Source organism: Clavibacter capsici (assembly GCF_001280205.1).
GTDB classification, from domain to species: domain Bacteria; phylum Actinomycetota; class Actinomycetes; order Actinomycetales; family Microbacteriaceae; genus Clavibacter; species Clavibacter capsici.
Window position 1 is genome coordinate 2,940,775 of the sequence record NZ_CP012573.1, and the last position, 54,586, is coordinate 2,995,360.

The 54,586-nt window shown below is 72.5% G+C and carries 59 protein-coding genes and 1 tRNA gene (2 of these 60 running past the window's edge); 27 read left to right on the plus strand and 33 right to left on the minus strand.

The annotated features are described in order from the left end of the window. The 3 genes from AES38_RS13885 to AES38_RS13895 all read left to right on the plus strand — a co-directional run. A protein-coding gene (locus tag AES38_RS13885) for a M56 family metallopeptidase (RefSeq protein WP_053775463.1) crosses the window boundary here: on the plus strand, positions 1-684 show its 3' portion. Its footprint begins 174 nt before the window's first position; 684 of the gene's 858 nt are visible here — the last part of the coding sequence; the start codon falls outside the window, past its left edge; the stop codon is at positions 682-684. A 262-nt stretch (positions 685-946) separates the two neighbouring features. Further along, positions 947-2,056: a VIT1/CCC1 transporter family protein gene (locus tag AES38_RS13890; RefSeq protein ID WP_053775464.1), complete on the plus strand. Its 1,110-nt coding sequence runs from the start codon at positions 947-949 to the stop codon at positions 2,054-2,056. Positions 2,057-2,118: 62 nt separating this feature from the next. Further along, complete coding sequence (locus AES38_RS13895; RefSeq protein WP_053775465.1) at positions 2,119-2,769, plus strand: HEAT repeat domain-containing protein; 651 nt, start codon at positions 2,119-2,121, stop codon at positions 2,767-2,769. Here AES38_RS13895 and AES38_RS13900 read toward each other — a convergent pair. Further along, complete coding sequence (locus tag AES38_RS13900; RefSeq protein ID WP_053775466.1) at positions 2,766-3,662, minus strand: alpha/beta fold hydrolase; 897 nt, start codon at positions 3,660-3,662, stop codon at positions 2,766-2,768. The two genes, AES38_RS13895 and AES38_RS13900, sit on opposite strands and share 4 nt — an antisense overlap. A gap of 148 nt (positions 3,663-3,810) precedes the next feature. Between AES38_RS13900 and ectB the strand changes: the two genes are divergently transcribed. Further along, the gene (ectB, locus tag AES38_RS13905) at positions 3,811-5,145 is read left to right on the plus strand and encodes a diaminobutyrate--2-oxoglutarate transaminase (protein ID WP_210768428.1); all 1,335 of its coding nucleotides are present in this window, start codon (positions 3,811-3,813) and stop codon (positions 5,143-5,145) included. Between the two features lie 60 nt (positions 5,146-5,205). Here ectB and AES38_RS13910 read toward each other — a convergent pair whose 3' ends face one another. Together AES38_RS13910 and AES38_RS13915 are read right to left on the minus strand one after the other, a co-directional pair. Beyond that, positions 5,206-5,868: a response regulator gene (locus AES38_RS13910; RefSeq protein ID WP_053775468.1), complete on the minus strand. Its 663-nt coding sequence runs from the start codon at positions 5,866-5,868 to the stop codon at positions 5,206-5,208. Beyond that, positions 5,865-7,679, minus strand: a complete 1,815-nt coding sequence (locus AES38_RS13915; protein ID WP_053775469.1) for a sensor histidine kinase — start codon at positions 7,677-7,679, stop codon at positions 5,865-5,867. Before AES38_RS13915 ends, AES38_RS13910 begins: the two co-directional genes overlap by 4 nt. Before the next feature lie 159 nt (positions 7,680-7,838). On the opposite strand from AES38_RS13915, the gene AES38_RS13920 reads away from it, so the two are divergent. Further along, complete coding sequence (locus AES38_RS13920; protein WP_247650089.1) at positions 7,839-9,260, plus strand: CitMHS family transporter; 1,422 nt, start codon at positions 7,839-7,841, stop codon at positions 9,258-9,260. 75 nt (positions 9,261-9,335) lie between these two features. Here AES38_RS13920 and AES38_RS13925 read toward each other — a convergent pair whose 3' ends face one another. Both AES38_RS13925 and AES38_RS13930 read right to left on the minus strand, forming a co-directional pair. Next, a complete protein-coding gene (locus AES38_RS13925; protein WP_053775471.1) occupies positions 9,336-10,796 on the minus strand; it encodes a DUF2079 domain-containing protein in 1,461 nt (486 codons plus the stop codon). A 74-nt stretch (positions 10,797-10,870) separates the two neighbouring features. Continuing rightward, positions 10,871-11,302, minus strand: coding sequence for a DUF5997 family protein (locus AES38_RS13930; protein WP_053775472.1), 432 nt, complete (start codon positions 11,300-11,302; stop codon positions 10,871-10,873). 103 nt (positions 11,303-11,405) lie between these two features. Here AES38_RS13930 and AES38_RS13935 point away from each other — a divergent pair, with 103 nt between their 5' ends. Genes AES38_RS13935 through AES38_RS13945 form a run of 3 tightly spaced genes read left to right on the plus strand, consistent with a single transcriptional unit; the run spans position 11,406 to position 14,249 of the window. Continuing rightward, positions 11,406-12,431 carry a LysR family transcriptional regulator gene (locus tag AES38_RS13935; RefSeq protein WP_053775473.1) on the plus strand — a complete coding sequence of 342 codons (1,026 nt, stop codon included), beginning with the start codon at positions 11,406-11,408 and terminating at the stop codon, positions 12,429-12,431. A gap of 46 nt (positions 12,432-12,477) precedes the next feature. Further along, on the plus strand, positions 12,478-13,425 hold the full coding sequence (locus AES38_RS13940; protein ID WP_053775474.1) for a DUF2268 domain-containing putative Zn-dependent protease: 948 nt from the start codon (positions 12,478-12,480) through the stop codon (positions 13,423-13,425). Continuing rightward, complete coding sequence (locus AES38_RS13945; protein WP_053775475.1) at positions 13,422-14,249, plus strand: MerR family transcriptional regulator; 828 nt, start codon at positions 13,422-13,424, stop codon at positions 14,247-14,249. Before AES38_RS13940 ends, AES38_RS13945 begins: the two co-directional genes overlap by 4 nt. Positions 14,250-14,258: 9 nt before the next feature. Here the strand turns inward: AES38_RS13945 and AES38_RS13950 are convergent, their stop codons facing one another. Next, on the minus strand, positions 14,259-14,990 hold the full coding sequence (locus AES38_RS13950; RefSeq protein WP_053775476.1) for an SGNH/GDSL hydrolase family protein: 732 nt from the start codon (positions 14,988-14,990) through the stop codon (positions 14,259-14,261). Between the two features lie 93 nt (positions 14,991-15,083). Between AES38_RS13950 and AES38_RS13955 the strand changes: the two genes are divergently transcribed. Then, positions 15,084-15,440 carry a hypothetical protein gene (locus tag AES38_RS13955; protein ID WP_244629187.1) on the plus strand — a complete coding sequence of 119 codons (357 nt, stop codon included), beginning with the start codon at positions 15,084-15,086 and terminating at the stop codon, positions 15,438-15,440. Between the two features lie 23 nt (positions 15,441-15,463). Here the strand turns inward: AES38_RS13955 and AES38_RS13960 are convergent, their stop codons facing one another. Genes AES38_RS13960 through AES38_RS13985 form a run of 6 tightly spaced genes read right to left on the minus strand, consistent with a single transcriptional unit; the run spans position 15,464 to position 20,758 of the window. After that, the gene (locus AES38_RS13960) at positions 15,464-16,360 is read right to left on the minus strand and encodes a prenyltransferase (RefSeq protein WP_053775477.1); all 897 of its coding nucleotides are present in this window, start codon (positions 16,358-16,360) and stop codon (positions 15,464-15,466) included. Further along, positions 16,353-16,721, minus strand: coding sequence for a lycopene cyclase domain-containing protein (locus AES38_RS13965; RefSeq protein ID WP_053775478.1), 369 nt, complete (start codon positions 16,719-16,721; stop codon positions 16,353-16,355). The genes AES38_RS13960 and AES38_RS13965 overlap by 8 nt, the downstream gene beginning before the upstream one ends. Continuing rightward, on the minus strand, positions 16,718-17,062 hold the full coding sequence (locus AES38_RS13970; protein ID WP_053775479.1) for a lycopene cyclase domain-containing protein: 345 nt from the start codon (positions 17,060-17,062) through the stop codon (positions 16,718-16,720). The genes AES38_RS13965 and AES38_RS13970 overlap by 4 nt, the downstream gene beginning before the upstream one ends. Beyond that, the gene (crtI, locus tag AES38_RS16120; RefSeq protein WP_053775480.1) at positions 17,062-18,660 is read right to left on the minus strand and encodes a phytoene desaturase family protein; all 1,599 of its coding nucleotides are present in this window, start codon (positions 18,658-18,660) and stop codon (positions 17,062-17,064) included. The genes AES38_RS13970 and crtI overlap by 1 nt, the downstream gene beginning before the upstream one ends. Beyond that, complete coding sequence (locus AES38_RS16125; RefSeq protein ID WP_072174653.1) at positions 18,657-19,691, minus strand: phytoene/squalene synthase family protein; 1,035 nt, start codon at positions 19,689-19,691, stop codon at positions 18,657-18,659. The genes crtI and AES38_RS16125 overlap by 4 nt, the downstream gene beginning before the upstream one ends. Continuing rightward, positions 19,688-20,758 (minus strand): polyprenyl synthetase family protein, encoded by a 1,071-nt coding sequence (locus AES38_RS13985; protein ID WP_242431002.1) that lies wholly within the window; start codon positions 20,756-20,758, stop codon positions 19,688-19,690. The genes AES38_RS16125 and AES38_RS13985 overlap by 4 nt, the downstream gene beginning before the upstream one ends. Before the next feature lie 44 nt (positions 20,759-20,802). Here AES38_RS13985 and idi point away from each other — a divergent pair, with 44 nt between their 5' ends. Then, entirely contained in the window at positions 20,803-21,369 is a 567-nt protein-coding gene (idi, locus tag AES38_RS13990; RefSeq protein ID WP_053775482.1) for an isopentenyl-diphosphate Delta-isomerase, read from the plus strand. Between the two features lie 71 nt (positions 21,370-21,440). Here the strand turns inward: idi and AES38_RS13995 are convergent, their stop codons facing one another. Together AES38_RS13995 and AES38_RS14000 are read right to left on the minus strand one after the other, a co-directional pair. After that, a complete protein-coding gene (locus AES38_RS13995; protein ID WP_053775483.1) occupies positions 21,441-22,319 on the minus strand; it encodes a patatin-like phospholipase family protein in 879 nt (292 codons plus the stop codon). Between the two features lie 126 nt (positions 22,320-22,445). Then, positions 22,446-23,006 (minus strand): MarR family transcriptional regulator, encoded by a 561-nt coding sequence (locus AES38_RS14000; RefSeq protein ID WP_081001912.1) that lies wholly within the window; start codon positions 23,004-23,006, stop codon positions 22,446-22,448. Positions 23,007-23,083: 77 nt separating this feature from the next. On the opposite strand from AES38_RS14000, the gene AES38_RS14005 reads away from it, so the two are divergent. Next, on the plus strand, positions 23,084-25,162 hold the full coding sequence (locus tag AES38_RS14005) for an MMPL family transporter (protein WP_053775484.1): 2,079 nt from the start codon (positions 23,084-23,086) through the stop codon (positions 25,160-25,162). Between the two features lie 76 nt (positions 25,163-25,238). Next, positions 25,239-25,991, plus strand: a complete 753-nt coding sequence (locus tag AES38_RS14010; protein ID WP_053775485.1) for an SDR family NAD(P)-dependent oxidoreductase — start codon at positions 25,239-25,241, stop codon at positions 25,989-25,991. Here the strand turns inward: AES38_RS14010 and AES38_RS14015 are convergent. After that, positions 25,988-26,596: a TetR/AcrR family transcriptional regulator gene (locus tag AES38_RS14015; protein ID WP_053775486.1), complete on the minus strand. Its 609-nt coding sequence runs from the start codon at positions 26,594-26,596 to the stop codon at positions 25,988-25,990. The two genes, AES38_RS14010 and AES38_RS14015, sit on opposite strands and share 4 nt — an antisense overlap. 60 nt (positions 26,597-26,656) lie before the next feature. Between AES38_RS14015 and AES38_RS14020 the strand changes: the two genes are divergently transcribed. Beyond that, positions 26,657-27,145: a DIP1984 family protein gene (locus tag AES38_RS14020; protein ID WP_053775487.1), complete on the plus strand. Its 489-nt coding sequence runs from the start codon at positions 26,657-26,659 to the stop codon at positions 27,143-27,145. Positions 27,146-27,405: 260 nt separating this feature from the next. Beyond that, on the plus strand, positions 27,406-28,041 hold the full coding sequence (locus AES38_RS14025; protein WP_053775488.1) for an isochorismatase family protein: 636 nt from the start codon (positions 27,406-27,408) through the stop codon (positions 28,039-28,041). A gap of 43 nt (positions 28,042-28,084) precedes the next feature. On the opposite strand, the gene AES38_RS14030 is transcribed toward AES38_RS14025, so the two are convergent. The 4 genes from AES38_RS14030 to ald form a co-directional block, all read right to left on the minus strand. Further along, entirely contained in the window at positions 28,085-28,858 is a 774-nt protein-coding gene (locus tag AES38_RS14030; protein WP_053775489.1) for a hypothetical protein, read from the minus strand. 4 nt (positions 28,859-28,862) lie between these two features. Next, on the minus strand, positions 28,863-29,582 hold the full coding sequence (locus tag AES38_RS14035) for a DUF4190 domain-containing protein (RefSeq protein WP_053775490.1): 720 nt from the start codon (positions 29,580-29,582) through the stop codon (positions 28,863-28,865). 142 nt (positions 29,583-29,724) lie between these two features. Continuing rightward, positions 29,725-30,384, minus strand: a complete 660-nt coding sequence (locus AES38_RS14040) for an MmpS family transport accessory protein (RefSeq protein ID WP_053775491.1) — start codon at positions 30,382-30,384, stop codon at positions 29,725-29,727. A 104-nt stretch (positions 30,385-30,488) separates the two neighbouring features. Then, the gene (ald, locus tag AES38_RS14045) at positions 30,489-31,607 is read right to left on the minus strand and encodes an alanine dehydrogenase (RefSeq protein WP_053775492.1); all 1,119 of its coding nucleotides are present in this window, start codon (positions 31,605-31,607) and stop codon (positions 30,489-30,491) included. 166 nt (positions 31,608-31,773) lie between these two features. Here ald and AES38_RS14050 point away from each other — a divergent pair, with 166 nt between their 5' ends. Then, positions 31,774-32,268, plus strand: a complete 495-nt coding sequence (locus AES38_RS14050; RefSeq protein WP_053775493.1) for an Lrp/AsnC family transcriptional regulator — start codon at positions 31,774-31,776, stop codon at positions 32,266-32,268. A 30-nt stretch (positions 32,269-32,298) separates the two neighbouring features. On the opposite strand, the gene AES38_RS14055 is transcribed toward AES38_RS14050, so the two are convergent. Together AES38_RS14055 and AES38_RS14060 are read right to left on the minus strand one after the other, a co-directional pair. After that, positions 32,299-35,292 (minus strand): DUF5695 domain-containing protein, encoded by a 2,994-nt coding sequence (locus AES38_RS14055; protein ID WP_053775494.1) that lies wholly within the window; start codon positions 35,290-35,292, stop codon positions 32,299-32,301. A gap of 247 nt (positions 35,293-35,539) precedes the next feature. After that, positions 35,540-35,953: a winged helix-turn-helix transcriptional regulator gene (locus tag AES38_RS14060; RefSeq protein ID WP_053775495.1), complete on the minus strand. Its 414-nt coding sequence runs from the start codon at positions 35,951-35,953 to the stop codon at positions 35,540-35,542. A gap of 78 nt (positions 35,954-36,031) precedes the next feature. On the opposite strand from AES38_RS14060, the gene AES38_RS14065 reads away from it, so the two are divergent. Further along, complete coding sequence (locus AES38_RS14065) at positions 36,032-36,856, plus strand: NAD-dependent epimerase/dehydratase family protein (protein WP_053775496.1); 825 nt, start codon at positions 36,032-36,034, stop codon at positions 36,854-36,856. An 18-nt stretch (positions 36,857-36,874) separates the two neighbouring features. Here AES38_RS14065 and dcd read toward each other — a convergent pair whose 3' ends face one another. Further along, the gene (gene dcd, locus AES38_RS14070; protein ID WP_053775497.1) at positions 36,875-37,480 is read right to left on the minus strand and encodes a dCTP deaminase; all 606 of its coding nucleotides are present in this window, start codon (positions 37,478-37,480) and stop codon (positions 36,875-36,877) included. 81 nt (positions 37,481-37,561) lie between these two features. Here dcd and AES38_RS14075 point away from each other — a divergent pair. Continuing rightward, positions 37,562-37,635 (plus strand) — tRNA-Gly (locus AES38_RS14075). 569 nt (positions 37,636-38,204) lie between these two features. Here the strand turns inward: AES38_RS14075 and AES38_RS15500 are convergent. The 3 genes from AES38_RS15500 to AES38_RS14085 form a co-directional block, all read right to left on the minus strand. Next, a complete protein-coding gene (locus AES38_RS15500; RefSeq protein WP_210768429.1) occupies positions 38,205-39,638 on the minus strand; it encodes a hypothetical protein in 1,434 nt (477 codons plus the stop codon). 334 nt (positions 39,639-39,972) lie between these two features. After that, positions 39,973-40,404: a FadR/GntR family transcriptional regulator gene (locus AES38_RS14080; protein WP_306453495.1), complete on the minus strand. Its 432-nt coding sequence runs from the start codon at positions 40,402-40,404 to the stop codon at positions 39,973-39,975. Further along, a complete protein-coding gene (locus tag AES38_RS14085) occupies positions 40,314-40,517 on the minus strand; it encodes a hypothetical protein (RefSeq protein WP_053775498.1) in 204 nt (67 codons plus the stop codon). Before AES38_RS14085 ends, AES38_RS14080 begins: the two co-directional genes overlap by 91 nt. Positions 40,518-40,623: 106 nt before the next feature. Here AES38_RS14085 and AES38_RS14090 point away from each other — a divergent pair, with 106 nt between their 5' ends. Beyond that, positions 40,624-41,241, plus strand: a complete 618-nt coding sequence (locus tag AES38_RS14090; RefSeq protein WP_053775499.1) for a hypothetical protein — start codon at positions 40,624-40,626, stop codon at positions 41,239-41,241. Positions 41,242-41,378: 137 nt separating this feature from the next. On the opposite strand, the gene AES38_RS14095 is transcribed toward AES38_RS14090, so the two are convergent. Continuing rightward, positions 41,379-42,107 carry a FadR/GntR family transcriptional regulator gene (locus tag AES38_RS14095; protein ID WP_053775500.1) on the minus strand — a complete coding sequence of 243 codons (729 nt, stop codon included), beginning with the start codon at positions 42,105-42,107 and terminating at the stop codon, positions 41,379-41,381. Between the two features lie 153 nt (positions 42,108-42,260). On the opposite strand from AES38_RS14095, the gene AES38_RS14100 reads away from it, so the two are divergent. Then, on the plus strand, positions 42,261-42,779 hold the full coding sequence (locus AES38_RS14100; RefSeq protein WP_053775501.1) for a gluconokinase: 519 nt from the start codon (positions 42,261-42,263) through the stop codon (positions 42,777-42,779). A 59-nt stretch (positions 42,780-42,838) separates the two neighbouring features. After that, a complete protein-coding gene (locus AES38_RS14105; RefSeq protein WP_053775502.1) occupies positions 42,839-44,239 on the plus strand; it encodes a GntP family permease in 1,401 nt (466 codons plus the stop codon). Here AES38_RS14105 and AES38_RS14110 read toward each other — a convergent pair. Continuing rightward, a complete protein-coding gene (locus AES38_RS14110; protein WP_053775503.1) occupies positions 44,236-44,811 on the minus strand; it encodes a pyridoxine/pyridoxamine 5'-phosphate oxidase in 576 nt (191 codons plus the stop codon). The two genes, AES38_RS14105 and AES38_RS14110, sit on opposite strands and share 4 nt — an antisense overlap. Positions 44,812-44,866: 55 nt before the next feature. Continuing rightward, complete coding sequence (locus tag AES38_RS14115; RefSeq protein WP_053775504.1) at positions 44,867-45,103, minus strand: hypothetical protein; 237 nt, start codon at positions 45,101-45,103, stop codon at positions 44,867-44,869. Between the two features lie 170 nt (positions 45,104-45,273). Here AES38_RS14115 and AES38_RS14120 point away from each other — a divergent pair, with 170 nt between their 5' ends. Both AES38_RS14120 and AES38_RS14125 read left to right on the plus strand, forming a co-directional pair. Beyond that, entirely contained in the window at positions 45,274-45,651 is a 378-nt protein-coding gene (locus AES38_RS14120; RefSeq protein ID WP_157883551.1) for a DUF6355 family natural product biosynthesis protein, read from the plus strand. Positions 45,652-45,665: 14 nt separating this feature from the next. After that, on the plus strand, positions 45,666-45,977 hold the full coding sequence (locus tag AES38_RS14125; protein WP_244629275.1) for a DUF6355 family natural product biosynthesis protein: 312 nt from the start codon (positions 45,666-45,668) through the stop codon (positions 45,975-45,977). 75 nt (positions 45,978-46,052) lie between these two features. Here the strand turns inward: AES38_RS14125 and AES38_RS14130 are convergent, their stop codons facing one another. After that, positions 46,053-46,883: a DNA-formamidopyrimidine glycosylase family protein gene (locus tag AES38_RS14130; protein ID WP_053775507.1), complete on the minus strand. Its 831-nt coding sequence runs from the start codon at positions 46,881-46,883 to the stop codon at positions 46,053-46,055. 33 nt (positions 46,884-46,916) lie between these two features. Continuing rightward, positions 46,917-48,023, minus strand: a complete 1,107-nt coding sequence (locus tag AES38_RS14135) for a hypothetical protein (protein ID WP_157883552.1) — start codon at positions 48,021-48,023, stop codon at positions 46,917-46,919. 208 nt (positions 48,024-48,231) lie between these two features. Here AES38_RS14135 and AES38_RS14140 point away from each other — a divergent pair, with 208 nt between their 5' ends. The 3 genes from AES38_RS14140 (at position 48,232) to AES38_RS14150 (ending at position 50,753) form a co-directional block, all read left to right on the plus strand. Next, entirely contained in the window at positions 48,232-48,978 is a 747-nt protein-coding gene (locus AES38_RS14140) for an SDR family oxidoreductase (protein ID WP_053775509.1), read from the plus strand. Positions 48,979-49,044: 66 nt separating this feature from the next. Next, complete coding sequence (locus AES38_RS14145) at positions 49,045-50,076, plus strand: Gfo/Idh/MocA family protein (RefSeq protein ID WP_053775510.1); 1,032 nt, start codon at positions 49,045-49,047, stop codon at positions 50,074-50,076. Between the two features lie 128 nt (positions 50,077-50,204). Beyond that, positions 50,205-50,753, plus strand: a complete 549-nt coding sequence (locus AES38_RS14150) for an NAD(P)H-dependent oxidoreductase (RefSeq protein ID WP_053775511.1) — start codon at positions 50,205-50,207, stop codon at positions 50,751-50,753. Between the two features lie 85 nt (positions 50,754-50,838). On the opposite strand, the gene AES38_RS14155 is transcribed toward AES38_RS14150, so the two are convergent. The 3 genes from AES38_RS14155 to AES38_RS14165 form a co-directional block, all read right to left on the minus strand. Beyond that, positions 50,839-52,014, minus strand: a complete 1,176-nt coding sequence (locus tag AES38_RS14155; RefSeq protein ID WP_053775512.1) for a zinc-dependent alcohol dehydrogenase — start codon at positions 52,012-52,014, stop codon at positions 50,839-50,841. A 354-nt stretch (positions 52,015-52,368) separates the two neighbouring features. After that, positions 52,369-52,695, minus strand: a complete 327-nt coding sequence (locus AES38_RS14160) for a hypothetical protein (protein WP_053775513.1) — start codon at positions 52,693-52,695, stop codon at positions 52,369-52,371. 145 nt (positions 52,696-52,840) lie between these two features. Continuing rightward, a complete protein-coding gene (locus AES38_RS14165) occupies positions 52,841-53,164 on the minus strand; it encodes a DUF7882 family protein (RefSeq protein ID WP_043667880.1) in 324 nt (107 codons plus the stop codon). A gap of 299 nt (positions 53,165-53,463) precedes the next feature. Between AES38_RS14165 and AES38_RS14170 the strand changes: the two genes are divergently transcribed. After that, positions 53,464-54,348, plus strand: coding sequence for a manganese catalase (locus tag AES38_RS14170; RefSeq protein WP_053775514.1), 885 nt, complete (start codon positions 53,464-53,466; stop codon positions 54,346-54,348). Between the two features lie 91 nt (positions 54,349-54,439). Further along, positions 54,440-54,586: the start of an MBL fold metallo-hydrolase gene (locus AES38_RS14175; RefSeq protein ID WP_210768430.1), read on the plus strand. 633 nt of this gene lie beyond the right edge of the window; 147 of the gene's 780 nt are visible here — the first part of the coding sequence; the start codon lies at positions 54,440-54,442; the stop codon falls past the right edge of the window.

The window sequence follows — 54,586 nt, forward strand, 5'->3', positions numbered from 1 at the left end:
CTCCTCATCCACCAGGGCATGGCGCTGCAGGCGGGTGCCCGGCCGGAGGAGGCCGCGGTCGCCGCGGTGCCGCTCGCGTACGTCGCGGCGGGCGTGCTCGGCGTGCTGCTGTTCCGCCTCGTGGAGGAGGGCGGCCGGGTGGTGCGCGAGGCCCGGCATCGCGCGGGCGAGGTGGCGACGCTGCTGCTCGCCTCGCGGCCGTACCGCGTCGCCGGGCGCGACGCGCGGATCGTCGAGTCGGACGTGCCGCTCGCCGCGCTCTCGCCCGCCACCGGCGTGATCCTCCTCACCACCGAGACCCGCGCCCGGCTCGACGACGACGAGCTCGCGGCCGTCCTCGAGCACGAGACCGCGCACCTGGAGCAGCGCCACGCCCTCGCGGTGCGCATCGCCCAGGTCTCCCGCTCGATCCTCCCGGCGCTGCCCGCGAGCCAGCGCCTCGCGCTCTCGACCACCATCGCCATCGAGTTCATCGCCGACGACCACGCGGCCCGCGTCTCCGGACCGGCCACGGTCGCCTCGGCCCTCGTCAAGCTGGATCCCGACGGCGGCCTCTCCGCCCTCCGCGCCGAGCGCATGCGCCACCCGCGCGGCGGGCACCGCGTCGCCCTGCGGCTCCTGTGCGCTGTCGCGTGCGCGCTCCCCGTGCTGCCGGTGGTCATCGTGCTGCTGCCGCCCGCGTGAGCGCCGACGCCGCCGGACCGCGTCGGGCCGCGCGGGGCCGTGCGATAGGGTCTCCTCTCGAAGGGGAGTAGTCCCCCCGGCCCTCGGGCCGGACGGCGATGCGTCGACATGCTGGCCCCCGGGCCCGGTGCATCACCCGCCACCGCGCACGAGCGAGGCGGGCGGACGAGACCTTCGGCCAGACGAACGACAGGCGCGCGATGCGCCGTCGCGTCGGCCGGAGACCCCCGCGTCCCGGTCGTCGCCCGACCGGAGGACACCCATGACCGCCATGCCCCCTGCCCGCATGCCCGATCCGACGCCCGCCCAGGTGCGCCGCTGGCGGCAGTACCTCGCCGACGAGCGCGCCGAGGCCGCCGTCTACCGCGACCTCGCCGGCCGTCGCACGGGCGAGGAGCGCGCGATCCTGCTCGCCCTCGCCGAGGCCGAGGGCCGCCACGCCGACCACTGGATCGAGCTGCTCGGCGACCGCGTCGGCAAGCCCGTCCGCGGCGACGTCCGCACCCGGATCCTCGGCCTGCTCGCGCGCCGCTTCGGATCCGTCTTCGTGCTCGCCCTGGCCCAGCGCGCCGAGAGCCGCTCGCCGTACGCGGACGACGACGACGCGACCGACGCGATGGCCGCCGACGAGCGCGTGCACGAGGAGGTCGTGCGCGGCCTCGCGACCCGCGGCCGGATGCGCCTCTCGGGCACCTTCCGCGCCGCCGTCTTCGGCGCCAACGACGGGCTCGTCAGCAACCTCGCGCTCGTGCTCGGCATCACGGCCACGGGCGTGCCCAACGCCGTGATCCTCGCCACGGGCCTCGCGGGCCTCCTCGCCGGTGCGCTCTCGATGGGCGCGGGCGAGTTCGTGTCCGTGCGCTCCCAGCGCGAGCTGCTCGAGGCCTCGGCCCCGGATCCCAGCACCCGCGACGCGATCCCCCACCTCGACGTCGACGCCAACGAGCTCGCCCTCGTCTACCGCGCCCGCGGCATGACCGAGGAGGAGGCGCTCGCGCACGCCGACGAGGTGCTGCGCGACCTCGCGGCCGAGACCCGGCCGATCCCCGTCACCATCGCGGGCGTCGCCGCCTCCGACGACGAGCACGAGAGCGTCGGCACCGCATGGGGCGCGGCGCTGTCGAGCTTCTGCTTCTTCGCGTCCGGCGCCGTGATCCCGGTGCTCCCGTACCTCTTCGGCCTCCAGGGCATCGCGGCCCTCGCCCTCGCGTGCGTGCTCGTCGCGATCGCGCTGTCGATCACGGGCGCGGTCACCGGCCTCCTGTCGGGCGGCCCGCCCCTGCGTCGCGCCGGCCGCCAGCTGCTGATCGGCTTCGGCGCCGCCGGCGCCACCTACCTGCTGGGGCTGCTCTTCAACACGCAGGTCGGCTGATCCGGCCTCCCGCCGCTCCCGGGCGGCGGGACCGCCCGGCCGCAGCCGATACGGTTGTCCGCATGGCTGACGGAGATGACCCCCGCCGTCGCGAGGACTCCCTCGCGACGCGCATGAGCGACGCGGTGGCGCGCACGAGCGAGCGGGAGGTCGCCCTGCGGGCGATGGGCCTGCTCGACGGCCTGTACGAGGGCGACGATTTCCTCCTGCTGGTCGGCGGGCGCCACGCCCGCGGGATCCTCAACGGCGCGCCTCCCCTCTACTGGCCCGAGGCCTGGGGCGCCCGCGCCCTCCTCTACGCCTGGACCCCCGAGGCCGCGAAGGTCGTCGAGAAGAACCTCACGAACCGCGCGTGGCGCGTGCGCGAGGCGTGCGCGAAGGTCGTCGCGACCCGGCAGCTGCCGCTGGTCCGCGCCCTCACCGTGCTCGTCACCGACGAGAACGCCCGCGTCCGCGGCGCCGCCCTGCGCGCGCTCGGCGCCGTCGGCTCCCCCGCCGACGAGGACGTCATCCGCCGCGCGCTCACGGATCCCGACACCTCCGTCCGCGTCGCCGCGCACGACGGCCTCGAGGCCCTCGCCGCCCGGCACGAGCAGGTGCTCTCCCCCGCCGGCCGGCACGCGCAGGCGGCGGCCGAGGCGAGCGCCGTCACGGGGGACGACGACAGCGACGACAGCGACGACTCCGCCGACGTGGACGCCGACCGCTCCTAGCTCCCGGGCCGCTCCGCGGGATCCGCCGGCAGCGACGCGAGGAAGTCCTCCACCAGCTCGGCGAAGAGGTCCGGCCGCTCGATCTGCGGCATGTGCCCGCAGTCGGGGATGAGGCGGGTGCGCGCGTCGGGCAGCTCCCGCGCGACGGCCGCGAGGTGCGCGGGCGGCAGGATCCGGTCGCGGTCGCCCCACACCGCGAGCACCGGCAGGCCCGAGAGCCGCACGGCCTCCACGAGCGGGCGGCGCCAGGCCGAGCTGACCCCGCGGACGGTGCCGAGGCCGCGCGCGATGTCGAGCATCGTGGCCGCGTGGGCCGGCCGGGCCGACAGCTCCTGCGCGTGCCGCACGCGCTCGTCGGTCGTGAGCGCCGGGTCGTGGAAGATCGTGCGGGTCGAGCGCCGCGAGTTGCCGGGCGTCGGCCGCATGAGCAGCGTGGCGAGCGGGTCGAAGGCGAGCATCCGGAGGCCCACGGTCACCTGCCGCCCGAAGCCCGCGCTGTCGGCGAGCACCAGGGCGCGCACGCGGTCCGGGTGCCGGGTCGCGAGGGTCATCGCGACGGCGCCGCCGAGCGAGTTGCCCACCACCGTCACCGGACCCGCGACGCCCGCCGCGTCGAGGTACCCGGGCAGCGCGTCCGCGAGCGACTCGAGCGTGGTGGGGCCCGCGACCGGATCCGACCAGCCGAAGCCCGGCAGGTCGAGGCTGTGCAGCTCGTGGCCGGCGGAGAGGCGGTCGTGCTGCTCGGCCCAGTCCTCGAGGCTGCGGCCGATGCCGTGCAGGAGGAGGAGCGGATCCCCGGAGCCGGTCACGCGGTGCCGCACCTGCCGGCCGCCGACGTCGGTCATCGCGGTCCCCGGGGCCCGGAGCGGATCGACGTCCCCGGATGCGGCCATGCCGCGACCCTATCGAGATCCCCCGCGCGAGGGATTCCTACGTTGTCGGGAGGAGGTGCGACGATGGAGGGGCTGCGCATCGCAGCCCCTTCCCCGTCGCCCGGAGCCACGAGCCCGCCCGACGTGCGGTGATCCACCGAGATCGCCGATGAGCATCAAGGAGCGAGACGGCATGACGATCTTCGAGCAGATGGAGTCCGAGGTCCGGAGCTACAGCCGCGGCTGGCCGGTCGTGTTCGACCGCGCGGTGGGCAGCGAGATGTTCACGGCCGACGGCGACCGCTACCTCGACTTCTTCGCGGGCGCCGGCGCGCTCAACTACGGGCACAACAACCCCGCCCTGAAGCAGAAGCTCGTCGACTACATCCTCCGCGACGGGGTCACGCACTCCCTCGACATGTTCACGGAGGCCCGCCGCGACTTCCTGCAGACCTTCCAGGACGTCATCCTCCAGCCGCGCGGGCTCGACTACCGCATCATGTTCCCCGGCCCGGGCGGCGCCAACGCGGTCGAGGCCGCGCTGAAGCTGGCGCGCAAGGTCACCGGCCGCACCACGATCGTCCACTTCACGAACTCGTTCCACGGCATGACCGAGGGCGCGCTCGCGGTCACCGGCAACGCGCTCAAGCGCGGCGGCGCCGGCCACCCGCTCCAGCACGCCGTCGCGGTGCCGTTCGACGGCTACCTCGGCGGCGAGACCGACAGCCTCGCGTACTTCGAGAAGCTGCTCGACGACTCGGGGTCGGGCTTCGACACGCCCGCCGGTGTCATCGTCGAGACCGTCCAGGGCGAGGGCGGCATCAACGTCGCCACCCCCGAGTGGCTCCGCAAGCTGCGCGACCTGACCTCGCGCCACGGCATCGTCCTCATCGTCGACGACGTGCAGATGGGCTGCGGCCGCACGGGCGGGTTCTTCAGCTTCGAGGAGTCGGGCATCGTCCCCGACATCGTCACGCTCTCCAAGTCCATCGGCGGCTACGGCCTGCCCATGGCCCTCACGCTGCTGAAGCCCGAGCTCGACCAGTGGAAGCCGGGCGAGCACAACGGCACCTTCCGCGGCATCGCGCCCGCGTTCCTCACCGGCGCCGAGGCGCTGCGGCTCTACTGGGCCGACGGCGAGCTCGAGGCGTCCACGCTGCGCAAGGGCGAGCGGATCCACGAGGTCTTCACCGAGATCGCCGCCTCCGCCGCGCCGGAGATGACGCTCAAGGTGCGCGGCCGCGGCCTCGCGCGCGGCATCGAGTTCCCCTCCGGCGAGCTCGCCGGCGCGGTCTGCCGGGCGGCGTTCGAGCGCGGCATGCTCATGGAGACGAGCGGCGCCGGCGGCACCGTCATGAAGGTGCTGCCCGCGCTCACCATCACCGACGACGAGGTCGAGGAGGGCCTCGGGATCATCCGCGAGTCCGTCCGCGAGGTCCTCGGATCCACCCGCGAGGAGCTCGCGGCCGACGAGGTGCCGCTGCCGGTGGCCGTCGGGAGCTGATCCGCGCTCCTCATCCCCGACGGCCCGGCCCCGCACGCGCGGCGCCGGGCCGTCGTGCGCCTACCGCGGCCGCAGGATCCGGTACCGGTGCTCCGGGCGGCCCGTGGATCCGTAGTTGAGCTGCACGTCGACGACGCGGTCGCGGGCGAGGGCGCCGAGGTAGCGCTGCGCGGTGGCGCGGGAGACGCCGACGCGCTCGGCGATCTCGGGGGCGCTGAGCTCCTCGTCGGACGCGGAGAGGGCGTCGAGCACGGCCTGCTCGGTCGCCGGGCGCGCCTGCGCGGACGCCCGGCCGGGACGCAGCGCGTGGATCGCGCGGTCGATGCCCGCCTGGTCGAGCGGGCGGTCGCTCGCGAGCCCGGCGCGGAAGGCCGCGTAGGCCGCGAGGCGCGCGGTGAGCAGCTCGGGCGCGAACGGCTTCACGAGGTAGGAGACGGCGCCGCCGCGGAGGGCGCGGCGGACGGTGGCGGGATCGTCGGCGGCGGTGACGAGGATCACGTCGGGCTCGATGCGGCGCACCAGGTCGACGCCGCTGCCGTCGGGCAGGTACGCGTCGAGGAGCACGAGGTCGGGGCGGGACGTGTCGAGCACGGCGAGCGCCGCCCGCACGCTGCCCGCGGTGCCGACGGCGCGGAACCCGGGCGCCTGCTCCACGATGCCCTCGTGCAGGCGGGCGATGCGGAAGTCGTCGTCGACGATGAGGACGGTGAGGTCGTCGGTCATGCGCGTGCTCCGTGGGGGTCGAGGGCGTCGGGGGCGAGGGGGTCGGCGGCGTCGGGCGGATCCGCGTCCGGCGGCTCCACGACGCCCGCGAGCCGAGCGCAGAAGACGGCGCCCGCCTCCGCGTCGGGCGGCGGGCCGCCGGGATCCGCGACCCACACGTCGCCGCCGTCGCGCCGGGCGATGTCGCGCACGAGCGGCAGGCCGAAGCCGAGGCCGTGCGCGGGATCCGCTCCCCCGCCCGCCGCCAGCGCCTCCGCCGCCGCCCCCACGTCGTCGGGTCGTCGCCGGAAGACGCCCGCGGGATCCGCCGCGCCGAGCCCGTCGCCCGAGTCCGCCACCGCGAGGTGCAGGTCGGCGCCGTCGTCGAGCGCCTCGACCTCCACCCACCGGTCGGCCCGGGATCCGCGCACGGCCGCGTGCACCGCGTTGTCGACGAGGTTGCCGAGCACGGTCGTGACCTCCTCGGGCCGCACGAGCGATCCGCGCACGAGCGTGCCCGGCCCCACGCGCAGCGCCACACCCCGCTCCTCGGCCTCCAGGGCCTTCGCGCCGAGGAACGCCTGCAGGTACGGCTCGTCGACGAGCCCCGCGTCCACCGTCGGGAACGCCACCGGCCCCTGCTCGAGCACGCCCGTGAGGTAGGCGTCGGCCTCGTCCACCCGCCCGGTGGCGACGAGTCCGCGCACGACGTGGAGGCGGTTCGCGAACTCGTGCCGCTGCACGCGGAGCGCCGTGGACATCGCGGTGACGGCGGTGAGGCGGCGGCTCATCGCCTCGATGTCGGTCTCGTCGCGCACGACGATCACCGTGCCGAGGTCGCGCCCGTCGCGGGCGACGCGGGCCACGTCGACGAAGAGGAGCCGGTCGTCGACCACGGCGCGCAGCGACGGGGATCCGGCGGCGGGCGGCGCGGCCTGCGCCCGGGCGACCGCGTCCCGCAGCACCGGCGGCACGCCGAGCTCCGCGAGCGTGCGGCCGACCGGATCCCGGAGCCCGAGCAGCTCGGCGGCACGCGGGTTGCAGACGGTCACGCGGCCGTCGGGGCCGACGCCGACGACCCCCTCGCCGATGCCCGTGAGGACCGCCGCCTGGTCCTGCACGAGGCCCGCGAGCTCGGACGGCTGGAGGCCGAGGGTGAGGCGTGCGAGCCGGCGCGAGAGGATCCCGCTGGCCACCGCCCCGACGCCGAGCGCGAGCAGGGCGACGACCGCGATGGCCGCCACGTCGACGCCGATGGAGTCGCGCACGGTGGCCGCCGCGAAGCCGACGCTGACCTCGCCGACGACCCGGCCGGATCCGCCGCCGTCGGGAGCGCCCGCCGTCGCGAGCGCCCGCACCGGCACCTTCGCGCGCGCGGACTCCCCGAGCGTGCCGGTCGCCCACGTCACCTCCTCGCGTCCCGCGAGCGCGACCGTCGGATCCGTGCTCACGCGCTCCCCGAGCTCGGCCGGGTCGGGGTGCGCGAGCCGCAGGCCCCGGTCGTCGGTCACCACGACGAAGAGCGCGCCGGTCCGCTCGCGCACCGCCTCGGCCGTGCGCTGCACCGGGCCGTCGGCGAGGTCGGCGGCGGAGGCGGTCGCGGGATCCGCGGTCTCTGCGGTCACGGCGGCCCGCAGCGCGGGATCCTCGGCGGCCGTCCGCGCGATCGCGAGCGCGGTGTCCTGCGCCTCCTCGCGGTTCTCCGACGAGCTCAGCAGCCCGTAGGCGACGGTCGCGATGCCGACCACCACGAGCACCACGAGCAGCTGGAGGACGAGGGTGCGGCGCGCGAAGTCGAGCCCCGCCCGCCGTCGCCCCGTCGCCCGATCCACCCCGTGAGCATAATGCGCAGAACGTCGTCTACGTGCACTATCGCGATCAAGCGGCACAAGCGCGACGGACCGCGGATGCCCACCTAGCGTGTGGTGTTCAGCCGGGCGTCCCGCCCACCGACGAAGGAGTCACGCGTGCTGGTATTCCTGGGCTTCGCCATGGTCCTCACCTTCATGGCGCTCATCATGACCAAGCGGCTGACGCCCATGGTCGCCCTCATCCTCGTGCCGACGATCTTCGGCCTCTTCGCGGGCGCCGGCCTCGGCATCGGCGACATGGTCATCGAGGCGCTCGGCGACCTGGCGCCCACGGCCGCGCTGCTGATGTTCGCCATCATCTACTTCGGCATCATGATCGACGTCGGCCTGTTCGACCCGCTGGTGCGCCTCATCCTCCGCGTCGCGGGCGGCGACCCGGCGAAGATCGTGCTCGGCACGGCGATCCTCGCGGCCGCGGTCTCGCTCGACGGCGACGGATCCACGACCTTCATCGTCACGACGGCGGCCATGCTGCCCATCTACCGCAAGCTCGGGATGAGCCCGGTCGTGCTCACCTGCACCGCGGGCCTCGCGAACGGCACGCTCAACATCGTCCCGTGGGGCGGCCCGACCGTGCGCGCGGCGGCGGCCCTCAAGGTCTCGCCGACCGACATCTTCGTGCCGATGATCCCGTCGCTCCTCGTGGGCCTCGCGCTCGTCATGATTTTCGCCTGGACCATGGGCCTCCGCGAGCGCAGCCGCCTGGCCGCGCTCGGCGAGGCGCGGGCCGAGGGCGGGCTCGACGCCGCGGGCGGCACCGGCTCCGGTGGATCCACCGGCGGATCCGGCTGGTGGCGCGCCGGCCGCGGCGCCCCCGCGACCCCGCGCGGCGGCCTCATCACGATGGCCCCGTCGCTCGTCCGCGCCGAGACGGCCGCCGTCTCCACGCTCGGCACCACGATGCTCGACCCCGACCGCGAGACCCTGCGCCCGCGCCTGATCTGGTTCAACCTCGGGCTCACCCTGGTGGTGCTCGTGCTGCTGATCATGGACCAGCTGCCCCTCGCCTACGTGTTCATGGTCGGCGCCGCGGTCGCGCTCATCGTCAACTTCCGGGTGCTCAAGGACCAGGGCGAGCGCATCGCAGCGCACGCCCCCAGCGTGGTCGGCGTGGTCTCGATGGTGCTCGCGGCGGGCGTGCTCATCGGCGTGCTCAACGGCACGGGCATGGTGTCGGCGATGTCGGCGTGGCTCGTCACGATCATCCCGGACGCGCTCGGCCCCGGCCTCGCGGTCATCACGGGCGTGCTCAGCATCCCGATGACCTTCTTCATGAGCAACGACGCCTTCTACTACGGCATGCTCCCGGTGCTCGCGGAGAGCGCGGCGAACTACGGCATCGACCCCGTCGAGATGGCGCGCGCGTCCATCACCGGGCAGCCGGTGCACCTGCAGAGCCCGCTCGTGCCGGCGATCCTGCTGCTCGTGTCGCTGGCCGACGTGAACCTCGGCGACCACCACCGCAAGGTGCTGTGGCGCGCCGTGCTGGTCTCGCTCCTGATGCTCGCGGTGGGCGTGCTGACGGCGGCGATCCCGATCTGATCGGGAGGCGCCCCTCGCGGGCGCGCACGGGAGGCCGGGCGGCTCGGGGGAGCGCCCGGCCTCCGCGCGTGCGGGCTACCGGATCCGCCTGGCCACCTGGTACCCGGCGTCGGCGTAGACGATCTCGTACGCCGTACCCGCCTGCGTCGCCTCGCCGTACTGGTCGGCGTTGAGGGCGCCCTGCCCGAGGCCGCCGCCGACGGTGTCGATCACGACGTACTGCGGCGCCGGGTTGCCCGGGTTGCCGAGCCAGAAGACCTCGTGGTCGTCGACGAGGTACGACATGAGGCCGATGTCGCTCAGGACGGAGGCACCCGCGGGCACCTGGTCGAGCGCGGCCTGCGCCTGGGCGGCGCGCGGGGCCGGCTGCCAGATCGCGGGCTTCGTGAGCTCCGCCATGGGCGAGCGGAGGAAGAGGACGACGGCGGCGATCGCGAGCACCGGCACGGTGGCGCGCGACGCCGCGGCGAGCCAGCGCTGCCGCCCGGCCCGGGCGCGCGCCACGCCGTCGATCGCGGCGGCGAACACGATGGGCATGAGCACCGCGTCGTAGTGGTAGCCGGGCGCCCAGTACGCCTCGGTGGGCGCCAGGAAGCGCCACGCGAGCGTCGGCACCACGAGCAGCAGGAGCGGCGAGCGCAGCGCGATGAGCGCGCCCGCGATCAGGAGGAACGCGACCGTCTCGAGCTTCGGCGCGACGAAGAGCCCGGCGACCGTGCCGAGCGGATCCGCGAGGGCGCTGCCCGCGTCGAGCTTCGACGCGTAGTCCCAGCGGGCCTCCCGGTTGAAGGCCGGCAGGATCACCGTGGTCGCGAGCACGAACCACGCGACGCCCCAGCCGGCGAGCGCGATGCCGACGCGGCGGTCGAGCGCGAGGGCGATGATCGCGCCGAGCACCGCGACCGTGAGGCCGAGGTCCTCCTTCACGAACACGAGCGGCACGGCCCACGCGGCGGCCGCCATCGCGCGGCGGGCGATCACCGCGTCGAGCGCGAAGGCCAGCAGCGGCAGGGCGAACGCGATCTCGTGGAACTGGAACGCGACGGCGCCCTGGATCCCCCAGCTGAGCCCGTACGCGGCCGCCACCACGATGGCGCCCCACCGGCCCACGACGCGACCGGCCAGGCGGCCGACGCCGACCACCGAGATCCCGATGAGGACCGCCTGCACCACGAGCAGCGCGAACGCGTGCGGCCACACGGCGTAGACCGGGCCGAGCAGCACGAGGATCGGGTGGAAGTGGTCGCCCATGAGGTTGAAGCCGTCGCCCTTGATGGAGACGATGGGCGCCTGGAGGCGGGAGTAGTCCTGCGCGAGCTGCGTGAAGATGCCGGTGTCCCACGACTTCACGGTGAAGCGGCGCCACTCGAGCGCCGAGTGGAGCACGTAGACGGCGGTGACCAGCGCGGCCACGACCACCGAGCCGACGGTGCCGGGCACGCGGGATCCGGTGACGGGCGCGGGGAGGACGCCGGCGGGATCCGACTCGGCCTCGGCGGCATGGCGGCGTCGTGAGGCGGCGTTCGGACTGGTCACGGAGGACAGGGTCTCACGCGGGGCCGGGACGGGTCGGGTGCGGTCCCCGCGTCATCCGCTCAGCGCGGGTCGGCTCAGCGGCGGGATCCGCCGTCGCCCTCCTGGCGCTCGCGCTCGGCGGCCATGGCGGCGCGGCCGGCGTCGCGGTTCTTCACGCGGATCTGCTCCTCGCGCACCTCGGCCTGCGTCGCGCGCTCCTGCACCAGCCACTGCGGCGGGGCCTGGAGGAGCTCCTTGATCTGCGCGGTGGTGAGCGCCTCCGTCACGCCGCCGCGGGCGAGGCCGGCGATGGAGACGCCGAGCTTGCCGGCGATGACCGGGCGCGGGTGCGGGCCGTCGCGCAGCAGCGTGGCGAGCCACTCGGGCGGGTTCGCGGTCATCTCGGCGAGCTCCGCGCGCGACGGGGTCGACTCCTGGAACTCCACCGGGGTCGCCGGCAGGTGCACGCCCAGCTTCTTCGCCGCGGTCGCGGCCTTCATCGTCTGGCTGGATCCGGAGCTCGTCATGTGCCCAGGGTACCGTCGGGGCCCCGGGCGCCCTGCACTAGCCTGGATCGGACCCGCCGCCGCTCACCGCGCCACCACCGAGCGGGCCATCGAGGGGACTCCCGTGGACGCCGACCCGACCGCCCTCCGGCACTTCATCGCCGTCGCCGACGAGCTGCACTTCGCCCGTGCCGCCAAGGCCCTCAACGTCTCGCGCATCGCCGTGAGCCGCTCGGTCCTCGACCTCGAGGCCCTCTGGGGCGTCGAGCTGTTCGTGCGCGACGACGGCCCCACGCGCCTCAGCCCCGACGGCGAGGCCCGTCTCGCGGAGGCCCGCGCCGCGATCGCCGCGGAGGACGCGCGCCTCGCGGAGGAGGCCGCCGCGCCGCCCCGCGGGCTGGTCGTCGCGATCGTGCCCGGCGTCACGGTCGCCAAGTGGACCCGCGCGTGGGACGAGCGCGTCGCCGACGTGCCGCTCCGGGTCGCGCCGCTCGCGGAGGAGGCCGCCGTGCCCGCCCTCCTCGACGGATCCGCGGACGTCGCGTTCCTCCGCCTCCCCGTCGACGGGCGCGGCCTCACGATCGTGCCGCTCTACGGCGAGGTGCAGGTCGCGATCCTGCCCAAGGACCACGCGCACGCCACCGCCGACGCCGTCGCCCTCGCCGACCTCGCGGAGGACCTGCTGCTCCAGCCGGCCGACGCGGTGCCGGGCTGGCCGGGGCGCACGGCGGGCGCGGATCCGGTGCCCCTGCCCGAGGACGTCGCCGCGGCCGTCGAGCTGGTCGCCGCCGGCGTCGGCTTCGTGGTCGTGCCGCACGCGCTCGGCCGGCTGCACGCGCGCAAGGACGTCGTCGCGGTGCCCGTGCACGACCTGCCCGAGACGCGGATCGCCGTGGCCTGGCGCGAGGGCGACGCGTCCCCCGACATCGAGGAGCTCGTGGGCATCGTCCGCGGGCGCACGGCCGCGAGCTCCCGGTCGCAGCGCGACGACGACGAGCGCGACCGCCGGAAGCCCACCGCCGCGCAGAAGACCGCCCGCAAGGCCGCGGGCAAGCCGGGCGCCGCGGGCGCGAAGGGCGGGTCGAAGCCCGCGCCGAAGGGCGGCGGCAAGCGCACTCCCCCGCCGCGCGGCCAGCGACGCGCACGCTGACCGCGGCTGGACCTTGACGCTGCGTCACCCCCTAGCGTCCCGTGACATGACCATCACGATGATCGACTCCGCCTCCGCGATGCAGCGCATCCTCGACTCCCCGGAAGGCGAGCGCGCGGGGCTGGTGCGTGAGATGTGGGCGCCGCTGGCCGGCATGTACCGGTTCGCCCCGGGCGAGGTGGATCTCGCGGAAGCGCATCGGGGGGTCTCCGGCTTCCCCTGGGACCGCGACCTCGACGAGACGCGCCGCAGTCTCGACGCGCTCGTGCGGGCGGACGCATGGGCACGCATGGAGACAGCGCTGGCGGCGGGTCTCGAGGCCATCCACCGCGCCGATCCGGGGGCCGTGCTCCCCGACATCCACGTCCTCCTGATCGTGGCCGACTCCCGGGACGAGCACCTCGTGCGGGAGGTCGGGGGTCTGTCGGCGTTCGGCGGGATCAGCGGGAGCATCCTCCTCGTCCTGCATCCCACCCCGGAGGTCCTCGCGCGGCTGGAGGCGATCGCCGTGCACGAGCTGCACCACAACGTGCGGTACTCCCCGGGCGGCGTCGTCTGGGACCCGGCGAGGGTGACGGTCGGCGAGCAGGTCGTGGCCGAGGGGCTCGCCGACGCGTTCGCGTCCGAGCTGCACGGCGCGCTCGGCCCCACCCACTTCGTCGCGGAGGCGACCCGCCGCGACGACGCCGTGCTGGCACTCGTCGCGAGCGGGCTCGGGACGCGCGGGATGGGTGGCCTGCTCGCGTGGGTCCTCGGCGACGCGAGCGCGGAGCGGCTCGGGATCCCACCGGTGGGCCTCCCGACGGGCGCCGGCTACGCGGTCGGCCTGCGGTTGGTCCGCGCGTACCTCGACGTGACCGGCCTGACGGCGGCGGCGAGCGTGCGCGCCTCCTCGGCCGAGGTGATCCGCGTCGCCACGGAGCGGCTCGGCCTGCCCCACCCGCTGCCGGCGACGGGAGCCGGGCCGTCGCTCGGCGAGGACGGGGCACGATGACCGAGGAGGCCCGGGCCGTGGAGTGGACCGTGCAGCAGCTCGCCGACCGGGCCGGCGTGAGCGGACGGACCCTGCGCCACTACCACCGCATCGGGCTCCTCGCGCCGGACCGCGTGGGGGTCAACGGCTACCGCCACTACGGACCCGTAGCCGTAGCGCGTCTGCAGAGGATCCTGCTGCTGCGGGCCACCGGCATGCCGTTGTCGCGGATCGCCGAGGTGCTCGAGAGCGAGCGCGCGGACGCCGGACCCGAGCACGGCACGCGCGGCGCGACGGAGGAGATCCGCGCGCTCGAGGAGCACCTCGAGCAGCTGGTCCGCGAGCGGGAGACGGTCGAGCGGAGGATCCAGGCCGTCGAGCGCACTCTGGCCATGCGCAGGGAAGGCCGTCGCCCTCCGATGGACGTGATGCTCGACGGCTTCAACGACCGCTTCGAGTCCGAGGTCGTGGATCGTTGGGGCCGGCCGGCATACGAGGCCGCGAACGGGTGGTGGCACGGCATGGGCATCGACCGGCAGCGTGCGTGGAAGCGCGACTCCGAGTCGCTCGTCGCCCGATGGCGCGAGCTCGGCGATGCGGGAAGCGAGGCCGCCTCCGCCGAGGCGCAGGAGCACGCGGCTCGTCACATGAGGTGGTTCGCGGCGATCCCGGGGACGCCCACTCGCGACGGTCCGCCGGAGAAGGCGGCCGCCATGGTGCGCGGGGTCGCGCACTCCTACGAGACGGATCCGGACTTCCACCGGTTGTTCGGTGGCCAGGGCACCGCGCGTCTGGCGGCCGATGCGCTCCGTATCCACCTCGAAGGGGCTGCCGACGCGCGCTGAGGGGCGAGCTCAGACCCCGCCGCGCTCCGCCTGCAGGTCGGCGATGACCCGGCCCACGTGCTCGCCCCAGCGGCGGTACATCGACGCGTAGCGGAACTCGCCGCCCTCGAAGTCGACCGGACCCGCGTCCGGCAGCTTCACCGACGCGACCTGCGGGAAGCGCGCGCAGACCTCGGCCTTGCGCTGCGAGAGGTACATGGCGTGGTCGCGGAAGAGGCCGCGCACGAACGAGCCGGCCTCCACGTACTGCGACACCTGCGGCACGTCCGAGACGAGCACCGTCGAGTTGTCGGCGGTCTGCTCGACGAGGTGGTCGAGCAGGTCCTCGAGACGGTGGACCCACGGCGTGATGCGCGCGAGCTCGAGCGCGTCGGCGACCCCGGGCATCACGAGCACGACGTCGTAGCGGTGCAGCTCGGTGATCTGCCGCACGGCCTCCTGCGTGGCCGTGAGGTGCTGGTCGGCGAGCGGGACGGTGCGCCACTCGACCCCGCGGCCGGTGAGCGCGGCGAGCGCCCGGGCCGACTGCGCCGCGACGCCCTCGGCGTGCGTCCGCAGGCCCACGCCGGATCCGCCGATGCCGCCGAGCGCCAGGATCCGGTCCGGGTCCGGTCCCGGCACCACGCCGACGGGCGCGTCCGTCGGCACCGCCGCGGTCAGCGGCGTGGGGATGCCTCCGCGCAGGCCGGCCGCGACGAAGGGGCGGACGGTCTGGTGGAGGAGGCGGATCGGCGGTGACATGGGCTCCTGGGGTCGTGAGGGGCGTGGTCTCCATCGTGCGCCGACGCCCCCGTGTCGGACGCCGAGCCTATCGTCGTCCAGGAGCCCGGCCGGGTGCTCGCGCCCCCGTCCCCTCCCCTGGAGCAGAAGATGACCCGCCAGCCCGAGCCCCTCGTCCACCACCCGCACGCCCGCTTCCACCAGGGCGCCTGGCGCGTCCAGGTCGCGTCGCAGCCCGTGCTGGGCTACGTCGTGCCCACGGAGCGCACGCCCGGGGCGGATCCCGTCTTCGAGGTCTACGCCGACGCGGTCGACGACTCGGGCCGTCGCGTCTGGGTCTCCACCGCGGTCACGCTGGAGGCCGCGATCGCGTGGATGCGCGAGCACGACATGGAGCTGCTCTCCTTCGCGGGCGAGCACGCCAGGCGGCGGCGCGAGCTCGCGATAGGGATGATGCCGACGCACTACTGACCGCGGGCCCGCGGCGCCGGGCCTCAGGCGGTGGTGGCCCAGTACGCGATGAGCAGCATCGTCACGACGAAGCCGCAGAGGAAGTTGAGGCCCAGGAAGCGGCGCCAGCCGCGGTTGGCGGCCTCCGCGTCCTCGTCGCGGATCGACCAGAACGGCGCGGTGCTGAGGACGTACGGGACCACGAGCACGGCCGCGATGATCCCCGGGAAGCCCGTGAAGAGCATCGCGACCCCGGCGGCGGCGTAGGCGAGCACGGCGATCCGCACGGTGACGGCCCCGCCGAGCACGGTCGCGATGGAGGAGATGCCGCCCTCGCGGTCGGCCACGATGTCCTGCACCGCGCCGAAGGCGTGCGAGGCGACCCCCCACAGGAAGAAGGCCGCGAGGATCGCCCACAGCGCGGGCGTGAAGGCGCCGCCCGCGAGCACGATCCCGTAGACAGCGGGGGACGTGAAGTGCGTGCTCGAGGTGAGCGAGTCGAGCACCGGGCGCTCCTTGAAGCGGAGGCCCTTCAGCGAGTACGCGACCACGGCGAAGACGCTCACGGCGAGCACGGCGACGCTGGCGGCGGATCCCACGGTCACGAGGTACACGAGGAAGGGCACGTTGGTCGCGAGCACCGCGACCAGCACCGGCCGGTGCATCGCGCGCGCGAGCACCGCGCCCTCCACGCCGCCCTTCCGCGGGTTGCGCATGTCGGACTCGTAGTCGAAGACGTCGTTGATGCCGTACATCGCCAGGTTGTACGGGATGAGGAAGTAGACGGTGCCGAGGATCGCGGTGAGGTCGAGCTCGCGCGTGACCGTGAGGTACGCGGCCGCGAACGGGAACGCCGTGTTCACCCAGGAGAGCGGGCGGGAGGAGAGCAGGATCGTGCGCAGCGTCTCGACGGCGCCGGGACGCGCGCGCACGTCACTCATGCGCTTCGATGCCGGAGACGCTGCGGCGGCGACGCAGCAGGTACCAGACCGCGGGCAGCAGCACGAGGGCGGCGATGGCGTAGGCGAAGTCCTCGACGGGCGCGTAGCCGAGCATGAGGCCCACCAGCTTGTCCTCGTCGTAGCCGACGAGGCCGACCTTGATCATGATGTTGTCGAAGATGAGGGTCATCACGAGCAGGATCGCGACGGGCATCCGCCGGTACCAGTAGTACTCGGGGTAGTCGAAGCGGCTGGATCCGTACGGCACCGCGGCGGCCTCCCGCAGCAGCAGGCGGCGGAACAGGAACCCGACGACGGCGACGGGAGCGAGGAACAGCAGGTCGAGCACGAGGTAGCTCATCGGTTCGCGCGCTCCCTCGCCCGGGCGACGTGGTGGTCGGCGAGCCGGCTGAACCCGTTGACGAGGTTCATCGTGAGGTAGCAGAGCAGCGTGAGGAAGAAGACCTCCTCGAGCGGCAGCTCCGGGCCGACGAGGATCCCCGTCATGATCGCCGTCTCCCCGCGGAAGAAGATGCCCTGCGAGATGCCCGCGACGTCCCACGCGAGGAAGAACGCGACGCCGATGAGGGTGGTGAGCGCCGCGGCCGTGCGGTCGCGCCAGAAGAAGAGGCGCCAGCGCCGGTCGATGAGCATCATGCAGCCGAGCGCGACCAGCAGCAGAACGAGGTAGACGAGGCCCATCAGACCACCGGGCGGCCGACCGTGCGCACGAGCGGCTCGGCGCCGGGGCCGGTCGACACGTCGCCGCGGAGGCGCTTCACGAGGATCTCCGCGCTGATGAGGCACATGGGCAGGCCGATGCCGGGGATGGTGGATCCGCCCGCGTAGTGCAGCCCGTCGACCTTCTTGCTCGTGTTGCCGGCGCGGAACATGGCCGACTGTCCGAGCGTGTGGGCGGGCCCGAGGATGGTGCCCTTCCAGGAGTGCAGGTCGGCGGCGAAGTCGCCGGGGCCCGAGGTGCGGCGGAGCACGATGCGCTCGGCGAGGTCGGGGATGCCGGCCCAGTCGCTGATCTGCCGGATGGCGCGGTCGGCGATCTCCTCGACCCGCGCGTCCCCCGCGCCGTCGATGCCGCCGCGGCCGATGGTCGGGTCGGCGGGGATCGGCACGAGGATGAAGACGTTCTCGTGGCCGTCGGGCGCGACCGAGGGGTCGGTGGCGCTGGGCTTGCAGACGTAGATGCTCGCGGGATCCGGCACCGAGGTCGTGCCGCCCTTCGGCGGGAAGATGCGGGAGAAGTTCTCGTCCCAGTCCTCGGTGAACAGCAGCGTGTGGTGGTGCAGCTCCGGCAGGCCGCCCTTCACGCCGAGGTAGACGAGAACGGCGCCGGGGCCGGCGGTGGCCTTGTCCCAGTACGACTGCGGGTAGGTGCGGAACGCCTCGGGGATGAGCTCGGTCTCGGTGTGGTGCAGGTCGGCCGTGGAGACGACCACGTCGGCCTCGAGGGTCTCGGTGCCGGCGTCGGTGGTGATCTGCACGCCGCGCGCCCGCGCCCGCCCGGCCCTCGCGGGCTCGGTGACGATGCGGGAGACGGGCGATCCGGTGCGGATCTCGACGCCCTCGGCCCGCGCGACCCGCTCGATCGCGTCGATGACGGTGATGAGGCCGCCCTGCGGGTACAGCACGCCGTCCTCGAGGTCGAGGTGGCTCATCAGGTGGTACATGCTCGGCGCGAGCTTGGGCGAGGAGCCGAGGAACACGGCCGGGTAGCCGAGGATCTGACGGAGGCGGCGGTCCTTCACGTAGCGGGCCACGTGCGTCTCGAGCGGCGTGAGCAGCAGCTTCCCGAGCGTGCCCGTGCGGGTGACGACGTCGCGCTTCAGCAGCGGCCGGTAGTCGGCGAAGGTCGTGTAGAGGAAGCGCTTCTTCGCGACCTCGTAGACGTCCTTCGCGGAGTCGAGGTAGCGGGCCATCGCGGGGCGGGACCCGGGCTCGACGCTCTCGAACAGGTCGAGGTTCGCCTCGCGGGAGTCGCGGATGTCGATGGGCTCGGGATCGCCCTCGAAGAGCACGCGGTAGCCGGGGAGGCGCACGAGGTCGAGCTGCTCGGCGGCGCTCGTGCCCATGAGCTTGAAGAAGTGGTCGAAGACCTCGGGCATGAGGTACCAGCTGGGGCCGAGGTCGAAGCGGAAGCCGTCCCTCTCCCAGGAGCCGGCGCGGCCGCCGACCTCGTCGCGGCCCTCGACGAGGGTCACGCGGTAGCCGTCACGGGCGAGGAGCGCGGCGGAGGCGAGGCCGGCGATCCCGCCGCCGATCACGATGGCGGTGGGTGCGGTCATGGCGCTCTCCTGCTGCTCGGGGTCGGACGGGGCGGGCTCGGTCGGGGTGGCACGGGAGGCGGGGTCGGGCGGACGCCGTCGGCGCGGGGCCCGCGCGAGCGGCGCACCAGGCGGCCGTCGACGCCGGAGGGCTCGGCGCCCGTGGCGGCGGCGAGCGCGATGCGGGCCTTGACCGGATCGGGCACCCGCACGCGCGTGCGCGCCAGCTCGGCCGCGGGGGTGTCGCGCAGGCGCACGGCGAGCTCGGCGAACAGGCCCTGCGCGAGCGCGACGGCGCGGCGGCTGGAGGCGGGGAGGTCGGGGATCACGGCACCGGACATGCGGAGGTCGGCGTCGATGTCGTCGAGGATGCGCTCCTTGTCGGCCTCCGAGAAGGTCTGGACGTCGACGCCGGGGAAGTAGCTGCGGCCGAGCGCCTCGTGGTCGGCCGCGAGGTCGCGGAGGAAGTTGACCTTCTGGAACGCGGCGCCCAGGCGCTTGGCGCCCTCCTCGAACCGGATCCGCTCGGGGCGCGTCGTCGCGTGGCCCAGGAGGAACGCGCGCAGGCACATGAGGCCGACGACCTCGGCGGATCCGTACACGTACTCGGTGAAGGAGGCGGGCGTGTGCTCCATCCGGCGCAGGTCCATGCGCATGGAGGCGAAGAACGGCGCGGTGAGCTCGGCGCCGAAGCCGGCGCGGCGGGCGGTGATCGCGAAGGCGTGGACGACGAGGTTGGTGCTGTAGCCGCGCAGCATCGCGTCCTCGGTCTCCTGCTCGAGGGCGTCGAGCAGGTCCTCGACGTGCGCGGGATCCACCCCCGCACCGGCCGCGGCGCCGTCGACGATCTCGTCGGCGATGCGCACGAGCGCGTACACGTTCTCGATGTGCTGGCGGACGTCGGCGCCGAGGAGGCGGGAGGCGAGCCCGAAGGAGGTGGAGTAGCGGCGGATCACGACGGAGGCCGTGTCCTGCGCCACGCGGTCGTACTTCTCGAGGCCGGTGGGCGGCTCGGGGGCGGGACCGCGTCGGCCGGGGCGTCGACCCGTCATCGGATGCGCCCGAGCACGGACTCCGCGACGGGCGCGAGCTCCCGGCGGAGCGCGTCCGGCACGACCGGGTCGTCGAGGCGCGCGCACGCGGCGACCGCGAGGTCGCGCGCGACGCCCTCGGCGTAGGCCCGGGCGCCGGAGCTCTCGAGAACCGAGCGGACGAGCGCCGCCTCGCCGCGCGAGAGGTCGTCCTTGCCGACGAGCGAGCTGATCTCGCCCCACTCCGACGAGCGGACGGCGTGGGCGATGAGCACGGTGCGCTTGCCCTCGCGGAGGTCGCCGAGGTTGGTCTTGCCGGTCTCCTGCTCGTCGCCGAAGACGCCGAGGACGTCGTCGACCACCTGGTACGCGATGCCGATGTCGCGGCCGAAGTCGCCGAGCGCGGCGACCACCTCGGGACGCGCGCCCGCGAGCACGGCACCCGCCTGCAGCGGCGCCTCGAACGAGTAGACGGCGGTCTTCAGGCGCTCCATGCGGAGGATCTCCTCCACGCTCGGCACGTCCGCGGTGAGCGAGAACTCGACGTCGATGAGCTCGCCCGCGGCCGATGCGAACACGGCGTCGTCGAGGATCTCCATGAGGTGCGACCGGGTGAGGTCGCGCACGCCGCTCGCGTCGATGAGGCGGTACGCGTTGACGAGCGCCAGGTCCCCCGCGATGACGGCCGCCGACATGCCGCGGTGCTCGGCCAGCGGCTGGGGCAGGCCCTGCGTGGTGGCGATGTCGCGGTAGGCGCCGGAGACGTTCGGGCCGCCGCGCCGGGTGAAGTCGCGGTCGATGACGTCGTCGTGGACGATGAGCGCGGTGTGGAGCATCTCGAAAGCGGCCCCGACGTGGGCCGCGGCCTGCACGTCCTGGCCGCCGAGGCCGTCGTACGCCGCCATGACCATGCGCGGACGGAAGCGCTTGCCGCCGGCCGTGTTCGACTCGAGCGTCCGCCAGAGCTTCACGTACTCGGAGCCCATCACCTCGGCGCGCACGAGCGACCTCGCGAAGAACGCGTCCAGGACGCCGTTCACATGGGCCTGCCTCGATGTGGAGACGGCAGCGAGGTTGGTGGCGTCCACGGATGAAACCTAACATCGTGGGGGTAACGGAAAGCAGGGAGCGCATGCCACAGCACACCGAGCTCGTCGTCCTCCTGGACGACGACGGCGAGACCATCGGGACGGCGCCCAAGGCGACGGTCCACACCCGCGACACCGCGCTGCACCTCGCGTTCTCGTGCCACGTGTTCGACGCCGAGGGACGGATCCTCGTCACGCGCCGCGCCATCGGCAAGCTCACCTGGCCCGGCGTCTGGACCAACTCGTTCTGCGGCCACCCGGCACCCGACGAGGACATGCGCGAGGCCGTCCACCGCCGCGCCGAGCAGGAGCTCGGGCTGACCCTCGCCTCGGTCGAGCTCGTGCTGCCCGACTTCCGCTACCGCGCGACCGACGCCGCGGGCATCGTGGAGAACGAGATCTGCCCCGTCTTCCGCGCGGTCGCGGCCACGCCGGTGGATCCGCGGCCCGAGGAGGTCGGCGAGTACCAGTGGGTGGATCCCGAGCAGCTCACCTCCGCGGTCGCCCTCACGCCGTGGGCCTTCAGCCCGTGGCTCACGCTCCAGCTGCCGCTGCTGTACCCGGAGCACGCGGCGCACGTGGGGCTGGCGGACGCGGTGCCCGCCACCTGATCGGCGCCCTCCGACGACGAGGGGCCCGGCCGCGCTGCGCGGCCGGGCCCCTCGTCGTGGTGCGGGCGGGATCAGCCCCAGAAGGCGCGGACCTCGTCGGCGACGCGCTCGGCCTGGCGGCGGCCCGCCTCCGCGGAGGCCGTGCGGGTCGAGAGGAGGAGCGAGTTCTCGCCGAAGGCGCGGGTGCTCTCCTCGTCGGCCTGGATCACGAGCACCTCGGCCCGGCCGCGCAGCTGCTGCACGACGGTGGACAGCGTCGGGCCCATGCCGCTCTGCGGCGCCTCGGGGCCGCACGCGATGACGAGGATCCGCTCGTGGTCGGCGACGACGTCGGCGTTCGTGCCGGAGCGCATGCCGCCGTCCATGTAGGGGCGGCCGTCGATGGTGACGGGCGGGAAGACGCCGGGCACCGCGCAGCTCGCGGCGGAGGCGCGCACGAGGTCGGCGCCGGAGTCCTTGTCGAAGACGGTGAAGCGGCCGGTGCCGGCGTCGACCGCGGTGATGCGGAGGTCCTGCTCGGGCCAGTCGCGGATGGGCAGCAGCTGGCCGATGCGCTCGACGCTCGCGGCGTCGTCCACCTCGGGGTCGTACTCCTCGAGCGCGAACTCGCCGATCCGCTGGCGCGTGGGGATCTCGCCCGCCGTGCTCACGACGCCCTCGCCGATGACCTCCACGGTGCGGGAGAGGTCGCGGCTGCCGGTGGGCTCCGCCATGCCGGCCACGTCGACGAAGTGCTCGTCGTAGGCCGCGTCGATGGCGCCCGCGCGCAGGTTGATCGCGACGACGGATCCGGCCGAGGTGCCGACGACCGTGTCGGCCGCGCCGAGGTCCACGCCCGCGGCGATGAGCCCCGAGAGGAGGCCGGTCTCCCACGCGATGCCGGCGACGCCGCCGCCGCCGAGGACCAGTCCCCGTGTCGCCGTGGTCGTGTCCCGCTCGGTACCGGTCATGGTTCTCCTCTTCGTGTGCGCGTGCGCGCGGTGGTGGTGGACGTGGTGGTGGATCCGGGTCCATCATCCCCGGCCGCGATGGACGGCGGCCGAGGGCGCGGTGGACACGCGGTGGACGCCGCCGGGTCAGCGTCGCGCGGCCGGTGGATCCACGGTGCCGCTCGGCGCGCCGTCCGGCCCCCCGGCGGCCACCCGGTAGACCTCGCGCACCTCGCCGAGGAAGCGCAGCACGGTCGCGCGCTCGCGCTCGGTCAGCGCGTCGGCGGCGCGAGCGACGCCGCCGATCATGGGCATCAGCTCGTCCATGGCCCGGCCGACGGACGCCGGCCGCGGCACGACCACCACGCGGCGGCGGTCGTGCGGGTGCGGCCGGCGGTCGACGTGGCCGACCGCGACGAGCCGGTCCACGACCAGGGTCACGGCGGCGGTGGATATCCCGAGCCGGCCCGCGAGCTCGGTGGGCGACAGCGACCCCGCCTGGATCAGGTGCTCCATGGCCTTCATGTCGGTGGCGTTGACCTCGAGGACGGTGCCGAGGCGACGCTCGAAGCCGGCGGCGAGGCCGAGCACGTCCCGGAGCACGCGGCCGATCTCCCCCGCCTCCCCCGCCTCGGCGGGCACGCCGGCGCCGGGGGCCGGAAGGGCGTCGGGCGCCCCCGCGCCGGCAGCGGGACGGGAGCGGGGCATGCGCCCATCGTACGGCGGAAGTAGCTAAGGCGCTTGACAGTCAGTAGGCTGACGATATTCACCCCCCTGGAGGACTCGTGAGATCGATCGCCCGCTTCGTCAGCGCCCGCCGCACCGCGTGGATCGCGTTGGCGCTGGCCGCCGCCGCCGTGGCCGCCCTGTTCGCCTTCCTGCCGAAGGGCGAGGCCGACGCCTTCCCGCCGTCCGGCCTGCCCGAGTCCAGCCAGGCGCGGCAGGTGAGCGAGCTCCTCGAGCGGTTCCCGAGCGCGGACACGACCGTAGGGATCCTCGTCTTCAGCCGCGACGGCGCCGCGCTCACCGCGGCCGACCGGGCCGCCGTCGCCGAGCGCGCCGAGGCCCTGGCCGCCGGCTCGATCGCCCCGCGCGCCGTGGTGCCGCAGGTCAGCGAGGACGGGCGCGCGGCGCTCGTCGCCGTGCCGCTCGACGCGACGGAGGCCGCCGACGACGTCGCGGCCACGGCCGATGGGCTCCGCGCCACCGCCTCCGACGGCCTGCCGGACGGCCTCACCGCGCAGCTCACGGGCCCCGTCGGCTTCCAGGCCGACATCTCGAACGCGTTCGCGGGGGCCGACCTCCGGCTCCTGCTCGTCACGGTGCTCGTGGTCGCCGTGCTGCTCATCGTCACCTACCGCAGCCCCGTGCTCTGGATCGTCCCGCTCGTCGTCGTGGGCGCGGCCGACGGCCTGGCGCGCGTGGTCGTGACGGCCCTGGCGGAGCCGCTCGGGATCACGATCGACGCGTCCATCGGCGGGATCCTCTCGGTGCTGGTCTTCGGCGCCGGCACGAACTACGCCCTCCTGCTCGTGGCCCGCTACCGCGAGGAGCTGACGCGCCAGGAGGACCGGCACCGGGCGATGCTCACGGCCGTCACGAGCGCGGGTCCCGCCATCGCGGCGAGCGGCGGCACGGTCGCGCTCAGCCTCATCACGCTGCTGGCCGCGGAGCTCTCCGGCAACCGGGCGCTCGGGTTCGCGTGCGCCGTCGGCGTGGTCATCGCCATCGCCGCCGCGCTCCTCGTCCTGCCGGCCGCCCTCGTGGTGTGCGGGCGGGGACTCTTCTGGCCGTTCGTGCCGCGCGCCAGCACCGACGCCGACCACGGCGGGAAGCCGGGCGTGTGGCGTCGTCTGGGCATGGGGGTCCGACGCCGGCCGGCGGTCGTGGCCGTCGTCGCGCTCGCCGGCGTCGGGGTGCTCGCGCTCGGGCTCGTCGGCGCGCGCGTCGGGCTCTCGCAGACGGACCAGCTGCTCGGGGAGCCCGAGTCGGTGCGGGCGCAGGAGGTCGTCGACGCCTCCTTCTCCGCGGGCCTCACCGCGCAGACCGTGGTGCTCGCGCCGGACGCGGTGGTCGCGGACGCCGTCGCCACCGCCGAGTCGGTGCCCGGTGTCGAGGGCGCCCGGGCCGGCGAGTCCGCGCAGGGCCTCACGCGCATCGACGTGCAGCTCGACGCGGAGCCCGAGAGCGCGGCCGCCTTCGCCGCCGTGCAGGACCTCCGCGACGCCTACGCCGGCGCCCCGGGCGCGGAGTCCGCGGCGCTCGTGGGCGGCAGCGACGCCACGGCCGCCGACACGGCCGCGTCGTCGGAGCGCGACCAGGGGCTCATCATCCCGATCATCCTGGCCATCGTGTTCGCGATCCTCGGCCTGCTGCTGCGCTCGCTCGTGGCGCCCGTCCTCCTCATCGCGAGCGTGCTGGCGACCTTCTTCGCGAGCCTCGGCGCGGCGAACGTGCTGTTCCAGCGGGTGCTCGGCTTCCCCGCCTTCGACGCGAACGTGGTGCTGTTCGCGTTCCTCTTCCTGGTGGCGCTGGGGGTCGACTACAACATCTTCCTCGTGACCCGGGCCCGCGAGGAGCGGCGCCTGCACGGCACGCGCGAGGGCATGGTGCGGGCGCTGGCGTCCACGGGCGGCGTGATCACGAGCGCGGGGATCCTGCTCGCGGCGGTCTTCGCGGTGCTCGGGGTGCTGCCGGTGGTGGCGCTCACGCAGATCGGCGTCATCGTCTGCATCGGCGTGTTGCTCGACACGCTCGTGGTGCGGACGCTCCTCGTGCCCGCGCTCGTGTTCCTGCTCGGCGACCGGTTCTGGTGGCCCTCGCGCGGGCCGGGTCGTCGCAGCGCGGAGGCCGTCGCCGAGTGACCCTCCCCCACATATGGCACCGCGTGCCAGAATGGTCGGGCCGGCGACGAGGCCGGCCCGACAGCGAGGGAACGACATGACCCAGGACCAGCAGTTCGGCGGACGCACCGCCATCGTCACCGGAGCCGGCAGCGGCATCGGCCGCGCCTCGGCGCTCCGCCTCGCCCGGGAGGGCGCGCGCGTGATCGCCGCCGATGTCTCCGCCGAGCGCCTCGACGCGCTCGTGGCCGAGCACCCCGACCTCGACCTCGTGCCCGTCACGGGCGACATCACGACGGAGGACGGCGTGCAGGCGATCGTCGCCGCGGCCGACGGGCGCGTGGACGTGCTCGCCAACGTCGCCGGGATCATGGACGGCTTCCTGCCGGCAGCCGAGGTCGACGACCGCACGTGGGACCTCGTGTTCGCGGTGAACGTGACCGCCGTGATGCGCCTGACGCGCGCCGTGCTGCCGCTCATGGTCGAGGCCGGGAAGGGCGCGATCGTCAACATCGCCTCCGAGGCCGCCCTCCGCGGATCCGCCGCCGGGCTCGCGTACACCGCCTCGAAGCACGCGGTGGCCGGCATGACCAAGAACACGGCCGTGCTCTACGCGGGTCAGGGCATCCGCGTGAACGCGGTGGCGCCGGGCGCGACCAACACGGCGATCGAGGCGCCCATGCGCTCGGAGCTCACCGGCCGGGTCCTCGGGCCGATCATGCAGACGATCGTGCCGGCGCCGGTCGAGGCCGACGAGATGGCCAACTCGGTGGTCTGGCTCGCGAGCGACCAGGCCAGCAACGTCACCGGCGTGATCCTCGCCTCCGACGGCGGCTGGTCCGCGATCTAGCGGGCGTCGCCGGGGAGGGCGAGCGCGCGGACGGCCCGGCGGATCGCGTCGTCGGGCCGTTCGTCGTCGGATCGCGTCGCCCACCAGCGCAGGGCCGTGTGGCTCGCCGACGCGAGCGCCTCGGTCACCGCTGCCGCCTCGACCGTGCCGCGGAGGCCGGGCAGCCCGCGCGCCACGAACTCGGCGAGCGCGGGCGACGCGGCCGTGATGCGGGGCGACGACCGGCTGTGCAGATCCGGGTGCGCGTCGATGATCCGCAGCCGCACCCGCGTCATGCCGAGGTCGAGGAAGCGCGGTCCGAGCGCACCGACGAACGCGTCCGCGTACGCCTCCCCCAGCGGCCGGTCGCCCGGGCCCTCGCCGAGGAGGCGCTCGAGCTCCGCGCCGACGACGTCGGCACCGGCCCACACGAGGTCGGCCTTGGTCGGGAAGTAGCGGAAGAGGCTGCGGCGGCCGACGCCCGCGGCCTCGGCGATGTCGGCCATGCTCACGGCCTCGTAGCCGCGCTCCGCGAACAGGCCGATGGCCACGCGGGCGAGCTCCTGCGCGTCGATCGCGGCGGGGCGGCCGAGGGCGGGCCGATCGCTCGGCGGGGTCGACGGCATGACGGGAATCGTATCCCGGTGCCCGTCCGCGGACCGGCGGCCCTGTGGCACGGTGGACGCATGAGACTCGCCGAGGCGCTGATGGAACGGTCCGACCTGCAGAGGCGCGTCGAGTCGCTGCGGAGCAGGGTCCAGGCGACCGCCCGCTACCAGGAGGGCGAGGATCCCGCGGAGGACGCGGCCGCGCTGCTCGAGGAGGCGGTCGAGACGGCGGACCTGCTCGCGGCGCTCGTGACGCGGATCAACCTCACCAACACGGCCGCGGCGCTCGACGACGGCACGCCCCTCACCGCGGCGCTCGCCCGGCGGGACGCGCTGCGGACGCGGCACGGGATCCTCACCGCCGCGGCCGACGCCGCCTCCGGTCGTGGGGGCGCGAGCGGCGGCTCGTACGCGCCGCGGCAGATGCGGAGCGAGCTGCGGCAGCTCTCGGCGCTGCCCATCCGCGAGGTGCGCGACCGGGCCGACGACGCGGCGCGCGAGCTCCGGGAGCTCGACGCCCGGATCCAGCGCGCGAACTGGGAGGTGGAGCTGGTCGAGGAGGCGTAGGGGCGAGTCGGTAGTCGTCCGGAGCGGGCACACCCCGGCGGATCAGCGGGCAACCTGATCCCCTGTGGCGCGGAGGGCAGCGCACCCGGCGAGAGCCGAGCACACGTCAGCCCCGCACCTCGCACCGGGAACGGTGCACGGGTACAGCTCACCACCACGTGCCGGTCGGACGACGAGGGAGGGATCGGGGACCTCGCCCCCGCGGGAGATGATCGAGGGGTCGCGTCGAACGGCGCCGCCCGCCCACCTGAGGAGCCACCATGCCCGCACCCCGTCGCGCCCTCGTCCTCGTCGACGTCCAGCAGGAGTACTTCGCCGGTCCGCTCGAGATCCGCCACCCGGATCCCGCCGACTCCGTGCGCGTGATCGCCCGCGCGATCGACGCCGCCACCGCGGCCGGGATCCCCGTCATCGTCGTGCAGCACGACTCCGGCGAGGGCGCGCCCGTCTTCGACCCGACGAGCGACGCCTTCCGCCTGCACCCCGAGGTGGAGTCGCGCCGCGCGGACGCGTGGAAGGCCGTGACCAAGTCGAAGGGCTCCGTCTTCGCGGGCACCGACCTCGTCGAGTGGGTGCGCGCCGAGGGCGTCGACACGATCACGCTCGTCGGCTACATGACCAACAACTGCATCATCGCGTCGGCGGTGGAGGCCGAGGGGCTCGACGTCGCCGCCGAGGTGCTCTCCGACGCGACCGGGGCGATCGCCCTGGCCAACGCGGCCGGATCCGTCGACGCGGCGACCGTGCACGGCACCCTGCTCGCGCTGCTGCACTCGAACTTCGCGGCCGTCGCGACGACCGACGCGTGGATCGCGGCGGTCACCGCGGGCGAGCCGCTCCCGAAGGACGACCTCGGCAGCTCGGCGACCGCGGGCGCGGCGCGCAGCGCCGGCTGATCCCGGCCATCGTGGAGCCGGCCGGCGCGGCGGGCCCCGCGGATCACGGCACGAAGCCCCGCAGCGCGTACGCGTCGGTCTCGCAGCTCGCGTACTCGCCCGGGCCCGACGCCGAGCCGGTGGCGATGACCTCGTCGCCCACGAGGATCCGGCATGCGGCCTCGCCGCCCTTCTCGGGCAGGAGCGCGCTGAGGAGGAGGCTCACCGGCACGGCCCGCGCGTCGCGCGTGACCCGCACCTCGATGTCGCGCGTCCACGGCAGCGGCTGGTCCTCGAGCAGCTCGACCCCGGAGTGGAGCTGCACGCCGTCGGACGAGATGATCTGCACGCCGGCCGCGGTCCCCGTCACCTCGTAGGTGAGCGTGAAGGGCGTGACGCTCGCGGCCTCCTCGTCGACGTAGGTGGGCGTCGGCGCGGCGACGCTCCCGTCGTCGAGGAACCAGATCGAGCCGACCAGCCGGCCCGCGTAGACGGGCGGCAGCACCGCGGTGAGGAGCGTCGCGAGGAGGGCCAGGCCGATCCCGACGGCCGAGCGACGGCGGGGCCGACGCCGGAGGCAGAGGCCGACGATCCCGATCACCAGGGGCACCGGCACCGCGATCCAGGTGAACCAGTTCAGCAGCGGCACGATCGACGCGCCCGCGACGATCGCCCCGGAGACGACCGCGACCCGGCCGACCTCGTCGTCGACCTCCGGGCGTCGCGGGGCCGTAGCGGCGGGCGACGGCAGGGGCGCGGGACCCGCGGCCGGACCGTACGGTGACGGCCGTCTCGCCCCGGCCGGCACGTCCTCTCCCGGCACGCCCTCTCCCGTCACGCCGTCACTCCCCCGCCGCCGCGCGCACCTCGTCGGCCGTCACGACGCACGCCGCGCGCGCGGCCGGGCCGGACGCCGTCTGCTCGGTGAGCACGACGCCGCCCACGAGGATCCGGCAGGTCACGTCGCCCGCCTCCGGGCCGCCCGTGCCGACGAGGATCAGGCGCTCGTCGTCGGACCCGCCGCCCGGCAGCACGACCTCGCGCGTGAACGGCAGCGGCTGCGCCTCCGCCTCCTCGGTGCCGAGCACCTCGCCGACCAGGCTGGTCCACGCGGCGCTCACGGTCGCGACCGTCCCGCTCAGCTCGTAGGCGACCGCGACGTCGCCGGCCGTGGTCGGGCCGTCCTGCGGCCCGGTGCCCTGCGGCTCGGGCAGCGGCACCGGGCTCGTCGACGAGCGCGCGTCCTCCACGGCGTCGCCGATGACCGTCGCGATGCCGACCGTGTAGACGATCGCGAGCACGATCGAGAGGATCAGCGCGACCACGCCCAGGACGAGGCCGCCGAGCGCCATGCCCCGGGGCCGGTCGCGGAGGATCAGGCCGATGATGCCGAGCACGATGCCGACGACCGCGAGGAACCCCGACACGTAGTTGAGGAGCGGGATGACCGATCCGATGAGCGACAGCACGCCGACGACGAGCGCGGCGAGGCCGACGCCGTTGACGGTCCTCCGCTCGCGGGGCGCGGTCGGCTCGGGCTCGGGGGCGTAGCGGAAGGTCATGCATCGACCCTGCCAGGCCCGCGGGCGGATCCGGCCGTCGCGGGGTCACGATCCCGCGACGGCCCGACCTGACGGCCCGGGGGTGCGCACCGATGAGAGAAGGCCCCGCCGCGATGCGACAGGGCCTTCCGCTACGTGGGGATCACTCGCCCTGGATGTCCTCGGAGCTGGCGGTGCAGAACGCGGACGCGTAGGCACCGGTTGCGGTCTGCTCCGAGACCGGAGCGCCGTCTACGAGGATGCGGCATGTCACGTCGCCGCCCTCGGTTCCGGAGGTGCCGCTGAGCGTGAAGCTCGAGAAGTCGAACGCGCCGCCCGCCTTGACGACGATCTCCTTCGAGAACGGCAGCGCCTGCTCCGTGGCCTGCTCGGAGCCGGAGTTGCCGTCCGTGTAGGTGGAGTAGGTCGCCGTCACGGAGGTAGCCGAGCCCGTGAGCTCGTAGGTCACGGTGACCTCGCGCTCGGCGGCCGCCGAGGCCTCCGCCTGCGACGTCTCGATCGCGTCGGAGACACCCGATGCGAAGCCGGCGGTGTAGGTGATGGCGAGGACGATGGACAGGATCAGCGCGACGACGCTGATGATCGTCCCGGCGATCGCCATGCCCTTCGGCCGGTTCTTGAGGAACAGGCCGATCGCTCCGAGGACCAGGCCGACGAATGCCAGGAAGCCGGAGACGTAGTTGACGATCGGGATGACGGAACCGACGAGGGCGACGATGCCGATGATGAGGGCGGCGAGGCCGAGGCCGTTCTTGCGAGGCGCTTCGGGTGCGGATGCAGGAGGTGGGGCGTACTGGGTCATGGTCCGAGATTGCCAGCCGATGCACAGGTCGATGACCAGATCGTGGCACCAGTTCGGGGCGCCGCCGCCTCCCGTTCAGGTCACAGCCGGCAGCGGGAGCGCGCTCAGTCCGCCAGGACGTCCGCGACCGGCGTCAGGGGCATCTCCAGCGCCGCCGCGACGTGCGAGTTGGTCACGTGCCCGTCGTGCACGTTCAGGCCGAGGGCGAGCGCCGGATCCTCCGCGAGGGCCCGCTTCCACCCCTTCTCGGCGAGCGCGATCACGTACGGCAGCGTCGCGTTCGTGAGCGCGCGCGTGGAGGTCTCCGGCACCGCGCCCGGCATGTTGGCGACGCAGTAGTAGACGCTGTCGTGCACGTCGAAGGTCGGGTCGTCGTGCGTGGTGGGGCGGGATCCCTCGAAGCAGCCGCCCTGGTCGATGGCGATGTCGACGAGCACGGAGCCCTTCTTCATGGTCGCGACCATCGCGTCGGTCACGAGCTTCGGGGCCTGCGCGCCGGGGATGAGGACCGAGCCGATGACGAGGTCGGCGTCCGTGAGCTGCGCCGCGATCTCGTAGGCCGAGGAGACGCGCGTCTGCACCTGCCCGCCGAAGCGGATCTCGAGCTCGCGGAGGCGCGGGATGGAGAGGTCGATGATCGTGACGTCGGCGCCCATGCCGAGCGCGTTCGCCGCCGCGTGCTCGCCCGCGACGCCGCCGCCGATCACGACCACGCGCGCCTTCGGGGTGCCGGGCACGCCGCCGAGGAGGATCCCGCGCCCGCCGGCCGCGCGCATGAGGTGGTACGCGCCGACCTGGGTGGAGAGCCGGCCGGCGACCTCGCTCATCGGCTGGAGGAGCGGCAGCTGGCGGTTCGGGAGCTGCACGGTCTCGTAGGCGATGGCCGTGGTGCCGGAGGCGACGAGCGCGTCCGTGCAGGGCCGGGACGCCGCGAGGTGCAGGTAGGTGAAGAGGGTCTGGCCGGCGCGCATGCGCGGGTACTCCTCCGCGATGGGCTCCTTGACCTTGAGCAGCAGATCCGCCGCCGCCCACACCTCGTCGGCCGTGGCTACCATGGTCGCGCCCGCCTCGACGTAGTCGGCGTCGGTGATGCTGGATCCGAGCCCCGCGCCCTCCTGCACGAGCACCTCGTGGCCGCGGCGCACGAGCTCGTGCACGCCCGCGGGCGTGGCGGCGACCCGGTTCTCGTTGTTCTTGACCTCGGTGGGGATCCCGACCTTCATGCGCGTGCTCCGTCTCGTCTCCCCGCGAGGTGCGGCCGGCGGCAGCGATGCGGGAGGGCGAGTCCCAATATGGCCATCGTGCGTTTCCGGCTCGTGAAGTGCGTAGGATCTTCGGCGCATGCGCCGCATCCGGCGCGATGCTGCGGCGCGAGAGGACGGGCGGCCCATGCCGACGAAGGAACTGCGGACCCCCGAGCCGCTCGACGCGATCGACCGGAAGCTCGTCGCCCTGCTCCGGGCCGACGCGCGCACCCCGAACAGCCGCCTCGCCGAGCAGGCGGGCATCGCGCCGTCGACCTGCGTGACCCGGGTGCGCGGCCTCGTCGAGCGCGGCGTGATCACGGGCTTCACCGCCACGATCGACGCGGACGCGGTGGGCGTGGGACTCCAGGCGCTCATCAGCATCGCGATCCGCGCGGGCGCCCGGCACGAGATGGCCGCGTTCGCGTCCGAGATGCGCGAGCTCGCCGACGTGGTGCAGCTCTTCTTCCTCGGCGGATCCGAGGACTTCATCCTCCACATCGCCGTCCGCGACAGCGACCACCTCCGCGACTTCGTCCTCAAGCACCTGTCGGCGCACCCGGCCGTGGCGTCGACCCGCACGAGCGTGGTGTTCGACCACCACCACTCGGGGCCGGCGGTGGGGGATCCGGGCGCCTAGATCGCGAACGCGCCGGATCCCCCGACCGGTTCAGCCGGCCGTGCGCACGACGTGCACGTCGAACGTGCCGCTGGCCGGCGCGTCGTACGCGATGCGCGTGGGCGGGGCGAGGGGATCCGTCGCCGCGCCCGGCCGCTGCACCGTGACGGTGCGCTGCGTGACCCCGTCCACGACCACCGCGTAGGTGCCCGACGCGAGACCGCTGACCTCGGCCACGCCGGAATGCGCGGCGCCGCTGCGGCCGAGCATCGCGAGGCGCAGGTCGGCGTTGTCCGCGCTCACGGTCGCGCGGGCGTACGCGTCGTCCTCCAGGTCGACCGAGAGCTGCTGCGTGACCAGGTGCAGGCGTCGCTGCAGGCCGTCCTTCGGCACGACGGTCTGCGATCCCGCCGTCGCCGTCACGTCGGCGCCGTAGGCGACGGTGCCGAAGATCGGATCGTCGGTCACCACGTCCGCGCTCAGGGTCTGCATCGCGCCCCAGAGCCCGAGGTCGCTCTCGCCGGTCATGCCGCGCCAGCCGTTGAGGAGCGCCACGTCGGGTCCGCCGCCCACGCCCGTGGTGCCGAGGTTGCCGCGCTCGGACTGGTAGGTCCAGGCGGAGGCGCCGATGTTCTCGGGGGCGTCGCTGATCTGTCCCGCGTTCACCGTCGCGAGCTCGGCCACCTTCCCGGCGTAGTTCAGCCGCTGCAGCTCGGCTCGGCGGGCGGGTGAGATGGCCTGCTGGCCGGTCTCGAGGGCCGCCGTGTGGTTGATGTAGTCGTCCATCGTGTAGCCGGCGAGCGCCGCCGTGTACTGGAACTGCCAGGTGTTCTCGCCCGTGATGGTGGTGGGGACGGAGTTCCAGTACCAGACGGGCATCCGGCCGCGGTCGGCCTCGGTCTTCGACACGATGTCGCGCATGATCCTCAGCGCCTTCGTGCGATCCGCGTCGACGTTCGTGCGCGCGAGCATGTAGACGGCCTCCTCGCCCGTGTTGTCGTAGGTGTACTCGGATCCGTACGGGTACTTCGCCGCGGACACGTTCGCGTACTTCGTCGCCATCTTCTTCACGATGTCGTCGGCCTGCGCGGTCATGCCCTCGGCGCGGAGATCCTCGATGAGGCGCGGCGTCGACTGCTCGCCCATGAGGCCGGTCTCGTAGTTGTAGAACACGTCCTTGTCGTCGTACAGCTCCGTGAAGACGCCGTACGCCGCCTGGAGGTACCACTCCGCCGGGTGCTGGTACGCGATCGCGTTCGGGTTCTCCTTCGCGACCTCGTACATCGACAGGAACGTGTTGTAGATGTGCGGGTAGGCGTAGCCGCGCCCGATCGGGGTGTCGTTCTGGCTGCCCGGCTTGCCCTGCTCGAAGAAGTCGTGGATCACGTAGCTCGGCGGCGCGGTGGGCGAGGTGTTGCCCATCAGGTGCTCCCAGACCGCCTTCTGCAGGTACTGGTCGAGCGCCTGGATCTGGTGCGCATCCGGCCGGACGACCTGCTTCTCCGCGAGGAACTCCGCGTGCGGATATCCCCAGTCGTCGCCGAGGCCCCAGTATCCGTCGTAGACGTTCCGGCGACCCTCCGCGGGATTCGAGGCGGAGGGCGCGCGGCCGTCCTTCGCGTTCATCATCCAGTCGTCGAACGTGTAGTCCCGGATGTCGGACGGCGCGATCCCGTCCTTCGGCGTCCACTGCATCTTGTCGACCATGAACTGCGCGTGCATGTCGAGCAGGTGCGCGATGTCGTCGATCACCGAGAACTGGAGCACCGAGGTGCGCGCGGCTCCCGTCTGGTCGGTGTACGCCACCGTGACGTCGTTCGCGCCGAGCTGCGTGCGGTCGAACGCCATGTCGTAGATCCGGTACTCGCCGTTGCTGCGCGAGGACGTGACGGTCGGATCCGTGGGGTGCGCTCCGTGCAGGTCGTTCCGGTTGTGCGCGGTGACCGACGTGATGGTGCCCTTCACGCGGAACGCCATCTCGGCCTTCCGGTCGACGGGCACGATGTACCCGGGCACGACCGCGGTGTCGAGCAGGCCCTGGTCGTACATGGACTGCTTCATGGCGTGATCGTCGGCGACGGAGCCGAGGTGGTACGTGTAGCTCTTCGTCGCCCCGGGCGCGAGGGCGAGGCTGGTCGACGGGAGGTACCCGCGGTTCGTCCTCTGGATCGCCATGGAGTGCGCGTAGTAGACGTTGAGGCCCTTCACCATCGAGCCCTCCTTGTCCTCGTTCCAGGCCCACGGGGTGTCACCGACCTCCTGGGTGCGCCAGCGGTCCTGGTACTCGAAGCCGGATCCGGTGGCGGTGTCCGGGGTCATCGCGAGGAACGGGCCCTGGCCGCTGGGCCGCTCGAGCGTGAGGTAGGAGCCGTTCTCGCCCACGTAGGAGTGGGTGAGGACGCGGCGCTCGTAGATCCGGTCGCCGCCCTTCCAGAGCTCGTTGCCGGGGACGGGCATGCCCCAGTCGCCGATGACGAGGCGCTGGCTGCCCGAGTTGGTGACGTCCTGCTTCCAGGTGAGGGAGCCGTCGGCGGCGATCGAGTACGTCTCCCGCACGGTGAAGCCGGAGATGCCCCGCGGGTCCTTCGAGTCCGCGTACGTGACCGTGACGCTGGTGGGCGTGGCGGTGACCGTGCGGGCATCGCCGGAGCGCGTGGTCCACGCGGTCTTCCACGCGGTGGATCCGACGCCGTCCTTCGTGATCGCGCCGTCGCCGGTGGCGTAGGAGAACATCAGGTTGCCGAGCCACTGGCGGTTGCCGACGTCCGGATCCGCGGCCTGGTCGGGCGCGGTCGTCGGGTTCATGAGGTACTCGGTGTCGTGCAGGTCGCCCGGGATCTTCAGCGACTGGAGCGAGCCGTCGGCGGCGAAGCCCGCGCGGATCCTGCTCGACTTCAGCGTGTACGGGTACGTGGTCGCGGCCTCCGCCTGCGCGTCGGCGGGATGGGGGACCACGGCGGATCCGGTGGCGAGGACGGTGCCGACGACGAGCGCCGCCAGCCACCTCCTCCTGCTGCTGCTGCTGCTGCCTGGGCGTGACGACATGGCCTGCTCCTTCGTGGGACGGAGCCGGGCGACGGTCGTCGACCCGGCGACGTGCGGACGAAGCGCCCCAGGTGGATCGCTGGCTGGTGCGTGGAGGTGGTGCGGAGGGGCGCCCCTGCCGAGGTCGCGACAGGGGAAGCGGACCCGGCGGCTGAGGATGGCATGCGGGCGGGGCGGGGTCGGCGGGTTCTCCACGGGGGGGCGGGCGGGCCGGGATGGAGCCGACCAGCTCGGCGGCGTCGGCGGCTCAGCGGATCGCGTGCCCCGGGTGCTCCGCGTCGTAGCGCTCCCGCGACTCCGCGATGCCCGCGCGCTCCGCGAGAGCCCAGTCGGCGAGGGCCTTCACGAGGTGGGTGAGCCGGCTGCCCGAGGGCGTGAGCGCGTACGAGACCTGCGCGGGCACCGTCGGGAAGACCGTGCGGGCGACGAGGCCGTCGCGCTCCAGCCGCCGGAGGGTGAGCGTCAGCATGCGCTGCGAGATCCCCTCGACCGCGCGCTGCAGCTCGCGGAACCGCCGCTCCCCCGACGCCAGCTCGACGACGACGAGCACCGACCAGGTGTCGCCGACGCGGTCGAGCACGTCGCGGATCCCGCAGTCGAGGTGGTCCGCGCGGCCGCAGGGCTCGAGGTCCGCGGTCACCGCGGTGTGCGTGGGTGACACGGGAGTGCCTCCTTGTGAGGGGTCGGGGGTCGCAGCACGCTCGGAGACATCACCGACAGAACCACGAGAGGTGGATCCATGATCCTCGTCACCGGCGCCACGGGCCAGCTCGGCTCCGCCATCCTCCAGCACCTCCGCGCGACGGGGGCCGACGCGATCGGCAGCAGCCGCTCCGGCGCCGACGGCATGCGTCGGATCGACCTCGACGACCCCGCGACCGTCTCCTTCGCCGGCGTCGACACCCTGGTGCTCGTCTCGGCGGGCGAGGCCGAGGACGACGTGGTCACCGCTCGGCACGACGCCGCGATCACCGCGGCCGAGCGCGACGGCGTCGGGCACGTGATCTACACGAGCGTCGGGGCGGGCGGGGACCACCTCGCCTTCGCGCTCGCGCACCGCTGGACCGAGCGCCGCCTCGCCCGGAGCCGCGTGCCGTCGACCGTGCTGCGGAACGGCCTGTACGCGGAGCTGTTCGGGGCCCTGCTCACGTGGCGCGGGTCGCGGCTGGAGTCGGCGTTCGGCGACGGGGCCCTCGCGGCCGTCGCGCGCGGGGACCTCGCGGAGGCGGCGGCCGTCGTCGCCCGCGCGCCGCAGGATCACGCGGGCCGTCGGTACGACCTCGTGGGCAGGCCCATCACGGCGGCCTCGGTGGCGCAGCGGGTGGGTGCGCCGCTCGACGGTCTCGACCTCGCTGCGCGCCGGGCGTCCTACGAGGGTGCCGGGCTGAAGCCGTTCCAGCCGGCGATGCTCATGTCGATCCACACGGCCGTGCGGCACGGGTTCCTCGCCGAGACGAGCGGCGACCTGGCGATGCTGCTCGGCCGGGATCCCGTGGATGCCGTGCAGGTGGCGGCCGATGCGGCGTCGGCCGCCCGCCCTGCGCCGGAACGACCAGCTGACTAGCTGACTAGTCGGTGCGGGCTACTCCCCCGACTGCCCCGCGTCCGTCACCGTCACGTCGGTGTGCACGAAGTTGAGGTACGAGCGGGAGGCCGTGGGGCCGCGCTGGCCCTGGTAGCGGGATGCGTACTCGCCGGATCCGTAGGGCTTCTCGGCGGGCGACGACAGGCGGAAGAAGCAGAGCTGGCCGATCTTCATCCCGGGCCAGAGCTTGATGGGCAGCGTCGCGACGTTCGACAGCTCGAGCGTGACGTGGCCGGAGAACCCGGGGTCGATGAAGCCGGCGGTGGAGTGCGTGAGGAGGCCGAGGCGGCCGAGAGAGCTCTTGCCCTCGAGGCGCGCGGCGACGTCGTCGGGCAGCGTGACCAGCTCGTACGTGGATCCGAGGACGAACTCGCCCGGGTGCAGGATGAACGGCTCCCCCGGCTTCGACTCGATGAGGCGCGTGAGCTCGGGCTGGTCCTCGGCGGGGTCGATGTAGGGGTACTTGTGGTTGTCGAACAGCCGGAAGAAGCGGTCGATGCGCACGTCGATGCTCGCGGGCTGCAGCATCCCGGGGTCGTACGGATCGAGGGCCACTCGTCCGGCGTCGAGCTCGGCGGTGATGTCACGGTCGGAGAGGAGCACGGCAGGAGCCTACCGGCGCGGGGTGGCGCCCGGCCGGACTCTTGCTAGGCTGTGGTCTCGACCCGGCTCCAGGCCGGTCGCGCGAGTGTAGTTCAATGGTAGAACTTCAGCTTCCCAAGCTGATAGCGCGGGTTCGATTCCCGTCACTCGCTCCATTTATTTAGCAAGTCGTGCATATAGTTGCCGCTAAATTTAGCATTTACTTATGCTGGGGCGCTTTGCAATAGATTCTTCGAGCGCGACTACGCTAGTGTCGATATTTGAAATATATAATCGCGGCCCCTAGTCGTCCGACATTATGGAACCAGTTTCTGTAATCCAAACTCGCTTACCTTCGCTAATGCGAGTGGCTACGACGGACAGTTCGGGGTCCGAGATAGAAGCCCCATTGCCTACCGCACTAACGGCTTCCAGCAAAGCTCTTCTGACTTCAGCGACAGGCCGTCCCGCATATTTGGATGAGACCGAAGCCAATGCCGCACCAAGACGCTTGATCTGCTCCGCTAGCTGACGTGGAAAGTCGGGATTCATGTGAAATGTCATAGTAAGAAGTCTATCCAGTTGCATGAACCCTTGGCAATCACCTAGATGCAAGAGACTCGTGCCGCTACTACGCCGGCAAGCGGCAGCACGCTTGCGGGCATCTAGTCTCGACGCTTGGCCATCCGGGTCCCTAGTACGCCAAAAATGGCCCGGACGGAGGTCCATGCACCGCATGGCTAGATCAGATGGCCGCCTCCGCTAGGCGCTTTACACCGGAATCAAATCGCAATTGATCCGGCGTTCCAGAAAATTGACGAATAGCAGACATGAGGGCGCGATCGGTGTTGCTCGTCAGTTTCGGTTCAAGCAGATCTAGAAGCAGCGTCCATTGATTTCGGCCTACGTTACTAGTGAGTAGCGACGCTACTGACGGCTCCAAAAAGAGCCGAAGGGCAATCCGCGCGTCCGATGTTGAGAATCTGGAAATCATTTTCTTATATGCAACGACGGCGGCAACACTGACCCCATAGCCATTACCCAAATAGCAATCAACAATGACGCGAACATATCGCTCGCGAACCTGCGCGGGCACGTCCCCTTGTTCACCGGCAAGATCAAGCACTCTCCGCGCAGGCGTGGGCTCATTGTAAAAATTGTCAGAACCGTGATGAGCACTACTCAAGAGATCGAGAGCATCACTCATATCTATGGCGCGCACCTCATTGGTCAGGTAAGCAGATCCGTTTACAAGGTCAATCAGCTCGCGCGCTGCGCTAGCGAAATCCGTTTCAGCACTCGCGCTTGCCCGACCGTGACGTAAGCCGAAGCTTTTTCGCGCCGCGTCTTGGACGAATGGCCACAGACGCGGCCAGAGAAGACGAACATTGTCGGCGACTGTGGGCGTTCGATCCGGAGCAGTGTAGAGACCGAACAGCCCATTTGCGAGCGTATCAGCCCGGTCTAAGGGCAGCTGGTCGAAGAACGCTGCCGCGGAATCCACAGCGGGCTGATCAAGAACGTCTCTCTTTATATTTGCGAGTAGTCGGCCTGTGTGGGCGGTCACATTATCCGTTGGGACATTGATGACTTCGCGAATGCACAGCTGCAAGAAAGTCACGAGCTCAAGGCCCGTAAGTTCGTTTTGGTTCGGATGGGCGGCACTCGCATGATTGCGCATGAATCGGATATTGTCGAGACGCGCAAATCCTACGTCACTAAGTAGCCCAATGGTCATCGCGGCCCGTAGGAGACGTGCATCATCAATAGACGGTAGGTCCTCTTCGGCTTTGAGCGCCTTCCGCAGGTCAGAGTTCGTTCCCGCAGCAATGTCAAAAAAGTATGCGATGTCAAACCCGGTCACACGGGATCGCAATGCTGAAACCAGTTCATCCCATAGGTAGTTCAACGCAGCATCGAACAACCCCACGGTGGCTGCCGCCACCATCTTTGAGACGTAATGTGCGCGAGAGCGAATAAGGGGGTCAAGCTCTTCGAGGACGCTTCCGACATTACTTACCATCGCTGCGCGCTCGCCGACAGGCACAAAGAGTCGCTCAGTCGGCAGGCCAAATTGCTCTAGCATGCCCCTGACGCCCTCTTCGAATCTAACGAGATCGGTAGCAGGCGTTCCAGCGTGGGCTACACGAGCGCTTGCGTCTGGATTATTGTCGGTCATTCCGCCAAACTACCGGGGTAACAACGGGACTGACTATAGACAACCCTGCTTATTGGGCCTCCTCTTACCCCCAGAGCAGGGCACGCAGGACGCTCCTCAGGCGTCACGTCGTTGTGGGGCACAAGATTGACCCTCGCAACCGCGGAAGCCAAAATCGTCGTCGGCAGCACATCACGGAAATCCTCGAGGTACCTCCTTAACGCTACGCCTTCCGCTGTATCTCACACGTGTGTCATCGACGGGGTGAGGTGAGGATCGGATTGAGCGGAAGCTGATGACGCACACGCGCCGAGTTGGCGGGCACACCAGATCGACGTGCCATACCTCGGAGCAGTCAGCGGGTCGCGCTGCTAGCCTCCGCCAGCAACGACGCCATCCCCGCCTCCGCAGTCGCCGCATCCCCATCCCGGATCGCGAAAGCCACCTGCTCATGGGTGTCGAGCGCATGCGGTCGCGGCGTCCGCGGCATCAGCCCCTGGTGCGTGCGACCGCTCAGGACCTCCGTGATCACCTCGCGGAGGGCGCAGAACATGTCGTTGCCGCTGGCCTCGAGGATCAGGTGGTGGAACTCGATGTCGGCGGCGAGGAAGTCGACGAGGGCGCCGGCCTCGCCGAGGCCGCGGAGATCCACCGCGAGCTCGGCGATGCGCGTGCGCTGAGCAGCAGTCGCGGGACTCAGTCCTGAGGCTCGTAGGTGCTCTGACGGGTTCCTCTGTCGTAGCGGAAGCCGATCGGATAGTGCGTGGTCAACGCGCCGTTCGGGAATCGATCGGTCACTTCCTCTGCGAAGTCGTGCGCCTCTTCGCGAGTGGCGAAGACGCCGAGGACGGTGTTGTCGGGTGACTCATCGTGCTGGACGATCCATACCTCAGAGACCATGCAGCAACAGTAGGCCTGTGCACTCCAGCCCCGTGGAGCGGTTGCACTCTGACTGACTGCTCGCGACCCGGTCGGGTCGCCTACAGCAGAAGTCAGGAGAGCAATCATGATGAAGACCTTCATGGCCGCGATGACCGCAGCAGCGGTCGCGGGCGCGATGGCTCTAGCAGCACCAGCCGTGGCAGTCGAGAGGCCCCTCCCATCGACGGCCGTCACCGAGCATGCACCCGCGTACGACCCCCGCATCGCTCCACCTTCGTCGGGAGACCTGACGTGGGCCCAAGTAGAGGAGGTGACCGAGAGCGCCCCTTCGTACCGGGATCCCGCGACTCAGGCGTCCTCGGATGTCGATGCGGTCTCGTCAGGGGCGGGATGCACCATCAACACCGGCGACGTCTACAAGCGCGCGTCCGGTCGCGGCTTCCCCTATGGCGCTGTCGGGGGCAAGCCGACGACGACCTGCGGCACGCTCATGGTGCGCATGACGCAGACGACGACTCTCTACAAGACAGTGTGGTGGGGTCTGCAGAAGGTGGCCGGCCCGTTCACCAGCTCGAACGTCGGTCAGGGAACGATCACGCAGAGGAATGTCATCCGGAAGTGCGATGACCTGCGGGACACGACTTTCCGCATGATCGTGCGGAATACCGGGACCTTCCCGACCGGCTCCACGGGAACGGCATCCGCCTATGAGGAGAGCACCGAGGCCTGCGGCACCAACTGATCCCCAGCTCCCTCTGCGGCGGGGAGCCGGCCCGGCAGCGACACGTCCGGGTCGGCTCCTCGCGGGCGCGCATGACCGCATCGTCAGTGGCGTGCTCGCACCCCACGCATGGAGCGGGATACGCGGACATCGTCGGGTCAGCGGATCGCGCTACTGACCTCCGCCAACAACGACGCCATCCCCGCCTCCGCCGTCGCCGCGTCGCCGTCGCGGATCGCGTGCGCCACCTGCTCGTGCGTGTCCAACGCATGAGGACGCGGCGTCCGCGGCATCAGCCCCTGGTGCGTGCGACCGCTCAGGACCTCCGTGATCACCTCGCGGAGGGCGCAGAACATGTCGTTGCCACTGGCCTCGAGGATCAGGTGGTGGAACTCGATGTCGGCGGCGAGGAAGTCGACGAGGGCGCCGGCCTCGCCGAGGCCGCGGAGATCCACCGCGAGCTCGGCGATGCGCGTGCGCTGGGCAGCCGTCGCGTAGCGCGCCGCGAGTGACGCCGCCACCGGCTCGACCGCGCGGCGCAGCTGGGTGAGGGAGCGGAACTGGTCCGAGCGGCCGGGGCCGGTGAGGCGCCAGCGGATGATGCGCGGGTCGTAGACGTTCCAGCGATCCGGGCCCTGCACCACGAGGCCCACGCGGCGCTTCGGCACGATCAGCGCCATCGCCTCGAGCACGCGCACGCAGTCGCGCACCACCGTGCGGGAGACGCCGAAACGCTGCTGGAGGTCCTCGATGGTGAGGCGCGTGCCCTCGGCGAGCGTGCCGTCGACGATGTCGCGGCCGAGCTCCTCGATGATCCGGGTGGCCAGCACCGTGGCGGCGGGGACCGCGCCGGCGGGAGCCGAGGGTGGGACTGACTGCGTCGTCATCGTCCTCTCCGGGTGCGCGGCGACCGGCGGGCCGCCTCGATGAGCATAGGTCGCCGCTCCTGGGGTGGTCGTCGGAGCGCTCCGCAATGGTGTTACCTTTGGCCGGACGGCGGCCGACGAGCGAGCGCCGCCCGCGTCGACGAAGGAGTCAGCATGGCCGCACAGCCCCGCCACGTCGTGGTGATGGGGATCTCCGGATCCGGCAAGACCACGATCGCCACCGCCCTCGCCGAACGGCTCGGCTGGACCTTCGCGGAGGCGGACGAGTTCCACCCCGAGGCGAACATCGCCAAGATGTCGGCCGGCACGCCCCTCACCGACGACGACCGCTGGACATGGCTCGAGGCCATGCGCGAGTGGATGAGCGGCGAGGCCCGCGCCGGCCGCAGCACCGTCGTCACCTGCTCCGCCCTCAAGCGCTCCTACCGCGACCTGCTCGACGGCGCTGACGGCGACGTGCGCTTCGTGCACCTCTCCGGCGACACCGAGCTGATCCGCGAGCGCATGAAGACCCGGAGCGGCCACTTCATGCCGGCCTCGCTGCTGCCCTCTCAGATCAGCACGCTCGAACCGCTCGACGACGGCGAGCGCGGCCTGACGCTCGAGAACACCGGGACGCCCGACGAGGTCACGACCCGCATCGTCGACGAGCTCGGCCTCGTCGCGAGCTAGCGCCCGCCCGCCCAGCCGCACCCCACCAGCCCCCTGCACGGTTCATCAACGGAGAGAACATGACCATCGACAACTGGACGCAGACCCTCACCGTGGGTCCGCTCCTCCTGATCGCCGCGGGCGCCATCGCCGTGCTGCTGTTCCTGATCATCACGCTGCGCGTCCACGCGTTCGTCGCCCTGATCCTCGTGAGCCTCGCCACCGCGTTCGCCACCGGGATCCCGACCTCGCAGATCGTCACCGTGCTCGTGGGCAGCTTCGGCTCCACGCTCGGCACGGTCGCGCTGCTCGTGGGACTCGGCGCGATGCTCGGCCGCCTGGTCGAGACCAGCGGCGGCGCGAAGACGCTGGCCGACACCCTGATCCGCATATTCGGCGAGAAGCGCGCCCCGTTCGCGCTCGGGGTCGCGTCGCTCATCTTCGGCTTCCCGATCTTCTTCGACGCCGGGCTCGTCGTGATGCTGCCCATCGTCTTCTCGGTGGCCCGTCGCCTCGGCGGCGGCGTGCTCCGCTACGGCCTCCCCGCGGCCGGCGCCTTCTCGGTCATGCACATCTTCGTGCCGCCGCACCCCGGCCCCGTCGCGGCGTCGGAGTTCTTCGGCGCGAACGTCGGCATCGTGATCATCGTCGGCCTCGTCGCCGCGATCCCCACCTGGTACGTCACCGCGTACCTCTACGGCCTGTGGGTCGGCAAGAAGTACGTGCTGCCGATCCCGTCGCTCATGGGCGAGGCCGACGCGCACGCCGAGTCGAACCCGCCGAGGTTCGGAACGGTCGTCGCCGTGCTGCTGCTCCCGCTGCTCCTCATCTTCCTGAACACCGGCCTCAACGCGGCGTCCACCGGCGGGATCCTCCCCGAGGGCACGAGCGACCAGGCCTGGTACCAGATCCTCCGCACCATCGGCGAGACGCCCGTGGCGCTCCTCATCGCGCTGCTGTTCGCGGCGTTCGTGCTCGGCCGGCGCCGCGGGATCGACAAGTCGGCCCTCGAGAAGACGCTCGAGTCGGCGCTCGGCCCGGTCTGCTCGGTGATCCTCATCACCGGCGCCGGCGGCATGTTCGGCGGCGTGCTCCGCACCAGCGGCATCGGCGACGCCCTCGCCGACGTGCTGGGCGACCTCGGCATCCCGATCATCCTGGCCGGGTTCCTCATCGCGGCGATCCTCCGCATCGCGCAGGGATCCGCGACCGTCGCGCTCACCACGGCCGCGGGCCTCGTCTCGCCGGCGATCCTCGCGGGCGACTTCAACGCGTTCCAGGTCGCGGCGCTCGTCGTGGCGGTGGCCGGCGGATCCGTGGTCGCGAGCCACGTGAACGACTCCGGCTTCTGGCTCGTCGGCCGCTTCTTCGAGATGGACGTGAAGACGACCCTCAAGACCTGGACCGTGATGGAGACCACCATCGGCGTCATGGGCTTCGCGATCGCGACGGCGGTGTTCGGGGTGGCGTCGCTGGTCTAGGCGCGACCCTCGCCGTCGGCTCCGCGGCGCGTCCACGTCTCGCCGACGCGGTCGAACAGGATCCGCGCGTGCCGCCGGTCGGGCGAGCCCTGCCAGAACTCCACGTGCACGGGGCGGATGCGCCAGAGGACCCAGTCGCCCGGATCCACGTCGGCGCGGGCCGCGGACGAGCGCGCGGCCAGGTCGGCGGCGCTCTCCTTCGCCGTGGCCTCCTCGACGGATCCGCGCACCCGCACCGCGCGCACGATCGGCTGCCACCAGAACGACAGCGCCGCCGCCGGGGTCGCGGCGAGCTGCGCGCCCTTCGCCGAGGAGCGCGTACCCGCGAAGGCCCAGCCACGCGGGCCGACGTCCTTGAGGATCAGCGTGCGCGCGTCGGGCAGGCCGTCCGCGTCGACCGTCGCGAGCGTCGCGGCGTGCGGCTCGGGGACGCCTGCGTCGGCGGCGGCGGTGATCCACGTGCGGAAGAGGGCCTCGGGGTCGGCAGGCAGCGCGTCGAGGTCGAGCGGCGGCGCGGCTCCGGTGAGCGAGGGCTGCGCGCGGAGCCAGCGGGCGAAGGCGTCCGAGGGCACGGGTCCATCCTCGCGCGGACGACCTGCTGCCCGGGCGGCGTCCGCCGGGCCTCCGTCAGACAGAGCGGCTGTCGCCCGTCGCGGCCGCCTCGGCAGCCGAACGCTCGCGCGCCGCCCGAGCGGTCCGCAGACCCGTGAGCGTCGTCGCGAGGGCGAACGCGAGCCCGAGGACGAGGACCAGCACGACCGCGACGGGATCGGCGAGCACCTCCTGCCGGCGGAGTCCGAGGACCACGAGGAGGAGCACGATGCTCGCCACCGCGGTCGCGGACGTGCGCTTGGTCGTGGTCATTCCGATCATCGCTTCATCCCCTGATCCGTCGACGGCCCGGACCATGCTAGCGCCCATTTCCGCGCCTTGACTCCACGACGACGGCCATGGAATGCTGACGCCGGTCCGAGAGGACGGGAATGCGCGTGGGTGAATCCGAACCCCGGCATTCATCACCATTTGGGGGGACCATGAAGGACAATTCGACGAGCCGCGGCATGCGGTTCTCCACGGGCCTCGCGGCAGCCGCGCTCGCGCTCACGGGACTCGCCGTCGTGCACACCGCGAACGCCGCTCCGGCGAGCGCGTACGTGTGCGGCTACAGCGTGGAGAACGAGGACTACAAGTCGCTCTGGTCGGTCGACCTGCCGTTCGTCGGCACGGTGGATCCCTTCGGCGGCACGCGCCAGGTGGCGCACTACGGCAACTGCACGAAGAGCAAGCAGCGCATCTCGGTGAAGACCGCGTCAGGCAAAAAGTCCTACTGCGTGAAGCCCGGGGACACGCGCCTCGGCTTCACCCAGAACGGCAGCAAGGTCTCCGGCGCCACCAAGACCGGGACCTGCTGAGCGCCGTGGGCACGATGAGGAAGCTCGCGGCCTCGGCCCTGCTCGCCGGCATGCTGCTCGGCGGATCCCTGGTCGCGGCGGCCCCCGCGCAGGCGGCGACGCCGTGCGGCTTCTACCCCATCACCACCGGCAGCCTCGGCGGCGGCGAGGACGGCCGATACGAGAAGGCCACCTACAACAACTGCAAGTCCAAGCCCGCCAAGATCACCGTCCGGTATTACTACGCGAATCGCACCATGTGCGTCTCGCCCGGCGAGACGGTGCTCTACGCGAATCCCGCTCTCGGAGCGCTCGTGGGTGCGTCCTGGACGAAGAAGTACTGCTGATCCGAGAATATCGGGACGTTATTTCCATAGTCTGATGAAATAGGGCCGCCGCGGGATGTCGATCCCGCCGCGGCCCTATTCTCGTGTGACCCCGGGCGACGCGTCGGGGACGGCCGGCTGGCACCTCGGGCACCACCACGCCCGCCGCCCGCGCTCGCTCGTGCTCCCGGGATCGTCGACCCCGATCACCGTCGTCCCGCAGCGCAGGCACGGCCGGCCCGCGCGGCCGACCACCCAGTGCGTGCGGCCGCGGCGGGGATCGCCCGTCGTGATCTGGTACGCCGCGGGCACCGTCGCCGAGTGCCGGAGGGAGCGGGCGGCGAGGTCGACGAGGGGTGGGAGATCCACGTCGCGGACCCGCGTGGCCGGGTGCACGCCGCGCAGGAAGCCGACCTCGTTGACCCAGAGGTTGCCGAGGCCCGCCATGGGGCGCTGGTCGAGGAGGGCGGCGCGGATCGTCTCGTCGGGCCGTGCCGCGAGGCGGGACACGGCGAGCGCCGGATCCCAGTCGTCGCGCAGCGGGTCCGGCCCGAGGTGGCCGATGACCGTGCGCTCGTCGCGGGTCGGGATCAGCTCGACCACCGGCAGGTCGATGCCCCAGAGCGTCCGGCCGTCGTCGAGGCGGAGGCGCACGCGCACCTGGTGCTGGATCCTCTCCGGCACGCGCTTGCCGGCTCCCGTGACCGTCCACGAGCCCTGCATGCGCAGGTGCGTGTGGAGGGTGGTCGCGTCGTCGAGCCGCATGAGCAGGTGCTTGCCGTGGGTGTCGAACCCGGTGATCCGCCTGCCGCCGAGCCGCGCACCCGCCCGCGCGCCGGACCGGAGCTCCCCGTCGGCGACGAGCGCGCCCCCGACCTGGGCCCGCAGGCGCGCGGCGAGGACGAAGACGGAGTCACCCTCGGGCATGGGTCGACGGTAGCGGGGGCCGCCGACAGTGGGTCAGGCGTCGGACGGCGAGCGCGTCGCCGCACCCTCCTGCCCCTCCACCGGCCCTCCCGACCTGGCGAGCTCCCGGGTCTGCTCGGCGAAGCGCTTCACGGAGCGCTGCTGCCGGATGATGAGCGGCAGCATCGCCACGAGCACGACCGCCACGGCCACGAGCAGCACGAGCAGGAACGTGTCGAGCCCACCTCGCACGATGGTCGGGACGAAGATCCCGACGAAGATCAGCACCGTCTGCGCCATGAGGAAGGGCTGCGAGACGCGCATCACCGCCGCGACCCGGGCGGCACGCCACTCGAGGTCAGGTGTGAGCGCGTCGGCCTTGCCGGTCACGCGGCGGTTGATGGCCTTGCGATCCGCCATGTCGAGCCCGCGGACGATCGGACTCGCCGCGAGCTGCGCGGGGAAGGCGACGGCGATGCAGGCGATCGCGGCGGCTGTGAAGGAGAGCTGGACGATGGAGGTCCACGTCTCGGCGGGTCCGTCGTCGCCCGTCAGCGCCAGCACGACCGCGAGGATGCTGCTGGCCGCGAGCGCCACGACGAAGGTGACGACGACGACGCGGACCTTGCGGCGGATCACCTCGGGCGTCCAGCCGAGGTCGGGCGAGTCCGGGAGGCCGGACTCGGCGCGTGCCCGCTCTCGCTCGTCCAGCGTCGCACCCGCTCGGGCGCCGAGGATCCAGCTGGCCGTCGTGACGCCGAGGATGCCGAGCAGGGTGCCGGCCACGACGAGGGGCGCGACACCGGCGGCGACCGCGAAGACGACATGCGCCGCCGTGACGAGGGCCGTGATGCCCACGATGACCATGAGCCGCACGGGACGACGCCCGGCGGACCCCGTGATCCGGCTCGACGGGCTCTGCACCACGACGAGCCCGATCGACATCGCGAAGCTCAGCGCGACGACGCCGGCCACCATCTGCGTGACGAGGAGGTAGATCGGCGGCTCGTCCGGCACGCCGACGAACCGGGTGAACATCCCCGCGAAGAGCAGCACGAATGTGCCGAGAGCGAGCAGGGCCAACACCGTGATCAGCAGCGCCGTGCCTCCGCGGGGTGCCCTCGCACCGGATGACCCCTGGTCCGTGCCGCGTCCGCTCATCCACCGAACGTATCGGCCCGGCGTCGCCCGACCAGCCGACGGATGGCCCCCGTTCGAGCCGTAGACCCCTCCCCACGTGAACGGCTGCTGGATCCTCCCCGCTCGCCCGCGCGCCCGCCCCCGTCGACCGCCCGGCGGGCCACACTCGATCCACGAACCCGATCCCGATCCCGCCAGCCGCGCGCCCCCGCAGCGAAGGAGCCCACCCATGAAGATCACCGGCCGCACCGTCCTCATCACCGGCAGCACCTCGGGCATCGGCCGCGGGCTCGCCGAGCGGTTCCACGCCGCGGGCAACCGCGTCGTCATCGCGGGCCGGCGCCGCGAGCTGCTCGACGAGATCACCGCGGAGCACGACGGCATGGCGTCGGTCGTGCTCGACGTCGCCGACCCCGCGTCCATCACCGCCGCGCGCGACGAGCTCGCCGCGAGCCACCCGGATCTCGACGTCGTGATCACGATGGCGGGCATCATGCAGGCCGAGGACCTCATGGATCCCGCGCACCAGGCCACCGCCGAGGCCATCGTCACCACGAACCTGCTCGGCACGATCCGCACCATCGACGCGTTCCTGCCCGGCCTCCTCGCGAGCGACGAGGCGACGCTGATGACCGTCTCCTCCGGCCTCGCCTTCGTGCCCCTGCCGCTCACGCCCACCTACTCCGCCACCAAGGCCGCGGTGCACTCGTACACGCAGAGCCTCCGCGTGCAGCTCGCCGACACCTCCGTCGAGGTCGTCGAGCTGGTGCCGCCGAAGGTCCAGACCGCGCTCATGCCCGGGCAGGCCGACGCGGGCGACGCCCTGCCGCTCGAGGACTTCCTCGACGAGGTGATGGGCATCCTCCAGGCCCGCCCGGAGGACGAGGAGGTCCTCGTGCAGGACGTGCACGGCCTCCGCTTCGCCGAGCGCGACTGCCGCCACGACGAGATGCTCGCGCTCCTCAGCGGACGCTGATCCGCCGGGCGGCCGAACCACCGGCTCGACCGGTCGGGCGCGCGGCCGCCCGCCTAGGCTCGATCCATGTCGACGACGATGCCGCCCGCCCCCGCCCGCACGCCCGACCCTGCGCCGGGAGGCAGCGACGACACCCGCCCCATCCGCTTCGGCGTCATCGGCGCCGCCGGCATCGCCCGCTCGGTCGTCCCCGACATGCAGCTGGTCCCGGACATCGAGGTCGTCGCCGTCCACTCGCGCACCCGCGCGAGCGCGGAGGAGCTCGCCGAGGCGTGCGGCATCCCGCGGATCCACGACACCCTCGACGCGCTCCTCGCCGACCCCGAGGTGGACGCCGTCTACGTCGCCACCCCGCACACCCTCCACCGGTCGCAGGCCGAGGCCGCCCTCCGCGCCGGCAAGCACGTCGTGTGCGAGAAGCCCGCGACCACCACGGCCGCCGACACCCGCGCCCTCGTCGACCTCGCCCGATCCGAGGGCCTGCTGTTCCTCGAGGCGCTCTGGATGGCGTTCTCCCCCGGCTACCTCGCCGTCCGCCGGGCGATCGCGGACGACCGCATCGGGGATCCGCGCGCCATCTCCGTCGCCTTCGGCTTCGTCACCGAGGAGGGGAAGGGCCGCCTCTGGGACCCGGAGGTCGGCGGCGGCACGCTCCTCGACATGGGCGTCTACCCGCTCGCGTTCGCGCACGGGCTGTTCGGCACGCCCTCCTCGGTGGCCGCGGTCGGCACGGTCGTCGACGGCGGCGTCGACACCGAGGTCGCGATCCTGCTCGGCTGGCCCGACGGACGCCACGCCACCCTCGCCTGCTCGCTGGTCGCCGCGCTGCCCACGGGCGCGACCGTCAGCGGCACGGCCGGCCGCATCGAGGTGGATCCGCTGTTCCTCGCGTCCCGCGCGCTCACGGTCGTGCCCGCCGACGGGGATCCGGAGCGGCAGGAGCACGAGATCGAGGGCCGCGGCTACGTGCCCATGTTCCGGGCGGCGCGCGACGCCATCCGCGCCGGCGACGTCGAGTGCGCGGGGATGCCGCACGCGGAGTCCGTCGCCCTCGCCGAGCTGATGGACGGGATCCTGGAGCGCATCGGCGCGCGCTGACCGGTGCCGGGCACCCGGAGGAGACGTCCGAGGACGCCGCATAGGGTCCAGGGAGAGGCACGCGCCTCCGCCCCCTGCGGCACGTCGACGGAGACGACCCGACCGGAACGACCCCGAAGGAGAACACCATGACGCACGTCCTCGTGCTCGTCGGGAGCCTGCGCGCAGGCTCCACCAACCAGCAGATCGCCGAGGCGGCGCTGCGCCACGCGCCCGACGGCGTCACGCTCGACATCCACTCCGGCCTCGACCGGCTCCCCTTCTACAACGAGGACGTGGACGTCGAGGGATCCGTGCCCGCCGACGCCGTGGCCTTCCGCGACGCGATCGCCGCCGCGGACGCGCTCCTCGTGATCACGCCCGAGTACAACGGCACGATGCCCGCGGTGCTGAAGAACGCCATCGACTGGGCCTCGCGCCCGTTCGGCGCGTCCGCCCTGGCGGGCAAGCCGACCGCGGTGATCGGCAGCGCCTTCGGCCAGTACGGCGGCGTGTGGGCGCAGGACGAGGCCCGCAAGGCGCTCGGCATCGCCGGCGCGCGCGTGCTCGAGGACGTGAAGATGGCCGTCCCGGAGTCGGTCGTCCGATTCGCCGAGCGCCACCCGGCGGACGACGCCGAGGTCGTGGAGCAGCTGCGCGAGGTCCTCGACGCCGTGCGCACCTCCACCGCCGCCTGATCCGACCCGCCGGCGGGCAGCACGCCCGCGCACGACGACGGCCGCGCCCCCGAGGGGACGCGGCCGTCGTCGTTCGAGCGGGAGGCTACGGCTTCAGCACCACCTTGATGCAGCCGTCCTCCTTCTTCTGGAAGATCTCGTACATGTGCGCGGCCTCGCTGAGCGGCACGGTGTGCGTGACGAGGTCCATGACGCCGAGCGGGTCGGACGGGTCCTCGACGAGGGGCAGCAGGTCCTCGATCCAGTACTGCACGTTGCACTGGCCCATGCGGATCGCGATCTGCTTGTCGAAGAGCGACTTCATGGGCAGCGGGTCGGCCTCGCCGCCGTAGACGCCGGAGATGGAGACGGTGCCGCCGCGGCGTACCGCGTCGAACGCCGTGTGCAGGGCCGCGAGGCGGTCGACGCTCGCGACGTCCATGACCTTCTTCGCGATGCCGTCGGGCAGCAGGCCCGCGGCCTTCTGCGCGAAGGAGGCGGCGGGGCTGCCGTGCGCCTCCATGCCGACGGCCTCGACCATGGCGTCGGGCCCGCGGCCGTCGACCATCTCGCGCAGCTTGTCGGCCACGTCGTCGGTGAGGTCGAGGGTCTCGATGCCGTGGCGCTCGGCCATCGCGCGGCGCTCGGGGACGGGATCCACCGCGATGACGCGGTAGCCCAGGTGCTTGCCGATGCGGGCCGCGAACTGGCCGACGGGGCCGAGGCCCATGACGCCGAGCGTGCCGCCCTCGGGCACGTTCGCGTACTGCACGCCCTGCCAGGCGGTGGGGAGGATGTCGCTGAGGAAGAGGTAGCGCTCGTCCGGCAGCTCGCCGTTCACGACGATCGCGTTCGCGTCGGCGAGCGGCATGCGGAGGCGCTCGGCCTGGCCGCCGGGGATGGATCCGTACATCTCGCTGAAGCCGTAGAGCGCGGCGCCGCTGCCCTGCGACTTCACCTGCGTGGTCTCGCACTGCGTGAACAGCCCGCGGTCGCACATGAAGCAGTCGTGGCAGGCGATGACGAACGGGACGACGACGCGGTCGCCGACCTTGAGCTTCGTGACGGCGCTGCCGACCTGCTCGACGACGCCCATGTTCTCGTGCCCGAGGACGTCGTCCTTGTCGAGGAACGGGCCGAAGACCTCGTAGAGGTGGAGGTCGGATCCGCAGATGGCGGTCGACGTGATGCGGATGACGGCGTCGGTGTCCTGCTCGATGCGGGGATCCTCGACGTCCTTGACCTCCACGTCGTGGATGCCCTGCCAGGTGAGTGCCTTCATGGTGCTCCTTCGTGCTCGGGGCGCCGGGCCCTCGTGGGGCAGGCGCTCCTCCACACAACGCCCTCCGACGCTGTCCGCCAAGCGAAGGTCAGGCGGCGCCCAGGGAGCGGGGGCGGCCGGGCGCGGCGGGGGAGCGGTCTCCCAGACGATCCGCCCCGGGTGCCGGTCGTCCACGACACGACCGATCCGGGGCGGATCTGGAGGGCCGGTGATGCGGTCCGGACTGCATAGGAGGACTCTCGACAACCCTCAAGCGCCCGAGCCCGCGACGGCCTCGTGCCTGCAGTGTGCTCCCCGGGCGGGGAAATGGACAGGGGGTGTCGCTCCGCTCCCGGCGGATCCACGGCGTGGAGGTCAGACGTCCCAGCCGTGGGCGCGCTGCACGACGCGCAGCGCCTCGGCGGCCTCGTGCTCGCCGAAGGGCAGGCGGTCCCAGTGGATGCCGTCGGCGGAGATCCAGCCGAGCTCGGCGAGCGCCTCGGCGAGGTCCTCGATGTAGAGCGCGACGGCGTCGTCGGAGCCCTGGATGGCGTCACCCGTGATGGACCAGCCGAAGTAGCCGGCCACGAAGCGGGCCTGCTCGGTGGCGCTGCGGCCGGGACCCTGGCGCCGGGCGGGGAGCGATTCGCTCGCGGACGACTGGACGAGGTCGCCCACGTCGTCGGCGCCGGTGTCGTGCATGGCGTCCCTTCCCCGGGCGACGCGCGCGCGTGACCCGGGGACCACGATGCCAGCACCGGCGTCCCCGCCCCAATGGAGGAGGAGGGGTTGACCCGGGTGGCCGCGAGGGCCTAAGGGGTCGGGTGGTGCGGGGAGGCGCCGGGGATCAGCGCGCGTCGTCGCGCGCGTCGTCCTCGGGGGGTTCGCGCATGATGAGGAGGCCCCCGGGGCTGTTGGCCGTGATCATGAGCGCGTCCACCCACTTGCGGTTGATGGGCGGCACCCGGCTGCCGTGGTACTTGAACACCAGCGGGAGCGAGTTGTGCATCCAGATGGTGGTGCGTCCGTCGCCGACCTCGACGTCGTCGCGCCAGGAGAAGTAGAACGCCTCACCGCGTCGCAGCTTCGCGCCGATGACGAGCTGCAGGTGCGCCAGCAGGCGGTCGTCGAACTCCGCCGTCAGCGTCGAGTCGTACTTGAACGTGCCCATGATCGATGTGTCCCCCTCGTGGCCTCTCGCGCCCCGCGCTGACGGTGGAGGGGCAGGAGTGCGGCGCTGAGCTTCGGCCGTGCCCATCCACTATGCCAGCGTTGCCGCCGAGAATCGGCGTGCGCGGGAGTCGCGTGCGCTTGTGGTAGAGGAACGGGCTGGGGAGGGGACGGTCCGACGCGCCCGAGGTCACATGGGGAGGTCTGTCAAGGGGGTAGGCGGTGCCCCGGCACCCGGCGAACGCTCGACGGAGTCGCGGACGGTCCGGCCCGCGACGCCGAAGACGACGAGAGGCCCCCATGTTCTTCCACAAGCAGGAGCTGCAGCACAGCGCCACCCCCGACAAGCCCGACCCCATCTACGCCCGCCACCTCCAGGAGGTGCTCGGCGGCCAGTACGGCGAGATCTCCGTCGCCATGCAGTACGGCTTCCAGTCCTGGAACTCGAAGCTCCCCGGCAAGTACCGCGACATGCTCTACGGCATCGGCGCGGAGGAGTTCGGCCATGTCGAGATGCTCGCGATCATGATCGCCAAGCTGCTCGAGACCGCCCCCGTCGAGGCGACCGAGGACGCGATGAAGGACCCGACCCTCGCGGCGGTCATCGGCGGCGGCGACATCCAGCACGCCATCGTCGCGGGCGCCGGCGCCCGCCCGGTGGACGCCAACGGGAACCCGTGGCAGGGATCCTTCATCACCGCGAGCGGCAACCTGCTCGCCGACTTCCATGCCAACGCGAACGCCGAGATGCAGGGCCGTCTCCAGGTGGCGCGGCTCTACCACATGACCGACGACCACGGCGTGAAGGACCTCCTGTCCTTCCTGCTCGCGCGCGACACCATGCACCAGAACCAGTGGGTCGCCGCCATCGCCGAGCTGCAGGCCGAGGGCACCGAGAACCTGCCCGTGCCGAGCGACTTCCCGATCGAGCTCGAGGACCGGGACGTCTCGTACCAGTACCTCAACTTCTCCGACGGACCCGCCGCGGCCGAGGGCACGTGGGCGTCCGGCCCGACGCCCGACGGCAAGGGCACCTTCACGTACCACGACGGCCCCACCTCCGCGGTGCCGATGCCGGCCCCGCCCCTCGGGAACCCGCTCCTCCACGGCACCATCCCGCCGAAGGACCCGGGCATCCTGAAGAAGGCGGCGTCCGCCGTGAAGGACGCCGTCACCCCCGAGTGACCCGCGTCGCATGATCCGGCGGCCGGCCCCTGACGGGGTCGGCCGCCGGTCCGCGTCCGCACCGACCGGACCCACCCCGCGAGAGGACCGCATGATCCGCACCGGCACCCCACCCCACCCCGCGTCCCCCGTGCTCACGCGCGACGTCGCCCCGGGCGTCCACCTCCTGGCGCACGCCTACGTGAACCTGCACCTCGTCGAGGGCGACGACGGGATCACGCTCGTCGACACCGCGTTC

Coding starts and splice junctions, on each gene's coding strand:
- AES38_RS13890 (WP_053775464.1), top strand. CDS start 947: ATGACCGCCATGCCCCCTGCCCGCATGCCCGATCCGACGCCCGCCCAG.
- AES38_RS13895 (WP_053775465.1), top strand. CDS start 2,119: ATGGCTGACGGAGATGACCCCCGCCGTCGCGAGGACTCCCTCGCGACG.
- AES38_RS13900 (WP_053775466.1), bottom strand. CDS start 3,662: ATGGCCGCATCCGGGGACGTCGATCCGCTCCGGGCCCCGGGGACCGCG.
- ectB (WP_210768428.1), top strand. CDS start 3,811: ATGAGCATCAAGGAGCGAGACGGCATGACGATCTTCGAGCAGATGGAG.
- AES38_RS13910 (WP_053775468.1), bottom strand. CDS start 5,868: ATGACCGACGACCTCACCGTCCTCATCGTCGACGACGACTTCCGCATC.
- AES38_RS13920 (WP_247650089.1), top strand. CDS start 7,839: ATGGTCCTCACCTTCATGGCGCTCATCATGACCAAGCGGCTGACGCCC.
- AES38_RS13930 (WP_053775472.1), bottom strand. CDS start 11,302: ATGACGAGCTCCGGATCCAGCCAGACGATGAAGGCCGCGACCGCGGCG.
- AES38_RS13940 (WP_053775474.1), top strand. CDS start 12,478: ATGACCATCACGATGATCGACTCCGCCTCCGCGATGCAGCGCATCCTC.
- AES38_RS13945 (WP_053775475.1), top strand. CDS start 13,422: ATGACCGAGGAGGCCCGGGCCGTGGAGTGGACCGTGCAGCAGCTCGCC.
- AES38_RS13950 (WP_053775476.1), bottom strand. CDS start 14,990: ATGTCACCGCCGATCCGCCTCCTCCACCAGACCGTCCGCCCCTTCGTC.
- AES38_RS13960 (WP_053775477.1), bottom strand. CDS start 16,360: ATGAGTGACGTGCGCGCGCGTCCCGGCGCCGTCGAGACGCTGCGCACG.
- AES38_RS13965 (WP_053775478.1), bottom strand. CDS start 16,721: ATGAGCTACCTCGTGCTCGACCTGCTGTTCCTCGCTCCCGTCGCCGTC.
- AES38_RS13970 (WP_053775479.1), bottom strand. CDS start 17,062: ATGGGCCTCGTCTACCTCGTTCTGCTGCTGGTCGCGCTCGGCTGCATG.
- crtI (WP_053775480.1), bottom strand. CDS start 18,660: ATGACCGCACCCACCGCCATCGTGATCGGCGGCGGGATCGCCGGCCTC.
- AES38_RS16125 (WP_072174653.1), bottom strand. CDS start 19,691: ATGACGGGTCGACGCCCCGGCCGACGCGGTCCCGCCCCCGAGCCGCCC.
- idi (WP_053775482.1), top strand. CDS start 20,803: ATGCCACAGCACACCGAGCTCGTCGTCCTCCTGGACGACGACGGCGAG.
- AES38_RS13995 (WP_053775483.1), bottom strand. CDS start 22,319: ATGACCGGTACCGAGCGGGACACGACCACGGCGACACGGGGACTGGTC.
- AES38_RS14000 (WP_081001912.1), bottom strand. CDS start 23,006: ATGCCCCGCTCCCGTCCCGCTGCCGGCGCGGGGGCGCCCGACGCCCTT.
- AES38_RS14010 (WP_053775485.1), top strand. CDS start 25,239: ATGACCCAGGACCAGCAGTTCGGCGGACGCACCGCCATCGTCACCGGA.
- AES38_RS14015 (WP_053775486.1), bottom strand. CDS start 26,596: ATGCCGTCGACCCCGCCGAGCGATCGGCCCGCCCTCGGCCGCCCCGCC.
- AES38_RS14020 (WP_053775487.1), top strand. CDS start 26,657: ATGAGACTCGCCGAGGCGCTGATGGAACGGTCCGACCTGCAGAGGCGC.
- AES38_RS14025 (WP_053775488.1), top strand. CDS start 27,406: ATGCCCGCACCCCGTCGCGCCCTCGTCCTCGTCGACGTCCAGCAGGAG.
- AES38_RS14035 (WP_053775490.1), bottom strand. CDS start 29,582: ATGACCTTCCGCTACGCCCCCGAGCCCGAGCCGACCGCGCCCCGCGAG.
- AES38_RS14040 (WP_053775491.1), bottom strand. CDS start 30,384: ATGACCCAGTACGCCCCACCTCCTGCATCCGCACCCGAAGCGCCTCGC.
- ald (WP_053775492.1), bottom strand. CDS start 31,607: ATGAAGGTCGGGATCCCCACCGAGGTCAAGAACAACGAGAACCGGGTC.
- AES38_RS14050 (WP_053775493.1), top strand. CDS start 31,774: ATGCCGACGAAGGAACTGCGGACCCCCGAGCCGCTCGACGCGATCGAC.
- AES38_RS14055 (WP_053775494.1), bottom strand. CDS start 35,292: ATGTCGTCACGCCCAGGCAGCAGCAGCAGCAGCAGGAGGAGGTGGCTG.
- AES38_RS14065 (WP_053775496.1), top strand. CDS start 36,032: ATGATCCTCGTCACCGGCGCCACGGGCCAGCTCGGCTCCGCCATCCTC.
- AES38_RS15500 (WP_210768429.1), bottom strand. CDS start 39,638: ATGACCGACAATAATCCAGACGCAAGCGCTCGTGTAGCCCACGCTGGA.
- AES38_RS14085 (WP_053775498.1), bottom strand. CDS start 40,517: ATGGTCTCTGAGGTATGGATCGTCCAGCACGATGAGTCACCCGACAAC.
- AES38_RS14090 (WP_053775499.1), top strand. CDS start 40,624: ATGATGAAGACCTTCATGGCCGCGATGACCGCAGCAGCGGTCGCGGGC.
- AES38_RS14095 (WP_053775500.1), bottom strand. CDS start 42,107: ATGACGACGCAGTCAGTCCCACCCTCGGCTCCCGCCGGCGCGGTCCCC.
- AES38_RS14100 (WP_053775501.1), top strand. CDS start 42,261: ATGGCCGCACAGCCCCGCCACGTCGTGGTGATGGGGATCTCCGGATCC.
- AES38_RS14105 (WP_053775502.1), top strand. CDS start 42,839: ATGACCATCGACAACTGGACGCAGACCCTCACCGTGGGTCCGCTCCTC.
- AES38_RS14115 (WP_053775504.1), bottom strand. CDS start 45,103: ATGACCACGACCAAGCGCACGTCCGCGACCGCGGTGGCGAGCATCGTG.
- AES38_RS14120 (WP_157883551.1), top strand. CDS start 45,274: ATGAAGGACAATTCGACGAGCCGCGGCATGCGGTTCTCCACGGGCCTC.
- AES38_RS14125 (WP_244629275.1), top strand. CDS start 45,666: ATGAGGAAGCTCGCGGCCTCGGCCCTGCTCGCCGGCATGCTGCTCGGC.
- AES38_RS14130 (WP_053775507.1), bottom strand. CDS start 46,883: ATGCCCGAGGGTGACTCCGTCTTCGTCCTCGCCGCGCGCCTGCGGGCC.
- AES38_RS14135 (WP_157883552.1), bottom strand. CDS start 48,023: ATGAGCGGACGCGGCACGGACCAGGGGTCATCCGGTGCGAGGGCACCC.
- AES38_RS14140 (WP_053775509.1), top strand. CDS start 48,232: ATGAAGATCACCGGCCGCACCGTCCTCATCACCGGCAGCACCTCGGGC.
- AES38_RS14145 (WP_053775510.1), top strand. CDS start 49,045: ATGTCGACGACGATGCCGCCCGCCCCCGCCCGCACGCCCGACCCTGCG.
- AES38_RS14150 (WP_053775511.1), top strand. CDS start 50,205: ATGACGCACGTCCTCGTGCTCGTCGGGAGCCTGCGCGCAGGCTCCACC.
- AES38_RS14155 (WP_053775512.1), bottom strand. CDS start 52,014: ATGAAGGCACTCACCTGGCAGGGCATCCACGACGTGGAGGTCAAGGAC.
- AES38_RS14160 (WP_053775513.1), bottom strand. CDS start 52,695: ATGCACGACACCGGCGCCGACGACGTGGGCGACCTCGTCCAGTCGTCC.
- AES38_RS14165 (WP_043667880.1), bottom strand. CDS start 53,164: ATGGGCACGTTCAAGTACGACTCGACGCTGACGGCGGAGTTCGACGAC.
- AES38_RS14170 (WP_053775514.1), top strand. CDS start 53,464: ATGTTCTTCCACAAGCAGGAGCTGCAGCACAGCGCCACCCCCGACAAG.